General features: G+C 60.8%; 48 protein-coding genes (1 of these 48 only partly in view). 26 read left to right on the top strand and 22 right to left on the bottom strand.

Annotated elements, in window-relative coordinates; translation table 11 throughout:
* From HDF16_RS10235 to HDF16_RS10225, 3 genes are all read left to right on the top strand, one after another.
* Positions 1-288 carry the 3' portion of a (2Fe-2S)-binding protein gene (locus tag HDF16_RS10235; RefSeq protein WP_184216089.1) on the top strand. Its footprint begins 153 nt before the window's first position, so only the last 288 of its 441 coding nucleotides appear in the window; the start codon falls outside the window, past its left edge; it ends in the stop codon at positions 286-288.
* A gap of 23 nt (positions 289-311) precedes the next feature.
* Entirely contained in the window at positions 312-2516 is a 2205-nt protein-coding gene (locus HDF16_RS10230; RefSeq protein ID WP_184216087.1) for a xanthine dehydrogenase family protein molybdopterin-binding subunit, read from the top strand.
* Positions 2517-3142: 626 nt separating this feature from the next.
* Positions 3143-3544, top strand: a complete 402-nt coding sequence (locus HDF16_RS10225) for a hypothetical protein (protein WP_184216085.1) — start codon at positions 3143-3145, stop codon at positions 3542-3544.
* A 257-nt stretch (positions 3545-3801) separates the two neighbouring features.
* Here the strand turns inward: HDF16_RS10225 and HDF16_RS10220 are convergent, their stop codons facing one another.
* The 3 genes from HDF16_RS10220 to HDF16_RS10210 form a co-directional block, all read right to left on the bottom strand.
* A complete protein-coding gene (locus HDF16_RS10220) occupies positions 3802-4176 on the bottom strand; it encodes a hypothetical protein (protein ID WP_221312632.1) in 375 nt (124 codons plus the stop codon).
* A gap of 47 nt (positions 4177-4223) precedes the next feature.
* On the bottom strand, positions 4224-4559 hold the full coding sequence (locus HDF16_RS10215) for a barstar family protein (protein ID WP_184216315.1): 336 nt from the start codon (positions 4557-4559) through the stop codon (positions 4224-4226).
* Positions 4560-4722: 163 nt separating this feature from the next.
* The gene (locus HDF16_RS10210; RefSeq protein WP_184216079.1) at positions 4723-5400 is read right to left on the bottom strand and encodes a MarC family protein; all 678 of its coding nucleotides are present in this window, start codon (positions 5398-5400) and stop codon (positions 4723-4725) included.
* 127 nt (positions 5401-5527) lie between these two features.
* Here HDF16_RS10210 and HDF16_RS10205 point away from each other — a divergent pair, with 127 nt between their 5' ends.
* Both HDF16_RS10205 and HDF16_RS10200 read left to right on the top strand, forming a co-directional pair.
* Positions 5528-6292 (top strand): TIGR03435 family protein, encoded by a 765-nt coding sequence (locus tag HDF16_RS10205; RefSeq protein ID WP_184216077.1) that lies wholly within the window; start codon positions 5528-5530, stop codon positions 6290-6292.
* Between the two features lie 211 nt (positions 6293-6503).
* Positions 6504-6716 carry a hypothetical protein gene (locus HDF16_RS10200; RefSeq protein ID WP_184216075.1) on the top strand — a complete coding sequence of 71 codons (213 nt, stop codon included), beginning with the start codon at positions 6504-6506 and terminating at the stop codon, positions 6714-6716.
* A 136-nt stretch (positions 6717-6852) separates the two neighbouring features.
* On the opposite strand, the gene HDF16_RS10195 is transcribed toward HDF16_RS10200, so the two are convergent.
* On the bottom strand, positions 6853-8046 hold the full coding sequence (locus HDF16_RS10195) for a glycosyltransferase family 87 protein (RefSeq protein ID WP_184216073.1): 1194 nt from the start codon (positions 8044-8046) through the stop codon (positions 6853-6855).
* 202 nt (positions 8047-8248) lie between these two features.
* Here HDF16_RS10195 and rnpA point away from each other — a divergent pair, with 202 nt between their 5' ends.
* From rnpA to yidD, 3 genes are all read left to right on the top strand, one after another.
* The gene (rnpA, locus tag HDF16_RS10190; RefSeq protein WP_184216071.1) at positions 8249-8695 is read left to right on the top strand and encodes a ribonuclease P protein component; all 447 of its coding nucleotides are present in this window, start codon (positions 8249-8251) and stop codon (positions 8693-8695) included.
* 73 nt (positions 8696-8768) lie between these two features.
* Positions 8769-10031 carry an ATP-binding protein gene (locus HDF16_RS10185; protein ID WP_184216069.1) on the top strand — a complete coding sequence of 421 codons (1263 nt, stop codon included), beginning with the start codon at positions 8769-8771 and terminating at the stop codon, positions 10029-10031.
* A gap of 18 nt (positions 10032-10049) precedes the next feature.
* A complete protein-coding gene (gene yidD / locus HDF16_RS10180) occupies positions 10050-10304 on the top strand; it encodes a membrane protein insertion efficiency factor YidD (RefSeq protein ID WP_184216067.1) in 255 nt (84 codons plus the stop codon).
* 340 nt (positions 10305-10644) lie between these two features.
* Here the strand turns inward: yidD and HDF16_RS10175 are convergent, their stop codons facing one another.
* On the bottom strand, positions 10645-12738 hold the full coding sequence (locus tag HDF16_RS10175) for a PP2C family protein-serine/threonine phosphatase (protein ID WP_184216064.1): 2094 nt from the start codon (positions 12736-12738) through the stop codon (positions 10645-10647).
* A 562-nt stretch (positions 12739-13300) separates the two neighbouring features.
* On the opposite strand from HDF16_RS10175, the gene yidC reads away from it, so the two are divergent.
* Positions 13301-15133 carry a membrane protein insertase YidC gene (gene yidC / locus HDF16_RS10170; RefSeq protein WP_184216062.1) on the top strand — a complete coding sequence of 611 codons (1833 nt, stop codon included), beginning with the start codon at positions 13301-13303 and terminating at the stop codon, positions 15131-15133.
* A 347-nt stretch (positions 15134-15480) separates the two neighbouring features.
* Positions 15481-16008: a hypothetical protein gene (locus HDF16_RS10165; RefSeq protein ID WP_184216060.1), complete on the top strand. Its 528-nt coding sequence runs from the start codon at positions 15481-15483 to the stop codon at positions 16006-16008.
* A 9-nt stretch (positions 16009-16017) separates the two neighbouring features.
* On the opposite strand, the gene HDF16_RS10160 is transcribed toward HDF16_RS10165, so the two are convergent.
* From HDF16_RS10160 to thrS, 5 genes are all read right to left on the bottom strand, one after another.
* The gene (locus HDF16_RS10160; RefSeq protein WP_184216058.1) at positions 16018-16512 is read right to left on the bottom strand and encodes an SRPBCC family protein; all 495 of its coding nucleotides are present in this window, start codon (positions 16510-16512) and stop codon (positions 16018-16020) included.
* Positions 16513-16521: 9 nt separating this feature from the next.
* Positions 16522-17004 (bottom strand): SRPBCC family protein, encoded by a 483-nt coding sequence (locus HDF16_RS10155; RefSeq protein WP_184216056.1) that lies wholly within the window; start codon positions 17002-17004, stop codon positions 16522-16524.
* Between the two features lie 3 nt (positions 17005-17007).
* Positions 17008-17358, bottom strand: a complete 351-nt coding sequence (locus HDF16_RS10150) for an HNH endonuclease signature motif containing protein (RefSeq protein WP_184216054.1) — start codon at positions 17356-17358, stop codon at positions 17008-17010.
* The gene (locus tag HDF16_RS10145) at positions 17351-18058 is read right to left on the bottom strand and encodes a phytanoyl-CoA dioxygenase family protein (protein ID WP_184216052.1); all 708 of its coding nucleotides are present in this window, start codon (positions 18056-18058) and stop codon (positions 17351-17353) included. The genes HDF16_RS10150 and HDF16_RS10145 overlap by 8 nt, the downstream gene beginning before the upstream one ends.
* Before the next feature lie 429 nt (positions 18059-18487).
* A complete protein-coding gene (thrS, locus tag HDF16_RS10140) occupies positions 18488-20542 on the bottom strand; it encodes a threonine--tRNA ligase (RefSeq protein ID WP_246408934.1) in 2055 nt (684 codons plus the stop codon).
* A gap of 438 nt (positions 20543-20980) precedes the next feature.
* Between thrS and HDF16_RS10135 the strand changes: the two genes are divergently transcribed.
* A complete protein-coding gene (locus HDF16_RS10135) occupies positions 20981-21265 on the top strand; it encodes a hypothetical protein (RefSeq protein WP_184216050.1) in 285 nt (94 codons plus the stop codon).
* A gap of 169 nt (positions 21266-21434) precedes the next feature.
* On the opposite strand, the gene HDF16_RS10130 is transcribed toward HDF16_RS10135, so the two are convergent.
* Positions 21435-22451: a kelch repeat-containing protein gene (locus tag HDF16_RS10130; RefSeq protein WP_184216048.1), complete on the bottom strand. Its 1017-nt coding sequence runs from the start codon at positions 22449-22451 to the stop codon at positions 21435-21437.
* Between the two features lie 398 nt (positions 22452-22849).
* On the opposite strand from HDF16_RS10130, the gene HDF16_RS10125 reads away from it, so the two are divergent.
* Entirely contained in the window at positions 22850-23959 is a 1110-nt protein-coding gene (locus HDF16_RS10125; protein WP_184216046.1) for a DUF5700 domain-containing putative Zn-dependent protease, read from the top strand.
* Between the two features lie 191 nt (positions 23960-24150).
* Positions 24151-25065 (top strand): SMP-30/gluconolactonase/LRE family protein, encoded by a 915-nt coding sequence (locus HDF16_RS10120; protein WP_184216044.1) that lies wholly within the window; start codon positions 24151-24153, stop codon positions 25063-25065.
* An 11-nt stretch (positions 25066-25076) separates the two neighbouring features.
* Here the strand turns inward: HDF16_RS10120 and HDF16_RS10115 are convergent, their stop codons facing one another.
* The 3 genes from HDF16_RS10115 to HDF16_RS10105 all read right to left on the bottom strand — a co-directional run bounded on the left by HDF16_RS10115 (position 25077) and on the right by HDF16_RS10105 (position 28464).
* Positions 25077-25874, bottom strand: coding sequence for a peptidoglycan recognition protein family protein (locus tag HDF16_RS10115; protein WP_184216042.1), 798 nt, complete (start codon positions 25872-25874; stop codon positions 25077-25079).
* Positions 25874-27043 (bottom strand): hypothetical protein, encoded by a 1170-nt coding sequence (locus tag HDF16_RS10110; protein ID WP_184216040.1) that lies wholly within the window; start codon positions 27041-27043, stop codon positions 25874-25876. Before HDF16_RS10110 ends, HDF16_RS10115 begins: the two co-directional genes overlap by 1 nt.
* Positions 27044-27396: 353 nt before the next feature.
* The gene (locus HDF16_RS10105) at positions 27397-28464 is read right to left on the bottom strand and encodes an SDR family oxidoreductase (RefSeq protein WP_184216038.1); all 1068 of its coding nucleotides are present in this window, start codon (positions 28462-28464) and stop codon (positions 27397-27399) included.
* A 285-nt stretch (positions 28465-28749) separates the two neighbouring features.
* Between HDF16_RS10105 and HDF16_RS10100 the strand changes: the two genes are divergently transcribed.
* Entirely contained in the window at positions 28750-30555 is a 1806-nt protein-coding gene (locus HDF16_RS10100) for a hypothetical protein (protein WP_184216036.1), read from the top strand.
* Between the two features lie 252 nt (positions 30556-30807).
* Here the strand turns inward: HDF16_RS10100 and HDF16_RS10095 are convergent, their stop codons facing one another.
* The 3 genes from HDF16_RS10095 to HDF16_RS10085 form a co-directional block, all read right to left on the bottom strand.
* Positions 30808-31605: a hypothetical protein gene (locus HDF16_RS10095; RefSeq protein ID WP_184216034.1), complete on the bottom strand. Its 798-nt coding sequence runs from the start codon at positions 31603-31605 to the stop codon at positions 30808-30810.
* A 372-nt stretch (positions 31606-31977) separates the two neighbouring features.
* Positions 31978-33234, bottom strand: a complete 1257-nt coding sequence (locus HDF16_RS10090; protein WP_184216032.1) for a Gfo/Idh/MocA family protein — start codon at positions 33232-33234, stop codon at positions 31978-31980.
* 82 nt (positions 33235-33316) lie between these two features.
* Complete coding sequence (locus tag HDF16_RS10085; RefSeq protein ID WP_184216030.1) at positions 33317-33478, bottom strand: DUF3309 family protein; 162 nt, start codon at positions 33476-33478, stop codon at positions 33317-33319.
* 294 nt (positions 33479-33772) lie between these two features.
* Between HDF16_RS10085 and HDF16_RS10080 the strand changes: the two genes are divergently transcribed.
* Both HDF16_RS10080 and HDF16_RS10075 read left to right on the top strand, forming a co-directional pair.
* A complete protein-coding gene (locus tag HDF16_RS10080; protein ID WP_221312631.1) occupies positions 33773-35449 on the top strand; it encodes a GH39 family glycosyl hydrolase in 1677 nt (558 codons plus the stop codon).
* Between the two features lie 428 nt (positions 35450-35877).
* The gene (locus HDF16_RS10075) at positions 35878-37800 is read left to right on the top strand and encodes a sensor domain-containing diguanylate cyclase (protein ID WP_184216028.1); all 1923 of its coding nucleotides are present in this window, start codon (positions 35878-35880) and stop codon (positions 37798-37800) included.
* Between the two features lie 8 nt (positions 37801-37808).
* Here the strand turns inward: HDF16_RS10075 and HDF16_RS10070 are convergent, their stop codons facing one another.
* From HDF16_RS10070 to HDF16_RS10060, 3 genes are all read right to left on the bottom strand, one after another.
* A complete protein-coding gene (locus HDF16_RS10070; protein ID WP_184216026.1) occupies positions 37809-38483 on the bottom strand; it encodes a ferric reductase-like transmembrane domain-containing protein in 675 nt (224 codons plus the stop codon).
* A 187-nt stretch (positions 38484-38670) separates the two neighbouring features.
* A complete protein-coding gene (locus HDF16_RS10065) occupies positions 38671-39111 on the bottom strand; it encodes a hypothetical protein (protein ID WP_184216024.1) in 441 nt (146 codons plus the stop codon).
* A 317-nt stretch (positions 39112-39428) separates the two neighbouring features.
* Entirely contained in the window at positions 39429-42731 is a 3303-nt protein-coding gene (locus HDF16_RS10060) for a TonB-dependent receptor (protein WP_348641286.1), read from the bottom strand.
* Positions 42732-43172: 441 nt separating this feature from the next.
* Between HDF16_RS10060 and HDF16_RS10055 the strand changes: the two genes are divergently transcribed.
* From HDF16_RS10055 to HDF16_RS10025, 7 genes are all read left to right on the top strand, one after another.
* On the top strand, positions 43173-44237 hold the full coding sequence (locus HDF16_RS10055; RefSeq protein WP_184216309.1) for a VWA domain-containing protein: 1065 nt from the start codon (positions 43173-43175) through the stop codon (positions 44235-44237).
* Between the two features lie 243 nt (positions 44238-44480).
* Positions 44481-45464 carry a sulfate adenylyltransferase subunit CysD gene (cysD, locus tag HDF16_RS10050; RefSeq protein WP_184216022.1) on the top strand — a complete coding sequence of 328 codons (984 nt, stop codon included), beginning with the start codon at positions 44481-44483 and terminating at the stop codon, positions 45462-45464.
* Positions 45464-47167, top strand: coding sequence for a sulfate adenylyltransferase subunit 1 (locus HDF16_RS10045; protein ID WP_184216020.1), 1704 nt, complete (start codon positions 45464-45466; stop codon positions 47165-47167). Before cysD ends, HDF16_RS10045 begins: the two co-directional genes overlap by 1 nt.
* Positions 47168-47306: 139 nt before the next feature.
* Positions 47307-48020, top strand: a complete 714-nt coding sequence (locus HDF16_RS10040; RefSeq protein ID WP_184216018.1) for a phosphoadenylyl-sulfate reductase — start codon at positions 47307-47309, stop codon at positions 48018-48020.
* Positions 48021-48107: 87 nt separating this feature from the next.
* Positions 48108-48860: a sulfite exporter TauE/SafE family protein gene (locus HDF16_RS10035; RefSeq protein ID WP_184216016.1), complete on the top strand. Its 753-nt coding sequence runs from the start codon at positions 48108-48110 to the stop codon at positions 48858-48860.
* 157 nt (positions 48861-49017) lie between these two features.
* The gene (locus HDF16_RS10030) at positions 49018-50061 is read left to right on the top strand and encodes a VWA domain-containing protein (RefSeq protein WP_184216014.1); all 1044 of its coding nucleotides are present in this window, start codon (positions 49018-49020) and stop codon (positions 50059-50061) included.
* Between the two features lie 353 nt (positions 50062-50414).
* Positions 50415-52007: a flavin monoamine oxidase family protein gene (locus HDF16_RS10025; protein WP_184216012.1), complete on the top strand. Its 1593-nt coding sequence runs from the start codon at positions 50415-50417 to the stop codon at positions 52005-52007.
* 48 nt (positions 52008-52055) lie between these two features.
* On the opposite strand, the gene msrB is transcribed toward HDF16_RS10025, so the two are convergent.
* Entirely contained in the window at positions 52056-52655 is a 600-nt protein-coding gene (gene msrB / locus HDF16_RS10020; protein WP_184216009.1) for a peptide-methionine (R)-S-oxide reductase MsrB, read from the bottom strand.
* Positions 52656-52916: 261 nt separating this feature from the next.
* Between msrB and HDF16_RS10015 the strand changes: the two genes are divergently transcribed.
* Both HDF16_RS10015 and HDF16_RS10010 read left to right on the top strand, forming a co-directional pair.
* Positions 52917-53345, top strand: coding sequence for a DUF3291 domain-containing protein (locus HDF16_RS10015; RefSeq protein WP_184216007.1), 429 nt, complete (start codon positions 52917-52919; stop codon positions 53343-53345).
* Positions 53346-53479: 134 nt separating this feature from the next.
* A complete protein-coding gene (locus HDF16_RS10010; RefSeq protein ID WP_184216005.1) occupies positions 53480-53896 on the top strand; it encodes a DUF1801 domain-containing protein in 417 nt (138 codons plus the stop codon).
* 597 nt (positions 53897-54493) lie between these two features.
* Here HDF16_RS10010 and HDF16_RS10005 read toward each other — a convergent pair.
* A complete protein-coding gene (locus HDF16_RS10005) occupies positions 54494-56110 on the bottom strand; it encodes a DHA2 family efflux MFS transporter permease subunit (RefSeq protein WP_246408932.1) in 1617 nt (538 codons plus the stop codon).
* Positions 56111-56269: 159 nt separating this feature from the next.
* On the opposite strand from HDF16_RS10005, the gene HDF16_RS10000 reads away from it, so the two are divergent.
* Positions 56270-57517, top strand: coding sequence for a putative DNA modification/repair radical SAM protein (locus HDF16_RS10000; RefSeq protein ID WP_184216305.1), 1248 nt, complete (start codon positions 56270-56272; stop codon positions 57515-57517).
* Positions 57518-57671: the final 154 nt, after the last annotated feature.

The following is a 57671-nucleotide window of genomic DNA, read 5'->3' as shown; positions in this document are numbered from 1 at the left end:
GACGGCAGCCCTCGGAAATCCTGCCAGATGAGCGTGAACGAAGGGGTCGGACGCTCGATCACAACGGTCGAGGGACTTTCCCCGGACGGGGTGAGCCATCCCCTCCAGAAGGCATGGGTTCAGCTGCAGGTGCCGCAATGCGGATACTGCCAGTCGGGCATGTTAATGAGCGCCTGTGCCCACTACAACAGCGGCTCCAACGGAGACGGCATTGAGATCGACAACCTGTGTGTGTGCGGAACCTACCAACGAGTAAAGCAAGCCATCCAGTTGGCTGCCACTCTCTAACCTGCGGGACGAGGAGACGTGTCATGGCTATCGGACTTATGGAAGCTGCTCCAAACGCGGAGCAGATGCAGGAAGGCCTCTCTCTTCCGAGCGGAATCAAACCGTCACGACGTCAGTTTCTGGTCAGCGCCACGGGCGGCTTCATGTTGCAGTTCTGCCTGCCGGGCCTGTCCCGGTTCGCCTCTGCAGCGGGCGTGCCGGCTCCCACGGCGATCAATTCCTACATTCAGATCGGAACGGATAGCCGCATTACGGTTCTGTTCGGCGGCTGCGAACTCGGCCAGGGCGCTATGTCCGGACTCGCACAGATCGCGGCCGAAGAGTTGATGGTCGAGTGGACTCAGGTCAAGAGCGCACTTGCTCCTCTCGGACCGATCACCTATATCACCGGAGGCAGCAGTGCTATCCGGAACAACTATCTTCCCCTGCGGCAGGCCGGTGCGGCCGTCCGCATGATGCTTATCCGGGCTGCGTCAAACCACTGGGGAGTTTCTGTGAATCAGTGCTACGCCAACAATGGCACGGTGATCGACGCACCCACCAAGCGAGTCCTTACATACGGCGCCCTCGCTTTGGCAGCCTCGAAGCTTGCGCCACCGGCCAAGCCCACATTGATCCCCGACGCCGCGCTTCGCCTTATCGGCAAACCACTGGTGCGGTTGGATATGGCCGACAAGACAAATGGCCGAGCCATCTACGGCATCGATGTCCGTCTTCCTGGAATGGTCTACGCTGCGGTCCGGCACGCGCCGATGCTGGGAGGGACCCTGGCGAGCACGCCAACGAATCGCAATGGCGTCACCTTCGTCAATCTCGGCACTGCTGTTGCTGCCGTCGCTGGTGATACTCATTCGGCCTTCTCCGCACTCGGCGAGGGCGACGATGATGGTGGCGGAAGCGGAGGTGGTGGCTTCAAGTGGACTACGCCGCCGAATGCCGCGCAGATCGCCAGCACGGTGTTTGCGACGCAGGCGGCCACGATTATGAAGCAGGGCCCCGTTCTCGAGTCAGAGGTCGTCGGGTCTGCTCTAGCCGCCAAGAGCACCTCTACAACGACGATCGACGCCACATACTCAGTTCCGTACCTCGCGCATGCTTGTCTGGAGGTTCTGAACTGCACGGTCAATCTCACACCTACCTTTTGCGAGATCTGGGCCCCGACACAGGTGGCGGGCTGGGCCCAGGCGGCTGCGGCCGCAATTACCGGGCTTCCTCTGGCAGCCGTCAAGGTAAACGTCACGTACCTGGGCGGAGGCCTGGGCCGCAAGCTGGAGACTGACTGCATTGTGCAGGCGGTCCAGATTGCCAAGGCAATCAAGAAGCCGGTCAAGCTCACCTGGCCACGCCAAGAAGACTTCCAGCGCGACAAGTACCGTCCCATGGCGGTGTCGTACCTGAGGGGCAGCCTGGACTCCAGCCACAACATCGTGGCCTGGTGGAATCGTGTCGTAACTCCATCCATCTCCGCGCAAAAGGGCTTCATCACGGCCGGCGCGGAAGACGGTGGAGCCGTCGAAGGAGCGGTTACGCTTCCATACGCCATGGTGAACCGTCTCGTGGAGTTCGGGCCGCACCCTTCTCCCGTTCCCATTGGCTGGTGGCGATCGGTAGGCGTCTCGTACAACGCCTTTTTCGTCGAGAGCTTCATCGACGAACTGGCCCATGCGACATCGCAGGATCCCTACCAGTACAGGCGGCGACTACTGGTTAACAATCCGCGTTTTCTGGCGGTCCTCGACGCAGCCGCGGAACTGGGGGGATGGAACACCACGCTTGCCAACGGTCACGCACGCGGGATCGCGATTGCGGAGACGTTCGGCACGGTGGTGGCACAGGTGGTCGAGATCTCCGGCGCGTCGGCGACGGGCTTGCGTGTCGTCAGCGTCGCCTGCGCGGTCGATCTGGGTCGGGCCATCAATCCCGATTCGATCGAAGCACAGATGCAGGGCGGCATCGTGCATGGTATGGGTGCGGCTCTCTGGGGGCACATCACCTTCGCAAACGCTGCGGCCAGCGTACAGAACTTCAACACCTACCGTCTGGTGAAGATGTCCGACATGCCCACCATCAAGGTGAAGATCCTCCCGAGCACCAATCCACCCAGCGGAGCGGGCGAGCCGGGCGTCCCTCCCTTCGCTCCAGCGCTCGCGAATGCGTACTTCCGCGCCACCGGCATCCGCGCCCGCAGTCTGCCGCTCTTTCCCGCAGCAAGCCACATGGGCGACTAACCGCTGCAAAGGACTCATACCGTCATCTCAAGGGCTTACGAGAGGGAGTTCTCCGATCGACAGGCGCGGCAGGATTGATCGCTCTAGAGTGGCTTGTTGTTTCGATGGTTTCCTGAGTTGAGGTTTCTTATCGACTATCCGCTCACACGTCCCTGTTGGGTTCGGCCAGCCGACCAGTGTTCGGCGATCTGCCTCCATGATCCTGCTTGACGGCAACAGGCCGAGTCACGCATCGAGTGCTCTCTGATCAACTTGACGCTCAAAACCACTTGAAAACGGGGATAGCGGCAAGTCCGACCTCCCGGGTGCTGGAGCCGCGTTCTTTCCCAAAACAAAGACTCTGCGGAGGGTTCGATTTCCGAGGCACCCAGAAGTGCTATTCCTTCGAGGGAGGGAGACTGAGAGCGTTAGAAGGTGGGTGATCCGGCTTCGTATTTAGCGCTAATCGATCTACGTTTCGCGCTGGCTGCTTGCGGGGTCACGTTGCCGCGATGAGTCCACCGACGTTTTTGTTTTATCTCGTGCTCGGGGTCCCCTTCCTTTCAGCCAGTATAGGTTGCTACTTGTTCGGGAGCGCATCTCCGGCGTTGCGCTGGAGAAGACCGATACGCCTCATCGCTGTCGTGATGCTTTCATCATCCTTTCTGTCTTTCGGATATTGTCGGCGTGCCTATGAAGTGAGTCGTCCGCCCGAAGTGATATCAGGGGTTGTCAAAACGAATTGGGGCTACCGCCAAACAGATTTTGAAGTACGTTCGAGCTCGGGAGAGGTTGTCTCGTTCGACGCGCTCGGTTTGGCAGCGTTGGACGGTCAGTTCGCGCGGGTGAGGTATTTACCGCTATCCCATCAAGTCCTCAGCATCGAAGGCCGCCGGTCCGATGGCGCCTTCTACGATATGGAATACCACGATAAAGCAACTTTTTTGACCAAGTGGATGTTGGCCACAGCTCTGCTGCTTGTCATCGGCTCCGCCTCGGTAGTGGCGGAAGGAACAAAGGTTTGCGGCAAAACTCGCGCAGAACAATAGGCGACACCATTCACACGATTGCAGAAGACGACGACACTCCCGGCATGAAGTGGAGGTTCCTAGATGACCGACTTGTCTCTCGGGAAGAATTTTTGGGGCATGAGAAAAAAAACGTTCGCGACGGGATTTGATGGCCCCTGTCCTCAAGATAGGGACAGGCCTAATAAACGGCGTTAGCGGAAGGTCGTGTCGAAGTTTCCTATAACACCGACTTTCGAGCAAGTCGGCTGCTTGGCGGGGAAACCCTTTTACTTCACTCATAGAAGAAGCCAAAGGGAAATAGCTCCGGCGATGACACCGAGCGTGAATGCAATAACGATCCACCGCTTTACATTGCTGATTTCGTGAACAGGGCCCGTGCGCGGACTCGCAGCAGGTTTTTCCGGCGCAAGATCCTCCAAGGCTTTTTCGGGGCTGGCAAATCGCGTTGATAGTAGGACATGAGCATGAATGAGTATCCACTGGTCGATTTCAGCTTGAATCTCCGCCTTGACGCCCGCAACTGTAGTGCGATCTCGGGCTGCTTCCAGTGTGGCGACTTTTGTCCTGATACCGTCGATATCGGTTTGGAGATCCATATCTATGGCAGAAAGTTTATCCCAGAGGCTGCGGCGCAGGGCTTGGTCTGCCAAGGGAATGCAAAACGGCGTTTTAGGAGACTTCGGGTGCTCCTCGCTTCTTATCGGTGGAAGCTGAGCGCCAAAACCGACGGGTCTCCCACTTCAAGTCGTCGCCAGTTTACGAAGGCTGAGCACTCGATGACGGCGTTGTACTGCTCCGGGCAGCGTTCCGCGAAATCCTTGACGTTTGACAGAGAAAGCGTCACCACAGACCCACGCTCACAGTGAACGGTGGACATGCCGTCCTCTGGTGCGTCTAAGGACGTCAAGCAGTCGATCCATGCATCCATGTTTCTGCCGTAGAAGGCTGGGAAACCAAAGGCCCCGGCGAACTCGTCATGGAACGAGTCCCAATCTTTGATGCTGTTGCAGTCTAGCGACACCTTCGCTGTCATCACGGTTCAAACATAGAACAATCCGGACTTGCGAATGTAAAACGGGGTTGTCGGAAACTGATCTGGTTTGGTCCCTGTTGCCGACGCTGTTTTGCAAAATCTGACTGCAGGCGGCAGACAGTTTAGTTGAAGGTAGCGAGTATTCGTTGGCGAACAGAGATCTCTAGTGCTTTGAGATTGTCGAAATCAGATAGGAGAGGCCGTTCCATGTAATCTGCACGCCGATGCAGATCGTGATGAACGCTACAACCCGAAGGATTCCATGGGCTGTCGTGGGAGAAATGGTCTGGGTGATTCTGGGTGCGTAGGCGTAGCACACATACACCGCCGCGCTCAGCACGAGCACAGCAACGAGGAGCCCTATGTGCCCCAGGACATTTTGTGAGATCGGACTGCCTGAGAAGCGCGCGCTCAAAGTCAAGACCGTGACCAGTGTTCCCGGCCCGGAGGTGACGGGAAAGGTAAAGGGATAGAAAGCCTTCTGTTCCAAATTGCGCAAGCTGGTGCTCTGGTCGAGCTGGATTTCTTCGCGCTTGTTGCGAGCACTGGCCTCGGAGTCCTGCTCGTTCAGCACAGACCAACCAATGCTCGCGATCACGATCCCGCCTGCCACCTGCACGATCGGCAGGGAGATTCCAAAGAAGTTAAGGATCGCGGATCCCAAGAGTTCAATCACCGCGAGGAAGACGATATTGTTGACCGCGATCTTTCGGGCGAGCGATCGATAAACCCCGGAAGGCACCTCTCCCACTAGACCAAGAAAGACGAGCGACGACCCGAGGGGATTGATGAGCGGCAACAGGGCGCTAAACGATATTAAGAAGGCATTCCAGATGAGCAAGAGCTTCTCCCATGTGTGAGGATACGGGACGAAGGACGGCCAAGCTCGGATAGCATGCGTTTGTATCCGCAAGGAAAGGGGCAGATCGATGAGGGGACTTCGCGAAAGAAACAGAGGTGGCTGGCTGATGTTGGGATTGCTTTGGGTCGTTGGACTGGGCTACGCCTGCGCACAGGCGACTTCGGCGAAGACAAATGCGGACCTAGCGTTTGAGGCAGCGACGATCAAGCCGGCCGCACCTTCGCCGGACGGACATACGCACATCAATTACCCGGAGGGTGGACGATTCAGCGCGATCAACATTACCCTGATCAACCTAACGGGGTGGGCCTACGACATGCCGCAGAAGCAGATTCTGGATGGGCCATCGTGGATGAACTCGACGCGGTTTGATTTTCAGGCGACGACCGACTCAGCGGCGGATGTAATGCTGCGGGCAATGACGTCGGAACAAGACCGTATGGTCAAACGACGCATGGTGCAAAGACTTTTAGAGGATCGGTTCTCGATGAAGCTGCATCGCGAGACACGCGTGCTCCCAGCTTATGATCTGGTGGTGGCGAAGAGTGGGTCGAAACTTACGGCAAGTCAGTCGAATGGGAAGAGCTATGGCGGCGGGAGGACGTACTTCCACGCTGAAGGGCTTTCGATGGACTTGATCGCCGAGCAGCTATCGCAGATTACAGGGCGGATAGTGGTAGACAAGACTGGCCTGGACGGACGGTATGACTTCAAACTGAAGTGGACGCCTGATGATGCGCCCGCGAGTGAGGATTCATCGCCGGAGTTGTTCACGGCGATCGAGGAACAACTGGGGCTGCAGCTGAAGCCTGCGAAAGAGCCGGTCGCGGTCCTGGTGGTCGACCACGTCGAGTCGTCGTCTCCAAACTGACGGATGTCCATTTCCCTCAGAAACGGGCTATGGGAAGCTTCCGACGTTACCTTGTGTCGAGTTGCTAGCTCAAATCCTTGTTGCTAGGCCTACATTGTCCAGTTCGCGTCCCATTCAAAACAGGTGAAGAGGTCGCATCTTGAGGGAAATTATTTGTGGTTGCGGGAAGCCGCAACGTGATACATTTCTGTCCCGAGTAAAGGAGTCGAACATGACAAACATCAAAGCAACGGAGGAAGTGATCCTAGTAATTGGCCAACAAGGTGGTGACGGCGGGTATTCGGTGCTGACTCCACACGGCATCACGAAGGTCCCAAGCAATAATCCTGAGGCTCACGCGGCGTTTGACGCTGTGGCGAAGAGCTTTGCAAAGCTGCAGGCAATCGCAGCGAAAGGACAAGTAGGGGTGCAGGCTGGTAGATAGAGACGTTCGTCCTTCCTGAGGCTGGATCGGTGAGGCCGACTGACTTTGCGGGTGATGAACGAACGACAGGAGCGATACTTTCGCGCATAAGCGTCAGCAAGTAAATTGTCCTCACGCTCGCGGTGCTTATGGCTTCTTAGGTCGCGTATGCGAGGCCTGGTTTGGCTACCTCGCGGGACGCGATCGCCCTCCGCAGCGTGACACCTAGAAGGGCTCCGAGAATCCATGGCCCTGTCTGGAGATGGGTCGTTGTGGCGACCCACGCCATCGGAAGAGGCAAGAGCCAGGCGGCGATTAGGGTGGGGCGCTCGCCTCTGATCCAGCCGCTATGTAGCCCTGCGAGAGAGAGCCAGAGGATTGGGAGCGCTAACCAGGTCAGATCATAGACCTGCATGTAGGGGCTCACCATGAGAGTCGCGGTCATCAGTGATGCGCCGCGCAATCTCCAGTCGTCGCAGGAACGCCATACCTTCCATACGGCGGCGATCGCGAGCATGGCCACCAACGCGTGAAGGGCATACGCGGCTCGGAGCGGGGTACCTAGGAATCGCAGGAAGGAGAAGACGGTCGGCATCTTCTCGCGGCAGGCGCCATCTTCGAGAAGCGCTCGCGCATAGCCGAGACTGGCGAAGGTCTGTTTCAGCGCTGCAGATCCCATGACCCGGACGCTGACGAGGACAAACGCGACGGTCGTGATTGCGGCGGAAGCGAAGGTGCGCCACGCGCCGATCGCGATGAGAGCGACTGGAAAGAGAAGAGCGAGATGGGGCTTGATCGCCAGGAGGCCGATGAAGACGCCGGCGAGGATGGGGCGTCGCTTCAGGCTGAGCAAGGCTGAACCGGCGAGCGCGGCGGTAAGGAACCCGTTCTGCCCATAGAGGAGATTGATCCACAGGCCGGGAGACGCGGCCAGGCACCAGAGCGCGGTGCGGTTTCTGGTAACGCGTCGAGAGACCAGCAGAAAGAAGGTCAGCGTCGCGATCTCGAAGGCCCAGTAGGCGAGTTTGTAGGGCAACAGGCTGAGCGGAAGGACCACCAGGTAAAAGGTGGGTGGATAGAACCATGGCGTGCCGTCCCTGAGTGCGGGCGTCACGATCCTTTCGGTCTGGACGAGGATTGCGCCGTTATAGATGTCGGTCGCGTGGCCTGCGAGGCCGAGACGTGAGGCGGCCCAGAACTCGGCGAAGTCGGAGCCGAAGTGGGGGCCGTTCAGACAGACTACGGCCAGAAGGAATTCTATACAGAGGAAGCCGGCGAGCAACGCGAACATCCCCGGCGGCGGATCGGCCGGCAGAGTGCTGGTTTGTCCCTGCCGAGAACTCTGCTCCATTGGCCTCTCCTTGCAGCCTCCTATGCTATGAGGGGGATACGTCCTGTCCACTACAACTTTGGCGTGGGGTTGCGCGGACGGGCCCGGGTTTCCCGGAGTGGGCGGTTCATGTGATTGCGGAGAGCTTATCGGCCAGTGAGCTAGCAAGGTCAGTGAGCCAGCGAGGTATACAGGCGAAGGCTGCGCGCTTTAGGCTTGTGGGATGGGTCCTCTTATCTTCAGGCTGCGGAAACATGCCGATTACCAGCGGGTTTATAAGGCGAGCCGCAAACAGTTCTCGAAGCAGATGAGTTATTTTTTTGTGCTTCGCTCGCCGCTGGAGATCGAGAGTGACGCCGACGGCGCGGAGGGTGCGCGGGTCGGGCTGACTGTGGGTAAGGTGATGGGTAAGGCGGTAGACCGGAACCGGATCAAGCGGCGGATGCGGGAGGCGGTAAGGAAGAATCTTGGAGCGCTGACGACTCCTGTGGATGTGGTGCTGCATCCGAGGCGGTCGGTGATCGACCTGGAGTTTGCGGTGTTGGAGCGCGAGGTGGGGACGGTGTTCAAGACGATCCAGAAGCTGGCGGCGCGGATGAGACGGGAAGATGAAACGCCGAACGGGAGCGATCCAAAGCCGGATTTAGCATCGAGCGACGCCGGGAAGTAATCTATTCGCGGTGTGCCGGAGTAATCTATTCTCCCGCGAGGCTAACTTTATACAATCACCATTACCAACCTCAGTGTTTACCGCACCCATCCCGGAAGACGACGCCGACCGCCTCGCCACGCTCTATCGCTACTCGATTCTGGATACGCAGCCGGAGCAGGGGTTTGAGGATGTGACGACTCTGGCGAGCGAGATCTGCGGAACGCGTTTTTCGCTGATCTCGTTTGTGGATCTGAACCGGCAGTGGTTCAAATCGGAGGTGGGGCTGGGGTCTTCGGAGACGGGGCGAGCTGAGAGCTTCTGCGCGTGCGCGCTGACGAGTCCGGAGCCGCTGATCGTGGAGGACACGCTGGCTGATCCCCGGTTTGCCGAAAATCCGCTGGTGCTGGGGGAGCCGGGCATACGGTTCTACGCGGGAGCTCCACTGGTTGCGCCGAACGGGCATGTTTTAGGAACGGTCTGCGTCTTCGATACTGAGCCGCGAACGATCTCGGCTAGCCAGGTGCTGGCGCTGAAGGCGCTCTCGCGACAGGTGATGTTGTTGCTGGAGGCTCGGCTGCGGCTGCTGGAGAACGAGCGGGCGGCAGCGGCGCTGATGCAGCAGGAGAAGCTGGCGGTAGTGGGACGGCTGGCCTCGAGCATGGCGCACGAGATCAACAATCCTTTGGAAGCGGTGACCAACCCGTTGTGGCTTTCGCAGCAGAGGTCCGAGGACGGCCAGATCAAGGAATGGCTGGGTATGGCCGACAAGGAACTGCGGCGGGTCTCGACGATCGCGAACCAGGCGTTGCGGATGCATAAGCAGGCCAGCGCTCCGCAGTTGGCGACCTGCGACGTGCTGTTTTCAGGGGTTCTGATGGCGTACGAGTCGCGTATCCGGAACGCTGGGATCGAAGTGGAGAAACGTAAACGGGCGACTGAGCCGGTGGTGTGCTTCGAAGGGGATGTGCGGCAGGCGCTGGGGAACGTGCTGGGGAATGCGATTGATGCGATGAGCCAGGGAGGGCGACTGTTTCTTCGCAGCAGGATGGGGCGGGACTGGAGGAGCGGACGGGCGGGGGTGGTGCTGACGATCGCCGATAACGGAACCGGGATGAGCCAGGAGGTCCGCCGGAGGGCGTTCGAAGCTTTCTTTTCGACAAAGGGCATTGGAGGGTCGGGGCTTGGGCTGTGGATCAGCGCGGAGATTCTGCAGAGGCACCTTGGGCGGATCCTGCTGCGCAGCAGTCCGAGACCGAGAAGATCAGGGACGGTTGTGACGGTCTTTCTTCCGCTGGAGGCTGCGGTCGCCGGGCCACTAACGGTTGCGCGACCGCTCCCGCCGTTTGCCTGCTGATTTGCTGAGGGTTTGTCTATGAGTCGGAATGCTTCCGATGGTGATTCTACGGGGCTCCGCGTTGCGTTCTTCCTGTACAAGCGGGTGTTGTCGCCGGTGGCTCATGCGGTGAGTCCGACGCAGTGTTTGTATCTGCCGACGTGCTCGGAGTATGCGTATGTGGCGCTGCACCGGTTTGGGGTTTTGCGGGGGTCGTGGATGGCGATGAAACGGTTGGGGAGGTGCCATCCGTTCGCCAAGGGTGGGTTTGATCCGGTGCCGGAGAGGGATTGATCGTGGGGCTTCACGGGTTTCGAGGCTGAAGGGTTCGAGCGGTTTGGGTGATGTTAGGGGTGTTGGGATCCTTCGACTTCGCTCAGGATGACGGCAGGAACGAATAACGACAGCAACAAGAGCAAGGGCCAATGCGGGGGTATCTCCACTGCGCCATGCGATACAGCCGCATTGGCTTCGGTCGAGATGACGATTTCTTATTGGTTGGAAAGATGCTCGGTTGACGGTTTACGTCCCACCCATGGCCAGGTGCGAGCCATGGGTGGGGCACCCGGCACTGGGCCGTGGTGGCTCGTCCCACATCTGGCGATAGGGCTGCCAGATATGGGGCACACGGCATCTAGGCTGGGGTCAGCTCGCGTGACGGCATCGTCATGTCGACTGTTTTCAGGTCTATCGACATGCGTTCGCGTTTGTCGTCGGGGGCTACTCGTACCAGCTTTACTACCGAGATATCGTCGCTTTGGCCGAAGTTCTTTGCGGCTTCGGCGATGGCGCGCACGGTTGGTTTGGAACGCATGAGCGCGGCTGTCCGGTCGAAGCCGTACAGCTCATCCTTTGCGTTCTGGGCTTCGAGGACGCCGTCGGTGTAGAGCGTGATCTCGTCGTCCTGCTGCAGGTTGAAGCGGACGGTGTCGAAGGTGGCCCCGGGGATGAGACCCAGTGGGAGCGATCCCTCCACCGACATCTCTTCCCCGTTCAGGAAGGGTGCGAGATGCCCGGCGTTGGCCATCGCGACCTCGCCTGTTGCGCTGACATGGAGCACGACGCAGGTGGCGAAGCCGCCGCTGGTGCGTCCGATCAGCCTGCGGTTCAGGCCGTTGAGGATCTCGACCGGGTCCATCGTGTAGTCGGCCAGGGTGCGGATGGTGCCTACGATGAGCGAGACCGTCATCGCCGCCTTCAGGCCCTTGCCGCTCACGTCCGCCAAGACGATCAGCACGTCGCCCGCATCGCCGGGAAGCACCTGGAACATATCGCCACCCACCTCTTCAGCCGGCCAGTAGAGGCTGCTGATGGCAAAGCCTTCCACCGGCGCGACCGACTCCGGCACCAGCACCTGCTGCACCTCGCGCGCCGACTGCACCTCCGCGAGAAGCGCCGCCTGCTGCCTCCGTTCCAGCGCCTGCTGCCGGACGACGGTCCACACCATCACCACCAGCACCCCAATCCCGATCTGGGTCTTCAACGTGACCAGGTACGGGCCAAGGTGGATCGCCGCTGCCGCGATCAGCGCCGCGAAGTCGATGTGCGTAAACCGCTTGAACTGCCCCAGCGCGGCATTCACCAGGTTGTAGGCCTCGAGCGTCACGCAGGCCAGCGCCATCGGCAGCAGCGCCAGATCGCGAAGCCGTCGCAGCCCTGCCGCCACTAGCACAAACAGGTAGAGCGGCACCATCGAGTAGATGGCCGTCGTCACCCCGTCGATGACCTGAAGCACTGGCCGCCCCGAAGCCCACATGAAGAGCGCAACCACATCCACCGCACACGAGACCAGGTACACCGCGACAAAGATCGCCGTCGTTCGCCGCCACAGCCTCTCCCGGTCCAGGCCGAACAACGTCAAGACCAGCATCCACACCCCAATGTCGACGCCAGCGTCGTAAAGCTGCAAATACAGTTGGTGCCACCCATAGTCCACAGATCGCTGAAAATCCGGAAACGCAGCCACCACGGTACACGCGGAGCACAGCAGAAAGACCCCAAGCCACAGGTTCAGTTTCCGACGCCGGTTGATCGCCCACAAACCGAGGGAAAATCCCCCAATTACCGCAAAAAAGACATACAGGACAATGAGGATCAGGCGCGCCCGCTCGTACTTCACATCTGCCAGTTGCAGCCGGTCTTCCAGCAGCTTGCTGTCCCCAATCGCTGGCGGGCCATGCAAACCGCCGCCGTCATTCGGTTCCACGGTGCCGAGCATTGTCTTCCACACCCGCACCGCCAGCACGCCGTTCAGCCTTCCCTCCGCGTCCGGCTTGGGTAGAGAGTAGACATCTGCATAGTTCCGCAGGTGCCAGTGCGCATGGGGCGGCAGCGACCCATCTCCGCCAATCTTCTCCCCGTTCCAGTAGAGCTCGTACACATCGTCGACCGGCGGCATGGCGATCGAGACCGGCCCCTTCACGCCATCCATCTCGATGGCCCGCCGATACCAGGCGAAGCCGGTGTAGCCGGGGTGCGTCTGCGCGCCCCAGGGATCGTCGGCGGTGAGGGTCTCCCAGCCGGCTGTGGGAGTGGTGTCGTCCAGCTTGGGGTCGGCCCAGGCGGCATCGTCGCCGGTGTGGAAGCGCCAGTCGCCTTTGACCGTCACCACGCCTTTGCCGGGATAGGGCGCCTTAAACTCCTGCGCTTTTACTTGTGGGTTGAAGCAGGTGAAGAGACACAAAGACAAAGCTGGAAACAAAACCAAGGAGCCAAACAAACGCTTCATGCAAAACCCTCGTGCGGGAAAGGTGAGAGATGAGGATCGATTGAGCCGAGGCAAGCCTCGGATAGTGGTTTCCGGGGGAATGGTTCCGCCCATGATAACGCGGGTACTTGCGGGGTGCGGCGACGGGTGTGGGGCTGAGTGGAATGCATAACCCCAGGGGCTTAGCCCCGAAGTGGTGGCGGGCGGGAGCGCCGAGGCTGAAGGCTTGGCTTACCTAGAAGCAAAGGCAAGTGCAAAGGCAAATGTGGGGGTCTCTCCCCGGCGCGATGCTCGACGTTCCAGAATGCGAGGTATTGGCGGGCGGCGGTGGCAGACCCATCCATGGCCAAGTGCGAGCCATGGGTGGGGCACCCGGCACCCGGCTGCGCTCAGAATGACGGACTCTCAGTGGTGAGCGAGGAAAGCTCGTATTTACGCGGAGCATTTATCATTAGAGGTGGTGTCGCGGAGCCTTCGCTGCGGGGATCAAACCCTTGCGCGGAGTTCAGAGAAGTCTGAACAGGCTGGAGCGACGCTGGCCCGATGGCCAAGATGGACAACGATGTACTAGATAGGAAGTTTCGTGGCAGAGTTCAAGAATCCGAACCAGGCAAGCGCAGGCAGCGGCGGTACCCAGGACAACAAGTCCCTCATCCTGATGATGATCGTCATGGTGGGCGTGTTCTTCGGGCTGCAGTATTACCGGCAGAAGACGAATCCTCCGCTGGCAAACCCGGCGACCCAGAACGGCGGCCAGAGTGCGGGCCAGGCCGCGGCGCAGCGCACGGTGGAGACGCCGTCGACAGTAGCGGCTCCGGTTGGTCAGGTTCAGGCAGCATTGGGCACACAGGCTATGCCGGCTATTCAGGCAGTGGCCGAGACGACTACTGTGCTCGAGAACGAGCTGTACAAGATCGTCTTCTCGAACCGCGGCGGGCAGGTGGTGAGCTGGATCCTGAAGAAGCAGAAGGACGCGGACGGCAAGCCGCTGAACTTGGTACACGAGCAGGCGGCGAAGGCGTTCGGATATCCGCTGTCGCTGTTTACGTATGACAGTGCGACGACGGCCGCAGTGAACTCGGCGATGTATGTGGCGTCGGCGACCGGGTCGATTTCGACGCCGGGGAGCGTGAGCTTCCACTACGCGGCGAATGGGCTGGATGTAACGAAGACGTTCTCGTTCGACGAGACCTACCTGATCCATGCGGATGTGCTGGTGACGCGCAATGGAGTTCCGGTGCGGGCGCTGATCAGCTGGCCGGGAGGGTTTGGCGACCAGGACAATGCGATGGCTTACAACAGCGCGCAGTTCGACACCATGCGGGATACGAAGGAAGAGCATCTCGCTCCTAAAAAGGTGACGAACGGCGACACGTTGAACGGGCCGTTCGAGTGGGTGGGCGTGAGCGATATGTACTTCGCTGCGGTCTTCCTGCCGGACTCGCCTGCGACGGCTACGGTGTCGACGCTCTCGAACCAGATCGACGTGGCGAAGACGATCAAGAAGACGGGCTTCAGTTCGAACTCGGACAAGCCGGTGCTGGTGCCGGTGCTGGGAACGGCGCTGGGCGATACAAGCGGGCACACGACGGCGCGGATCTATGTCGGGCCGAAGCTGGTGAATGTGCTGCGCGGGATCCATCCGACGGGGTCGAAAGAGTCTTTGGAGCCGCTGCTGGACTTTGGATTCTTTGGGCCGATCGGAAAGTACCTCTTCCTCGCCCTGCAGTCCATCCACTCCTACGTGACCTTGAACTGGAGCGGGTCCTGGGGATGGGCGATTGTCTTCCTTACCGTCGCGATCAACCTGCTGATTCTGCCGCTGCGGGTGAAGACCATGCAGAGCGGTCTGAAGATGCAGCGCATCCAGCCGCAGATGGACGCGATCAAGGAGAAGTACAAGAAGTACAAGGTGACCGATCCGAAGCGGAACGATATGAACGCCGAGATCATGCAGCTGCAGAAGGACAACGGCGTGAATATGTTCGGCGGATGCATTCCGACGCTGATCCAGATGCCGCTGCTGTTTGCGTTCTTCGGGATGCTGCCGAAGGTGGTGGAGCTGAGGCATGCGAGCTGGTTCTGGCTGCCAGACCTGACGTCGGCGGACCCGTACCATATCCTGCCGATCATCATGATCGTGAGCCAGTTCCTGGTGCAGTTCTACACACCCTCGCCGGGTGTGGATCCGCAGCAGCAGAAGATGATGGCGTTCATGATGCCGGCGTTTTCGGGCTACATGACGTGGAACTATGCTTCGGGGCTGGCGCTGTACTGGTCCGTGGGCAACCTGATCGGGATTGCGCAGCAGGCGGTGATGAACCGGACCAGCCTGGGCCGCGAGATGCGGGAGATTGCAGCGAAACGGGCGCGGCGTAAGGCTGGGAATCCTCCTACAATTCAAGGCCGTCGGTAGAACTTTCAGATAACGAACTCTCCGGACCGACGAAGATGGGGTCTCCGAAAAGGTGTGTCCGGAGGTGCGGATTTGATCCTGTCAACAGGTCGCGTCTTATAAAGTAACGTTACGAAATAAGCTAATAATCGCGGGACCAATTATTTTCTTGGCCCACCTCGCAGGGGCTTATGTATGCTTTGCGACGTAACCTATGCGCAATCGGCCAAAGTATTTCGCAATCGACAAATGGTTCTCTGAGTCTCTGTCGTATCTAGCGATAGGATCACCGTCGCGCGGGCTACAGAGCTGGGATCCCTCGAGTAGTTTGCGGTGAAGTCTGAAGATTTGATCAGCCAGGCGGCCAAATGCGAAATCGACAGGAAATCAGCAAGAGAATTGCGGAACTGGTTCAACTACTTAGCGATATGGGTGAGCTGGAGATCCGGGCGGAGATCAGCTTCGACGAAGGTCCCCCTGGGTCGAACGAGCCCCGGATGCTGGTATACCTCACGGGCCGCGATACGCCCATCCTGATCGCGGACAATGGACGGGTACTGGAGGCGATCGAGAGCCTTTCGCTGGATATGCTGGGGTTATCGGGCACTGAGCGGGAGAAGATCCGGTTCGATGCGGGCAACTTCCTTGCCGAGCAGAGGCTGAGGCTGAGGCAGATTGCGCGGATGGCGATCCGGCATGTGGAGTTCAGCGGTTCGCCGCATGTCTTTCCTCCGATGAGTGCCCGGGACCGTAAGCTGCTGGGTGATGCGCTGCATCCCTCGGGGCTGAGCTACGAGACGCTAGGGCAGCAGTCGGCGCAGTGGGTGGTCCTGTTTCCGAAGGAACTGACGGGGCCGATGGGGAACTCCGAGGCGCGGTACTCAAGCCACAACTGAGCGACGCGCTCACGCGGGAAGGTGGGTCTTCCAGGCGTCGGTTTCGGCGAGGCGCTTGAGGAGAGCGAACCGGCGGCGGAGTAGACCCTTGATGTGGGGAACCATGATGGCTGCGCCGACCAGCGCGCCCATCGCGCCGAAGGGCATGGAGAAGCGGAGTTCGTCTTCGAGCAGGGTGCTAGCGCCGTCTTCGAGCGGGGTGAAGTGGTGGTCGTGCTGGAAGGTGGCGAAACGGCCGCGGCCCATGGTGTCCTGGAAGAAGTGCGGTGGGTCGAAGGCGGTGATGAGGGTCTCGTGGAGTTGGGGGAGGCCGAACTTCCAGCCGCGCCAGAGGAGGCGGTCGTTGGCGGCGATCATACCGCTAAGCCTGGCTTCGGGTGTGTAGGACACGGGGCGCATGGCAAGGGTGAGGGCGACGACCTCGATGCTGGTGGAGAGCGCGAAGCAGCGGTCGATGGGGGCGTGGATGGTGATGCTGTCGCGGAGCGTGAACTGTTTTCCCAAGTTATTCCTTCACACGCCCTCAGGAATAAACCTACGCCAGTCTTCGTGTCCAGCGGCATGCTTTATGACGGCATTGCGCTCTGTCAAAAACTTCGTGAAGTAGTTCTTCAGGATCAGCTGATCGACCAACGTTCCTAAGGGTTGGAACGGCGACTCGAACCGCAGTTCATCGCGCATCAGGGTCCCGCCGTCGATCTCGGCGAAGTGGTGGTCGTGTTCGAAGCTCTTGAACATGCCTTTCGTCATGGAGTCCTGGAAGAACGTTGGCCTGCTGTATCCGCTGATGATGCTGGTGTGGCGAAGTATGAACCCGAAATGACGGCCTTGCCAAGTGACGGTCTCGCCTGCACCGATGAGACCTGAAGTTACTCCTGCGACTGCCCGTTCAGATGTCTGGGCGGTGCTCTCGAGGTGGAGATCGATGCTGAGGGAGAGGAGGAAGCAGAGGTCGGGTGGGGCGGCGATCTTCGTTTCGAGCTGGATCGTTTGCATAGCCTATAGCTTGGCCAGGGCTTCGGCGTTGGCGTGGCAGCGGGGGCAGAGGAGACGGGTGTTCTCTGGCGTGTAGCCGGCGATGGCGCGGACGCGGTGGAGCTCGGCGCCGGTGGCGGGGAGGTCTTCTTCGCAGGAGGCGCAGAGATTGTTCTGCGACGTGCGTTTTTCTTCTTTGAGGCGCTTGCGATGGGTGGGGGTGCCGCGCTCGTCGAACTCGAGGCGCTTGGCGATGTAACGCTTGAGCTGGAAGCGGAGGGCTTCGTCGCCTGCGGAGGCGGCTTCGATTTTGGCGCGGAGATCGTCGAGGAGAGCGCGGGCGGTGAGACGGTCGGGTTCGGAGAGTTCAGGCATGATTTAATCCTGCCAACATTGGAGTTTTACGCTCGCGCCACCCTAAGCCGTTGGCTAGTTCGACGTTTGCGAAGTCGAAGTGGATGACGCGGCGGTGGCTTGGCACGGTGGATGGTGAGGAGGCGTGTATCAGGAGCGGACGCATGAGGAGAGCGTCGCCTGCGTCCGCTTCGCAGGTGATGGGAACTTGTTGCAATACCACCGCTTCAATTTCAGCCTGGCTTAGCTTGCCGTATTGATGTGTTGCGGAGATGACCCGGAGGGCGCCGTTTGAGGCCGGGCAGTCATCGAGATGAATACGAACTGAGAGCATGTTTTCCAGTATCTGCGCGGGCGGTTGGACGTGTTGGACGCCGGCTTTGATCGACCATGGACCGTAGCCGCTCGCTTCGATCCTATTTGTAACCGCTATGGTTACATCCTGATGCCATGGGACTTTCCAGTTTGCTTCGCCGGTCTTGTCGAAGAGGATGCCACGGACGGGGAAGGCTTCGGTGCCGAGGATGGGTTCGACAAGAGCGCGGATTTGAGGGGAGTCTGCCAACTCGCGGAAGGCTGGGATGTCGAGGAGGTTGCGAACGCCGCCGCGACCGTCTTCGGGAAGGATAGAGGATTCGATGAGAGCGGCAAGAGTCTCGGAGGGTAAGACGCCTCGGGCGATGGTGAAGCCGTCTTGGGCGATGGGTTTGGTGGGGATCATGCGGCAGGTTTGATGGTAATACGCGGGGTGGTGGCGGACCCACCCATGGCCAAGTGCTTGCCATGGGTGGGGCACCCGGCTTTGTGGCTCGGATAGAGGCGGGTTCGTTGGCTGAAAGAGGGAAGATTCTTCGGTGATGTGGGACCTCTCGGGGTCCTTCGCTTCGCTCAGGATGACGGCAAGAGCAAAGACGAAACAATCGCAGGGACAACGGTCAAAGGCGAAATGCGGGGTTCTCTCCAATGCGCGGCGGACGGTGAAGCTGCGCGCGCTTCGGTCGAGATGACGCTTCCTTGGTGGCGGGGGAGAAGCAGATCCTCCGCCTGCGGCGAAGGATGACAAGGGAAGGCTCAGTGGCGGTCCCATTCATCGCGATACTGCCGCGATGAATGGGGCACAGGGTGTTGGCTGGGGGCTAGACAGCGTTGTTTAGAGGGTTGCTGAACGGTCTTTGAGGAGCGTGGTGGTGCGTTCGATGAAGGTGGTTAAGGGGACGCTGCCTTCGTCGCCCTTGCCCCGGGTGCGGACGCTTACTGAGTCGGTGGCGGATTCCTTGTCGCCGAGGATGAGGACGAAAGGGACTTTTTGTAGCGTGAATTCGCGGATCTTGGCGTTCATCTTTTCGTTGCGGCCGTCGAGTTCTACGCGAAGGCCAGCGGCTTCGAGTTGCGCCTTAACCTTCTCGGCATATTCGAGGTGCTTGTCCGAAGAGATGGGGACGAGGCCGATCTGGACGGGAGCGAGCCAGAGGGGGAAGGCTCCGGCGTAGTGCTCGATGAGGACACCGAAGAAGCGTTCTACACTTCCGAACAACGCTCTATGCACCATCACGGGTTGGTGCATCTCGCCGTCTTCGCCCTTGTATTCGAGGCCGAAGCGTTCGGGCAGGGTGAAGTCGAACTGGACCGTTGAGAGCTGCCAGAGGCGACCGAGGACGTCGACGAGTTTGATGTCGATCTTGGGGCCGTAGAAGGCGGCTTCGCCGGGGATGGTGCGGAAGGGGATGCCTTTGCGATCGAGGGCGCGGTGCAGGGACTCGATGGCCAGGTTCCAGTTGGCCTCGGTGCCGGTGTAGGTCTTCTTGTCTTCGGGGTCCCAGGTGGAGAGCTCGACCTTGAACTCGGCAAAGCCGAAGGTGTGGAGGACGGACTGGGCGAACTCTACGCAGCCGATGACCTCGTCTTCGATCTGGGCCGGGGTGCAGAAGATGTGGGCGTCGTCCTGCGTGAAGCCGCGGACGCGGAGCAGGCCGTGCATGGTGCCGGAGCGTTCGTAGCGGTAGACGTTGCCCAGTTCCGCGTAGCGGACGGGAAGGTCGCGGTAGCTCTTGGGGGAGTTCTTGTAGATGAGGATGTGGCCGGGGCAGTTCATCGGCTTGAGGCGGTACTCGGCGTCGTCAAGCTCCATGGGGGGGTACATGTTCTCGGCGTAGTGGCCCTCGTGGCCGCTGATCTTCCAGAGCTCGCGCTTCATGATGTGCGGGGTGTAGACCATCTCGTAGCCGCGACGAATGCACTCGGACTTCATCCAATCTTCCATGGTCTTGCGGATGAGGCCGCCCTTGGGGTGCCAGAAGATGAGGCCGGAGCCGGCGACCTCCTGGATGGAGAAGAGGTCGAGTTGCTTGCCGAGGACGCGGTGGTCGCGGGCCTTGATCTCCTCGAGCCGCTTGAAGTGGGCGTCGAGGTCTTTCGCGTTGAAAAATGCAGTCCCGTAGATGCGTTGGAGCTGCTGGTTCTTCTCGTCGCCTAGCCAATAAGCTCCGGCTACGGAGGTGACTTTGAAGGCCTTGACGCGGCCGGTGGAGGGGACGTGCGGGCCACGGCAGAAGTCGGTGAAGTTGCCGTTCTTATACAGGGAGATGGACTCACCGGCGTGTGTGAAGCGCTCGATGAAGTGGACCTTCATGAACTCGCCCTGGGCGGCGTAGTCTTCGAGGCCTTTTTCGCGCGGCTCTTCTTCGCGGACGAACTTTTCGTCGCGGGCGACGACTTCGGCCATGCGGGCTTCGATGGCGGCGAGGTCGGCGTCGGAGAAGGGAGTCTCGCGATAGACGTCGTAGAAGAAGCCGGCGTCGGTGGCGGGGCCGTGGCCGAGCTTGGTCTCGGGGAAGAGCTCGAGAATGGCGGTCGCCATGACGTGCGCGGCGGAGTGGCGAACGACTTTGAGGGCGGCTTCGTCGGATTCTTTGAGGAGCTCGAGGGAGACGTCTTCAGTGAGCGGGGCGGTGAGGTCAACGAGTCTTTCTCCGGACGTGGCAGCGCCGTACATGGCGGCTTCGGAGGCTTCGGGGTCGCTGGCGTCGCCTTCGATCGTTTCGAGGGAGAGCGGCTTGATCCGCGCGATTACTACGGCTGCGGCGAGCCGGGGGGAGATGCTGGTCGCTACATCGAAGGGGGTGGTGCCCTTTGCTACTTCGCGCACGGAACCATCCGGCAATTGCACTCGAATCATCTGTACTGCTTCCATCACACTCTCACTCATAGACTCTTCTTCCCGTAAATCGAAAAAACTGCTGTGGACCTTGCGTGAGGCCTACGAATTTGTTGAACGATCTCATCGCTTTCACTGAAGAACAGCCCAGGGCTGAAGCCCTGCACATTCCATTGACCTTATTCGTGGGGCTAAAGCCCCACGCTACTCCGAAACAGCCCAATCAGACTTCTTCAATAAATTCCTAAGGGTCGCCGCGGCACATTTCGCTGGCTGCGTCTGGGGTCAACTTCTATACTAAACAGACCAGATAAGCATATTCACTTTGTCCGACGGGCACCAATGGCCGTGACGCCATGTCGTCCCCTGACTCGCGATAACGCCTTCGTGGCATGGCGGCGGGCGCAGGTGGAGAGGTAGCTTCCAGAATAGGACGAGGTGGACGCCGGGTGTGACCGGCCTCTGCTATTTGAAGGAGATACCGAATTTATGGAACAAGTTCACTGTGAGCTCTCGCATGCCGGAAGTGATGTTCGCTGCGCTGTTTGCGGGCAGGGATTTCTGGTGCACTGGTCGCGGCTGTCGCGTGCGGAGCAGATGGCGTGCCGCCGGGTGATCCAGGACCATCTCCGGAACCACCATACGGCGGCGCGGGATACGGTGGCGGATCGGCGAATTCATCCGCGCGACGGGTTTCCGATCCCGGAGTGGATGGGGCTGGCCGCGTTTGCGGCTGCGGAAGAGACGAAGAACGCGATGGAAGAGGTCGCTTAGGCGGCTCCGGGGTTAAAGCGCGGCCTGGGGGACGGGATGTTTACCGCGGGCTGAAGCCCGGTGCTGCTCCGATTTGCGGGTGGGGACGAGTTTGTGGCGAGATATCCCACCCATGGCCAAGTACAGCCATGGATGGGGCACCCAACGTACGGGCAATCCAGGTGATGCGTTAGCGGGAGAGCCAGAGCATTGAGGGCGTGCCGCTGGCGAGGATTGCTTTGCTTGCCTGGCTGGCTGTGAGTTTGGAGAAGTTGGTGATGAGTTCGAAGCTGGTGAGTGGGAGCTTCTTCCACTGGTTGCCGTCCCACGTCCAGGAGTTGTACGAGGGCGTGCCGGAGCGGGCTCCGTTCCAGGTGTGGCCAGAGAAGAGCACCATCTTACGCAGGGTTGAGCTGTACGCCATGCCGGCGGCGGTGTAGAAGTCGGGCGGGGTGATTTGTTTGGGGGCGGGAAGCCAGTCGCTGCCGTTCCAGAGCCAGGTATCGTTGAGGATCTTTACGCCGCCATCGCCGCCGAACATGACGACCTTCTGATTGACGGGATCGTAGGCCATGGAGTGGAGAAAACGGGCGGGTGGCTTGTGGGCGGTGACGATCTGCTTCCAGTTGGAGCCGTTCCAGACCCAGGTATCGCCGAGCGGAGCGGAGCTGGTGTAGCCGACACCGCCGAACATGACGACCTGTCCGCTGGCTGCGTCGAAGGCCATGGCGTGGAGTTCGCGGCGCGGAGGCATGGTGGCGGGTGACATGCGGGTCCAGTTGTTTTTCTTGTAGACCCAGGTGTCTTTGCAGAAGAGCTCGGTAGCAAGGCCGGTGGGGACTGCGCCGGCGTTGCAGGTGGCGGCGGCGGACTTCTTGACACGGCCACCGAAGAGGACATACTCATCGCGAATGCTGTCGAAGGCGAGGGCGGCGGAGACACGCTCTTCAGGATGAGTGGAGGGGTGCTGCAGCTGCCATCCGGAGGAGCCGAGGAGCCAGGTATCGCTGAAGCGGGTGGTTCCGTAGGTCCCACCGAAGAGGAGGAACTGGTTGTCTTCGGAGTTGTGAGCGACGGCGGCGAACTGGCGCGGCTGGATGGTGTTGGCGGCGGGCTCGGCGGCACGGGATGTTTGCGGAAGGGCAAGAGCGAGGAGCGCGCCGCAGGCATGAAGGATGACGCGAGCGGTGGGCTTGATGGCAGACATGGGCTTCCTCGGGAGCGCGGTGGGCGCAGGTTCTTTTCGATGCGGTTCGGGTGAAGATCCAGATGGCAGGGCTACTCGAAGAGTTGACCGGATGAGCGTTTCCATTCTGATCCGCAGTATTCGGGAGAAGCCGGATTGGAAGAGTTTAGCGGGGACGGTGCGGGGAGGATAGTCTCCCTTTGGTAACTTACCGAAACAGCTAGCAGCGAGAGGCAGGAGCAGGATAAGTGGCTTGTAGCCCCGATCTCAGAATCGAGGTGTGGGTACGCGGTTGTCGCGGGGCGGGAAGTCAACCGGCGAAAGCATTGGGGGCTGAATACTATGGCCCTATAAGAGCGGCTTTCGGGAGAGCGATGGTTTGTAGGACACTGCTCTAACAAGACAACGGAGAGCGCATCATGATTCGACGAGTAGTGGAATTGATTGCGTTATTGACCCTGGCGATGGCGGTGACTCCTGCATCAGCCACTACCGTGGCGGTCAATACCGACTCCGCGAAGGCAGTCCTGGAGGCGCTGCAAAATCCGGGCCTGACGCATGATGCGAGCTTGAAGATTGCCGCGATGCCGGGGAACCAGGGAATCATACGGAAGCTGGTGGAGTTCAAGCTCGCTGCAAATACGCAGGGTTTTGCCGATGCGCTCTATGACTGCGCTCATGGGGTGAAGGCGACAAGCTCGATGGAGGAGGCTTACTCCTTCGACTCGGTAAAGCCGCGAATCCCCCAGCTGAAAACGCTGCTGAAAGAGATTGCGACGAACCCTGCAGAGTTCCAGGGGAAGATCGAGAAGCGCATCGCCATGTTTGCGCCTGCGGGAACCGACCTGAAGCTCCAGGGGTACGTCGTTGCAGGCGGGGACGGGGGCGGATATACGTTTGGGGGCACCGATTTCTACCTGAACCTTGGCATGACCGATGAGTACGTCGTCGCCATAGGCGTCACAACGCACGAACTGTACCACGCTGTGCAGGGAGCGTTCGCGAAGGACCGCGGCGCGGTGGAGGACCTGCCCTCTCTCGATGGGATGACACCGACGCAGCAGTCGTGCGTAAAGTCGGCGCAGTTGCTGGCGAATCTTTATGAGGAAGGGACGGCGATGTACGTGGAGGACATTTCGCTGCTACAGAGCGCTCATTCGGAGCTCGGTCAGAGAATGCAGACTGACGCCAGGGACGGGATCAGGCATGTGCATGCCAGCGTGTCGCTGCTGGAGATGTCGGTGATCTCGCTGGGTTCGGCCGAGCCTATGTCGTTCGATGATGTGTATGACGTTGGCTTCTATGGCCACGGGATTCTCTACAACGTGGGGTACGTGATGGCGAAGGCCATCGCTGACCAGGACGGGGCGCAGGGGCTGGCGGCGCATCTCAAGCTGCCGTCAACGCAGTTCTTGCTGCATTACACCGAGCTGCCGAAGTATGGGAAGGATAAAGACCATCCGACGCTTGGGCCGAATACGGTTGCCGCGGCGAGGCGTGTGATCGCAGGATGTGGCCCAGCCCATTGATGGAGTTGTGCTGGCTGGTGAGTCGGCGGATGAAGCTTGTTCGATTGTTCCTCGGGCGAGTCAGAGTAAAAGGATGACCGGAGGTTGAGGGGAATCATTCGACGGTAGAGGAGCGATGCGATTGAGGGTTCATCATCCTTCCGTATACTGCACTGGCCGGTCAGAATGATTGAGCTTGAGGTGATTTGACGATGCGTCTTTCGAATGCTCGGCGGCTTGCTGGCTGGGTTGCTGGCTCTATCGTTCTCGGTGCGGGATTGGCCCGGGTTGCGAGGGCCGCGGAGATTCTGATTGGGGACGCGAAGTCGCAGCCGGAGAGCTTGACGATGGTGCAGGGTGGGGTGCTAGACGGGACGCTGATCGTGGGCAGCGCGAGTTCGCCGTATGTGTACAAGGTGCGTCCTGGTTCTACAGTTGCGGAGAAGTTTGTCGATGCGAGCAGCGAAGCTCCGGGGACGTTCTTCTTCGGGATGCTGGCGGATGCTGGAAGTGGCATGTTGTGGACGTGCCAGTTGACGCCGGTGCCCGATGCAACGCCGTCGCGTCGGCATACTGCGCTGCGAGGGTTCGATCTGGCGACGGGAGCGGCGAAGGTGCGTTGGAATCTGCCGGGGGAGAACAGTACGTGCAATGACCTTGCGGTGGGGCCGGACAAGGCGCTCTACTTTACGGACACGGCGAATGGGAAGATCTACAGGCTTCCTGTCGGCTCTGCGGCGGCGGAGATCTACCTGGAGCATCGGACGCTGATGGGCGTCGATGGGATCACTTTCCTGGATGGCGTGATGTATGTGAACAACGTGGTCTTCAACAAGCTCTACCGGATTCCGGTGGATGCGGATGGCAAGCCCCAATCGCCGGTGGACATCTGGATGGACCAGCCGGTGAAGGGGCCGGATGGGATGCGGGCAGCGCATGGGAAATTGATCGTGGCGGAGAATGGCAGCGGGAAGATTACGGCCCTCACGGTGAATGGGGACAGGGCGAGCGTGACGGTACTGAAGGAAGGGTTGAAGACGCCGACCGGGGTTGAGCCGGCGGGCGACACGATCTGGATCGCGGAGCGTGGGGCGGGCAAGGCTGTTTCGATCGCTATGCCGAAGTAGTTAGGGCGTCACTAGGCCGATTGATCTACTAGCTGCCAGGTCTTGGGGCCGACGATTCCGTCCGGAGTTAGTCCTGCTGTTCTTTGAAGGGCTCGCACTGCGGCTTCGGTGCCGGGGCCAAAGATTCCGTCGGGGGTCAGCTTCAGTTTCGTTTGAAGGACTTTGACCAGATCGCCGGTGGCTGGCCGCCGCAGGGTCGGTCGCGGGACGGAGCCGTCGGCTTTCGGCGGCTCAGAGGCAGGGATGGGAGATGGTGCCGGTGTCGAGCCGTCGAGGATCTTCGCAATGCCCGAGCGGAAGACGGCCATGTCGAAGTCCGGGTCGGTCTTGCGGCCTTGTGGCGTGGCGTACTCCTTGTGGCCAGCGCAGGCATCGGCGGGGAGGTTCATCTTGCGCAGGATCGCGGCGATTCCGTGCTGGTAGGCGTCGACCTGAACCTGGGGCCAGGGCTGATCGTTGGCGAGGCCAGTGTTCTCTGCCTCGATGCCGATGAAGTGGGTGTTTCCGGCAGTGACGCCTCTCCAGATGCCGGGGCCAGCATGCTGGCATTTGCCGGCGGCGATGATGTAGAAGGTACCGTCGCGCCCGAGGCCGAGATGGGCGAGAGGGCCACGGAGGTCGGGGCGGCCGTGGAGGATGGTGTTGAGGCTGGGCATGTTGCCGCTGAGGGGACCGGCGGTGTGGTGGCAGATGACGCCGAGGACGTCGCCCATGTCGCCGAGGCCGCGGAACTCCCAGCCGTCGACCTTCGCTACTTTGAGTCCGGCATCGAGCAGTACATCGGGTAGCCATGTGAGTGAGAAGGGCATTAGCTGACGCCTCCTTCGGTCAAGGGTAGGTCCTCATCATTCGTGGGCGTTGTGATCTCGAGGCCGCATCCATCGTCCGCATCCTCATCTGCATTCTGGAGATCCGCGGGAGGGGGAGTCGCGGCCGGCGGCTGCGCCGTTCCCGGAGTGGCAGGGGCTGGTGCCGGTGGTGTGGGCGGCTTGGGGTCCTGATGGTCTTCGGAGGCTTCCTCGGGACTCTTCTGGTGGGGCTTGACCGTCGAACGGATGACCATGATCTTGTTGAGCAGGTCGAACCAGAAGGGCGCGCCGAAGGAGCAGGCTATGGCGGTGAGCAGCCAGCCGCCGAGGGTCGGGATCCGTTTTGTGTTGTCTTTCAAATCTGCCCATCTGTTGTTTCCACCGATGGGAAGGTTCAAAGTATTCAGTTCCGTTTGAATTTCAGGATAGGTTCGGCCTGGGTAGTTCGGATTCGCTGTCGCGGCCTGAGCGCGCGCGACCAGGGTCTCCCGTGCGGTCCTATCGCGATAGAGATAATTGCCGATCGTTATCGTGTTTACGTTCAGCGCAATGGCGATCGCCAGACCAATTCCGAACAGAATTCCCTGGGTGGATCGCTTGTACCAGCCGGAGACGCGGTCCATGGTGCTGTCGTACCAGGCCTCGATGTTTGTTTGAGCCTTCTGCAGATCACCTTGCGCGGTGTCGATTGCGGTAAGCAATGCGCGTTGGACCCGGACGTTCTCGAGGACGCTCAGATTCGCGCGCAGGGCTTGCAGCGTAATGGGTGCCGAGACGGCGGCGTCGCCGTCCGTGGCAGATACGGGCCCGCGCGCGGCGAGGTCCATCAGGGCGAGAGCAAAGTTGCGACTTGGAATGTAGGTCGGGAGATTGCGTCCCAATGAAAGATATTTTGGCCACTTCTTGGGTAGCCACCTGAGCCACGACGCGGGGGTGGGTGGGTAGTTCCCGGCATACAAGCTGAAGATCAAGGGGTGGTTGTAGAGCTGCGTGGTGAGACCTGTTCCTTCCTGATCCTGCAGCAGCTCCTTAAGGCCGGCCTCAAGATGGACCGAGCGTGTCTTCAGAAAGCCTTCGATGCCTTCGCGAATGGCGCTGGCCAGAATGCTGACGAGCAGAAAGACGAAGATGATGGCGGCTGCTACGTCGAGAACTTCTGAGCCGAACATAGGCGTAGTACTCCTTCGCGTAAGGACTTGAGTTGAGCGTCTGCGAGATGAAGAGAAAGTAGAGACGGGCCCAGAAGCACTCGCGAGGAGACCGGCCCTCGAGCTTCGAGGAGAAGTTGAGCGCAGCATAAGTGAGGTGACCACTATTTGCGCTGAACTTTTTGCCGGAGAAATTCTTGCCAGATGAGAATAGCGGGTACCTGCGAAGTGTCAAGCCCGTTGTGCGATTCGCTGATCTCGGCTACATGCCGTCACTCTGACGGCGCAGCTAAGGCTCTGCCGGGATGCTTCGTGGTTCGGACACGGAATGCGGGGATTCTTCACTCCGTTCAGAATGACGGCCCCGTGGAACCCTAGGGGATCAGATTCGCGGCGCGGAGGCGGGTGAAGAGGTCGAAGAAGCTGTCGTCGGTGGGCTGGTAGTCGAGGAAGCCCAGTTTGCGGGACTTGCTCATGTCGGTGACGACTTCGATGGGGCGGCCGAGGTCGGCGTCGGTGTGCCACGGGGAGATGAGAGCGGCAAGATTCGGTTCGGCGAGGTGATGCTGAGCGGCGATCTCGGCCCAGATGGGGGCGGCGTCTGCGAGCTGAAGTTCGAGAGGCGTAATCTCGGCGGGGAGTGGGGCGGGTTCGAGGTCGAACCAGGCGGCGAGGCGCTGCCACATCCAGCTCCAGCGGAAGACGTCGCCGTTGACGATGTTGAAGTCCTGGTTGCGGGCAGCGGGGGTGATGGAGGCCCAGAGCAGGTGCTTCGCGAGCTGGCGGGCGTCGGTCATGTCGGTGAGCGAGTTCCACTGGGTAGCGGAGCCGGGGAAGGTGAAGGGGCGGCCGGTGTGCTTGCAAATGGTGGCGTAGGCGGCGAGGGTGACGCCCATGTTCATCTGGTTGCCGAGGGCGTAGCCGATGATGGTGTGCGGGCGGTGGACGCTCCAGCCGAAGCCGTGTTTGGTGGCGGCGGAGAAGACTTCGTCTTCCTGGGCGTAGTAAAAGTTTTCGACGTCGAGGCGGCCTTGTTCTTCGCGGAAGGGCGTGGCGGGGAGGGTGCCTTTGCCGTAGGACTCGAAAGGGCCGAGGTAGTGTTTCAGGCCGGTGACGAGGGCTACGTGCTCGACCGACCCTGCCGGTGCGACGGCAGAGAGGAGGTTGCGGACCATGGCGCTGTTGACGCGGATGTTTTCGGCCTCGGTGGGTTGGCGGAGCCAGGTGGCTAGATAGATGTGAGTGGGCTTTACTTCGGCTAGGGCGGTTGCCAGAGATGCCGGGTCAAGGAGATCGGCGGCGAGGGCGATAATGCCGGGCGTGGCCAGGGGCTTGCGGGCGAGGCCGTAGATCTTCCAGTCGGGGTCTGTGGCTAGGAGCGTGGCTAGATTCTGTCCGACGATTCCGGTCGAGCCTACGATGAGGGCGGTTTTGTGTGGCAAGGAGGGCTCCTGGAGGGTGTATGTCGGTCCACTCCTCTCTCTTTGAGATGTGAGAGCTGGTTAGAAGGAGCAGAAATGAGGCTGGATGCGGCGTCTGGATGTGGAGAGGTTGAGGCAGACCCACCCATGGCCAAAGGCGAGCCATGGGTGGGGCACCCAGCACCCGGCAGACCACTCATCGCGATACGGCTGCGATGAATGGAGAACAAGGTGTGGACCGGGTGTACCAGTTTCCGGGGTACACTTTCGCTGCGATAGTCAGTGAAAAAGGGGATCAACAGGGCGATGCATTTAAGAGGCATGCGGGTGGGGATGTTGTTGTTTGCGGCAGTGATGGCGGGGGGAGTGTCGAGCAGCTTCGGCGAGGCGACGTGGACGGAGATTCGGAGTCCGCACTTCCGGGTGCTGACGGATGCTTCGGCGGGTGACGGGCGTAGGGTTGCGAACGAGTTCGAGCAGATGCGGCATGTCTTTGTGGAGCGATTCGGCAACGGGGGCGAAGTGCAGTCGGGGCCGCCACTGACGATTGTGGCGGCGCGGGACCAAGGGACTTTTCGAGAGGTGCTGCCTCGGCAGGCGAAGAGATCAGACAACCTCGCGGGCATATTTTTCTCCGGATGGGAGAAGCAGTTTGCGCTTGTGCGCATGGATAGCTGGACAGGCCAGGGACAGGTGGTGGTCTATCACGAGTATGCGCACAGCTTTATGCACGCCAATATTCGATGGATGCCGGTGTGGCTGGACGAGGGGATGGCGGAGTTCTACGCCTACACGCAGTTTCAGCATGATCGGGTGCTGGTAGGCGCGCCTTCTCTGCGTAGCCGGGCGCTGAACACCATGGTGCTGAAGCCGGTGGCGACGATGCTGGCGCAGCGCTCTTCCTACGATAGCGACCTGAAGAAGATGGATGAGTTTTATGCGCAGGCCTGGGCGATGGTGCATTTCATGACCTTTGGGCCGGGGATGGGGAATGGGCAGAAGCTGGGCCAGTTCATCAAGCTGCTGCAGGCGGATGTGCCGCAGCCGAAGGCGTTCGAGCAGGTTTTCGGAGACCAGAAGACGTTTGATAAGGCGCTGTACGAGTATGTTCATCGCTTTTCGTTCAGCGCGGGTGTGTTTCCTCCGGACAAGGGGGACGATCCGAAGAGCTATGCGGAGAAGAAGCTGAACCCGGCGGAGACGGCGTATGAGCTGGGGTGTTTCCACGTGGGGACGCATGACCGGGAGGATGGGCGAGTGCTGCTGGAGAAGGCGTTGACGCTCGACCCGAAGATGGCTGGGGCGCATGAGGCGATGGGCTACCTGGACTTCGATGCGGGCAAGGACCTGGGGGCGGTGGAGGAGTGGGGGAAGGCTTTGGCGCTTGATCCGGGGCTGCCGCGATCGCTGTTTGCGCTGACGATGTCGGGACCGGCATTGAGCCAGCGGACGCCGGAGGAGTTGAAGACGACGCATGAAAAGCTGGAGCGCGTGGTGGAGCTTGACCCGAAGTTTGCACCGGCGTTCGCGGAGCTGGCGCTGGTGGACTGGCGGTTGGGGCAGATGCAGAAGGCGTACAAGGACTCTCGGCAGGCGGAGACGCTGGAGCCGCATCGGGCGGGGTACAGGCTGCTGACGGGGCATATCCTGCTGCAGGGAAATCAGCCGGCGCTGGCGGGGACGTATGCGCGGTTCGTGGCGGAGCACTGGACGGGGCCCGACCACAATGAGGCGGTCGAGCTTTGGCAGGAGGTTCCACCGGCGCGGCGGGACAGCGATCCTTCGCCGGTGACGGACATGCCTCCGGATACGCAGATCGTGCGAGGAACCCTGACCGAGGTGGCCTGCAGGAGAGAAAAAGGTGAGCAGACGAAGTTCACGATTCGGCCGGAGACGGTGGATGGAGCGAACCTGACAACGTCGCAGTTGTTGAAGCTGACGGGAGCGGAACGGTTCCGGTCGGGGTTCTCGGATACTTTGTGGTGGGGCGAGGACCACTTTTCGCTGTGCCATCACGTCGAGGGAAGGACGGTGGTGGTGGCTTATAAGGCGGAGACGAAGGAGGTCGAGGATATTGAGGTTCGGGATGACTTGCCGGGTGGGGTGAAGTAAGGGAAAAGGGAGCAGGCCGCCGGAAGCTGGTGGCGGGCGCGCTCATCGCGATACGGCTGCGATGAGTGGGGCACGGAGTGTAGGTGCGGGGTGCGGGGTGCGGGGTTGCGGCAGACCCACCCATGGCCAAAGGCGAGCCATGGATGGGGCACCCAGATTTGTGGAGGCAGGGAGATGCGGGGGCTCTCCACTACGCGTTGCGATGAGGCCGCAATGCTCCGGTCGAGATGACGCTTCTTTTAGTGGATGGCGTTATGTTTGTCCGCGGAAGAGGTCGTTGGTGAGGGTTTGCAGGGCGTGGATGAGGGCGCGGGTTCCGTGGTCGCTGGCGTAGCGGTTGGCGGCTTCGCCGACGGGGTCGTCGCGCCTGCCTACTTTGAAACTGACTGAGGCGCGTGGTGGTGTGGCTCCGGGCGGGAGCGGCTTAAGGCTATCGGAGACGAGGACGCCGGCCTTGACGCGTTCGCGCGCGCCGCGAAGATTGCCGAACTGGTTTGTGATGTCCGAGAGGATGCGGAGGACTTCGACGGCGGTGCAGCCGTCGGCGAGCTTCTGGTCTGGGGTGGTGGCGTAGATGGCGGGAGTTGACCAGATGCTTCGGGAGCCTCGGCTCCACATGTAGCGAGCTGCGGCGTAAGAGCCGTCGCGGAGGTTGTGGATCTCGGCGACGGTGACGAGGGCGTCGGGTGAGGCTCCGATGGTGTAGATGTAGCGGTTCCAGGCGTCGGCGACACGCTGTTCGGGGATGAGGGTGGGGGTGGAGTTTGCGGTCTCGTATTCGGCCTGGGCGATCTGGTCGCGGAGGGAGCGGGTGAGCCGGGAGGGTGGAATGTCTTTGGCGAAGATGGCGGCGATGAGATCGATGAGGTGGTGGGAGTCTTCGAGGGACTGGGGCTTGCTGGCTAGGTCGTTGATCTCCAGGGAGCGCTGAAAGAAGAGCGTTGCCTCGGCCCTTTGGGCGGCCATGTCCGGGTGGGGCGAGGTGGGGTTCTGGGCGGAGATGAGAGAGAGCGGAAGGAGGCTCGCGAGGAGGGCGGCGATTCGCTTCATGGCTGCTTCCTTTTTCGGAGACTGGCCGGTCAGGGAAAGTGTACATGGAGGTGCAAGAGCGAAATGCGGGGGTCTCTCCACTTCGCATTGCGATAGGGCCGCAATTGCTTCGGTCGAGATGACGGGTCTCTTGGGGGATTGGTTTGGCTCAGAAGAGGTGCGCATCGAGGTGGGATTTGTGGCGGACCCACTCATGGCCAAAGGCGAGCCATGGGTGGGGCACCCGGAACCCGCTGCTATTCCGGCGGTACGTCCGCGCTTTGCGGGCTGAAAGGTTCGTGATGCGGTGGTGGTGTGAGCGGTGTGGCAGGTCCTTCGCTGCGCTCAGGATGACGGCAAGGACAGACAACCGCCAGGACAGGTACAAATTCGTTAGGCTTCTTCAGTGGGTTCGGGGCCGCGGGTGGGACTAGGTGGCGGCTGGAGGCGGATGGGTTTGCCGGTGCGGGCTGATTCGTAGATGGCGTCGGTGATGCGCTGGTCCTGCAGGCCCTCTTCGCCGGGGGTGTGGGGTTGGAGGTCCTTCTGGATGCAGAGGGAGAAGTGGTCCATCTCTTCGGCGAACTGGTCTTTCTCTTCGATGGCAGGCTCGTGGGCCATCTCGAGCTTGAGTTGGGGTTCGTAGAGGGAGAACTTCATCTTGATGCCGTGATAGGCGAAGGCGGGGTTGAGCTCGGCGAAGCCTTCTGTGCCTTCGACGCGGAGGAACTGCGATTTGTGGGCGTTGTAGGCGGTGTTGAAGGTGGCGGTGAAGCCGGAGGGGAACTTGAGGATGGCCTGGCAGGAGGCTTCGACTTCGGTGAAGCGGGGGTCGTCTTTGGGCTGGTCGATGGCGGCGAAGACCTCGGTGGGTTCTTCGCCGGAGAGGAAGCGAGCGGCGTTGAGGCAGTAGACGCCGACATCGGGCATGCAGCCACCGCCAGCAAGGGACTTCTTGAGACGCCACTGGGTGGGATCGCCCTGATTTTGCGAGTTGGTGGAGATGAACTGCTTGAGGGTGCCGAACTTGCCGGAGCGGATCATCTTGACGAGGGCTTTGTCGTAAGGCTCGTACTGGCTGCGGTAGGCGATCATGAGCTTGACGCTGGCGGTCTTGCAGGCGGCGATCATATGCTCGCAGGCTTTGACCGAGGTGGCCATGGGCTTTTCGCAGAGGATGTGTTTGCCGGCCTTGGCGCCGCGGACGACGAACTCCTCGTGCAGGCTGTTGGGGAGGACGATGTAGACGGCTTTGACTTCGGGGTTCGAGGCGAGCTGGTCGTAGGTGGTGTAGTCGTAGACGGAGGTGGGCTTGATGCCGTACTGGGCGGCGATCTTATGGGCTTTTTCGCGGTCTCCGCTGACGAGGGCGACGGGCTTTGAGTACTTGCTCTTGCCCATGGCGGGAAGGATCTCGCCGAGGGCCAGGCGGCCGAGGCCGACGATGGCGTAGCCGGTGCGCTGATCGGAGGACTCGATGGGGCCGGGGACTTTTTCGGGCTGCTCGGTCTTGGCGTGGATCTGGGAGAGCTGGACGTCGTCTTGCTGATTGGGCTTTGACTCTTGCGGGAGGGCTGCTGCTGCAACAAGGCCGGAGGCGCTGCGAAGGAAGTCGCGGCGAGAGGCTGCGGGGAGGAGATCGGGCATCATGCGGCGTGGGATGCCGGGGGTTGTGGGGAGGGATGCTTGTTTGGGTGTGGCTTACTATTGCGTCACGCACAGCCAGAGCTGGCTAGATGCGTGAGCGACCGCGACCGAAGAAGAGGTAGATGATGACGATGGCGAGGATGATCTCGATGACTCCGCCGCCGTAGTAGCCGACGCCAGGGCCCATGTAGTAGCCGCCGCCGCCGACGCCGAGGAATAGAACGATGAGAAGGATTATGAGTAGCATGCGCGGTGGGATGCTGTGGGGTATGGGTGGGGATGCTTTTCGGGTTGAAGGATAGTGGTGTCTGCTTGTTCGGGGCTCGGCGAGGTACGTGGCCGTGTAAGGAAGGCGGTTCGTGCTTCGCACGAATGTCCCACCCATGACCAAAGGCTTGTCATGGATGGGGCACCCGGGATCCGGCTGTCGAGGATAGGTGGGGATGCCCAAAGCAGATTACCTTCGGGAATGACAAAGAGGGAATAGCCAGTCCCGGGGGCTGGCTGGACTTTGATTGGGTGGATGATGCAGACTTCGCGGATGCGAATGATCTGGGTGGGAGCTGTGCTGAGTGTGGTGGGTGGCTTGTCTGCGGGTGCGCAGGTGGCGACGGGCGATGCGGTGAAGATTGCCGTCCATGCTGGGGAGCGGACGGGTAAGTACTCGCCGGACTGGAATTTCTTCGGGGCGGATGAGCCTAACTACATCACGGCGCCGAATGGGAAGAAGTTGTTGCGGGAGCTGCATGACCTGAGCCCCGTTCCGGTTTACTTTCGGCCGCATAATCTGCTGACTACCGGGAATGGCGATGGGTCGTTGAAGTGGGGGTCGACGAACGCCTATCGCGAGGATGCGGATGGGAAGGCCATCTATGACTGGGAGATCACTGACAAGATCTTCGACTCGCTGAAAGATGCGGGTGTGAGGCCGCTGGTGGAGGTGGGGTTTATGCCTGAGGCGATGTCGACGCATCCGCAGCCCTACCGGCATGATTTTCCGAAGGGCGATGTCTTTACGGGGTGGAGCTATCCGCCGAAGGACTATGACAAGTGGGGAGCTCTGGTGGAGGCTTACGCGACGCACCTGAAGGCTCGGTATGGGGCGGAGACGGATACGTGGCTTTGGGAGGTTTGGAACGAGCCGGACATCGATTATTGGCATGGCACTCCTGAGGAGTACGACCGGCTGTATGACGTGACGACGGCGGCGATTCGCAGGGTGATTCCGGCGGCGAAGGTGGGTGGGCCGTCTGCGACGGGGATCCATGTGGGGAAGTCCGAGCATATGCTGCGGCAGTTTCTGGAGCATTGCGAGTCGGGGAAGAATGCTGCGACAGGCGAGGTTGGCGCGCCGCTGGACTTTATCAGCTATCACCCCAAGGGATCGCCCAAGGTGGTGAATGGGCATGTGGAGATGGGGCTGGGCGAGCAGCTGGGATCGGTCGAGCGCGGGATGAAGGTGATCGCTTCGTATCCGAAGTGGAAGCAGACGCCGATCATCATGACGGAGATCGATCCTGAAGGGTGTGCGGCCTGCAAGGGCCCGCAGAACGGATATCGGAATGGGCCGCTGTATGGGGTGAGCGTGGCCGAGGCGATGGCTCGTAGCTATGAGCTGGCGAAGATCTATGGGGTGAATCTGCAGGGCGGGGTGACCTGGGCGTTTGAGTTTGAGGACCAGCCTTACTTTGCGGGGTTCAGGGAGCTGGCTACGAATGGGATCGACAAGGCGGTACTGAATGTCTTTCGCATGTACGGGAAACTGGGCGGGGACTGGGTGAAGACGGAGAGCTCGGGTGAGCTGGGGGTGGAGGAGATCATCCGGGATGGGGTGAGAGCGAAGGATGATGTGGGGGCGATTGCTACTCGGGGCGAGAGGGCCGGCGCGCGCGAGGTGGATGTGATGGTGTGGAACTACTCGGATGAGGATGTGGCGGGGGCTGCAGCGAAGATTCAGATGACGATCGATGGGCTCCCGAAGGGGACGGTGCAGGTGGAGGAGTTTCGGGTGGATGAGGCGCACTCGAATGCTTATGGGGTGTGGAAGAGGATGGGATCGCCGGCGCGACCGAGTGCGGCGGAGCAGGGGGAGTTGGAGCAGGCGGGGAAGCTGGAGTCTTTGGGGGCGGCTTCGCGTGTCAAGGTGAAGGGCGGCGGGGTGGGTGTGCCGATGATGTTGCCGCGGCAGGGAGTGGAGTTGGTTAGGATTTCCTGGTGAGGCGGTTTGGGCTTTCGGACGAAAGCAAATGCGGATCTCTCCACTGCGCTTCGCTTCGGTCGAGATGACCGGTTTATAGAGGGTGGGATTTGAGGAGCGAACAAAAGAGCCGTTCGCGCGTGGCGCGAATGCCCACCCATGACCAAAGGCAAGTCACGGATGGGGCACCCGCTTGAGGCTTCAGCACCGGTCAGTTCGATCGTCGTGAAGGATGGGGTTGGCGATTTATTGATGTCACTACCGCACCAAGGCGTCATTTTGATCAAGCTACAAGGGTGATCGGACGTGCGATAGGGATCGAACCAAGGTGTTATTCCTCGCGCTTTGGTACCGCCGTGTAATGGGGCAGACAGTCAGAGGTTGCTGAGGGGGAGCGAGGCCGGAGCCGGCGCGCTCCGTTGTGACTGAAAGAAAGGGACCGCCCTTCGATGCAATTGTCACAACAGATGCGTGTGGTCCGTGAGATGGCGCGCCCCGACCAGCAAGTAGAGAAGAGAGTTCGCACGGTCCTGGGCACGGTCTGGGAGAGCGGCATTCCGCAGGCGTGGCTGGGGACGATGGTGGCGACGGTGCTGGGTCTGCTGGTGCTGGGACATGTGGATCGGCCGAACCTGTTGTGGCCGGTGAGCGGGATCGCGCTGGCGCTGTGCCTGCCGCAGTGGCAGAGGGGCTGGGGAAAGCGGATACGGTTGCTGTTGGGGTCGGCGGCTGGGTTCTGGACGGCGGCGGTGATGCTGGGGATGCCGTGGCGGATGGCGGCGATGATCTCGGTCTTGACCTGCATCGACATCGTCCTGGGTGGATGGGCGTTGAGCCCGGCGGTGAAGACCTTTGAAGACCTGAAGGACGAGCGAAACATTCTGACGTTCCTGCTGGCGGCGGTGGTGATTCCCATGGTGACGGGGTCGCTGGGAGCTTATCCGGTGGCGATGTTTCTAAAGTTGCCGGTGATGCAGACGTTGATGATGAACGTCATGGGGAACTCGCTGGGAATTGCGGCGTGTTTGCCGCTGGTGCTGCTGCTGCGAAGCGGGGACTGGCTGGGACTGGACAAGATGGGGCCGGGTGGGCAGGCTCGGGACAAGCTGAGGATTGCGGCAACATCGACGTTCTTCGTGGCGGTTTCGACGTTTGTGTTCTGGCAGCGGACGAGCCCGTTTCTGTTCATGGTGTTTCCGCCGATGATCCTGCTGATCCTGACGATGGGGCTGGAGGGATCGGTGCTGGCGTCGGTGGCGCTGTCGATCATTGGCTGGTTTGGAACGATGCACGGGCATGGGCCGATCATGCTGGCGAAGGGGACGTCGATGCACCAGTTCCTGGTGTTTCAGGGGTTCGTGTGGATCTCGCTGGCGACTTCTCTGCCGGTGGGCGCGCTGCTGGATGAGCGGCGGCGGGCGGAGCACAGGGCTAACGAGTCGGAGTCGATCTACAAGGTGTTGCTGCAGAATACGGAAGACCTGATCATCCTGTCGTCGATCGATGGAAGCCAGAGGTATGTGTCGCCGGGGGTGACGCGGCTGGCGGGATGGACGCAGGAGGAGTACCTGGCGATGAACCGGTTTGAGACGTTCCATCCGGATGACCAGGAGATGGCGCGGAGCGTGGTGCGCAAGTTGAGCACCGGCGTACAGGAACAGACGATGCAGTACCGGATGCGGGAGAAGTCCGGTGGCTGGAAGTGGGTGCGGGCGGTGGTGCGGGCCTATGGTGTGGAGGGCGAGGCGATCGCAGGGTATGTCGGGACAATCCGCGATATCTCCGACCAGAAGCAGATTGAAGAGAGCTGGCGCAGGGAGCGGCAGGGTCTGGTGACGGAGAAGCGTCAGATGGCGGCGCTGGCCAATACGGACCCGCTGACGGGGCTGCTGAACCGCAGGGGCTTCGAGGAGCAGGTGGAAGTGCTGAAGCGGCGTGGGAGCTTCCCGGTGGCATTGTTGATGGTGGATATCGACCACTTCAAACGCTACAACGATCGCTACGGGCATCTCCAGGGAGATGCTTGTCTGACGCAGGTGGCACAGGTGCTGCGATCTCATGCGACGCGGACGAACGATATCGCTGCTCGGCTGGGCGGAGAAGAGTTTACGGTGGTGCTGGTAGGGGCCGGGATGCAGGATGCGTTGCGCGTGGCGGAGGCGATGCAGTCGGTGCTGCGGTCGGTGGGTCTGGAGCATGGGGCTAGCCCGTTTGGCGTGGTGACGATCAGCGCGGGAGTGTCGGTGCAGGCTGGTGGAGAGTTGGACATCGAGCAGCTGATGGCGCAGGCGGATAGCGCGCTGTACATGAGCAAGCGGGTAAGGAATCGGGTGACGGGTTATTCGAAGCAGGAAGAGCTGGTACGGACCTAGCGCGCGTTTCAGAGGCGGTTCGCAAACGTGTGCGAGGAGCGGCGGCGGAAGCCGGCGATCTGCAGACAGAGCGTGATGAGGATGGAGAACGCGGCCAGGGCGACCCACGGGACGTGTTGCTTCTCCGACACTAAATAGGCAATCGTGTGGACGGCGGCGAGCGCAAATGCGGCGTAGTTCCAGCGCTGGAGCCGCTTCCATTGTGGGGTGCCTAGACGCCGGAGCGAGAGGTCGTTCGAGGTGGCGAGGAGAGCGGCCACGACGAGGACGGAGATGGCTCCGGTGTAGTTGGCGAGGCCGAAGAGGTCGTGCCGGATAGGGAAGCTGTGATGCTCTGTGGGGCCGTAGACGTAGTAGAGCCAGGGGCGGCCACGGAGGTGGACGGCCTGTCCGATGCCGGAGTGGAGGACCGCGAGGATGCCGGCCCAGATGCCCAGGTCACGGCGGAGATCGGACGAGACGGGGTTGCGACGGGCGCGAAGAATGTTCCACGGGCCGATAAGTAGAGTTGCTGCGATGAAGATGAGGGCGGGGTACGCGGTGGCAAAGCTGAGGCGGGAGATCGTGTCGCGGTAGGGGCGGGTGATGAAGAGCGCCGATACGGCTAAGGCGGTAAAGAGCAGAAGCGGTAGATGGTGGGCGAGGAGCCGACGGTAAAGACGGGTTCTTTGGAGTGATGGCATCCGGCTGGGCTTCTGTTTACCAGCTTAGAGGATGTTGCCGGGTGGTGTGTGGAGGACGACCCATTCATCACGATGAGACCGCGATGAATGGGGCACGGATTTGTGGCAACAGGGAGATGCGCGGGTCTCTCCACTGCGCTTCGCTTCGGTCGAGATGACGTTTCTAGTACCGGGATAAATCTTCGGCTCAGGCGGAGGTGTTGACTACGTTTCCTGTGGAGCTACCGTTCTGGAGGAAGAAGCTGGCGAGGCTGTTGATCGCGCTGGTGGTGTTTCCGGAGGAGATGGAGCTTGAGAGCGAGGCGAAGAGCTTCTGTAGCGGAGTGGAGGTGGTGCTGCTCGATGAACTGGAGACGCCGAGGTCCTTCTGGAGCTGGGAGAGGTCGGACTGGGCTGCGGAGGTGTTGTTGCCGGCGAGATCCTTGAAGAGGGTGGCGAGGTCGCTACCGAGGCTGGTCAGGCCGGAGGTGGATGATTCGGAGGCCGATCCGGTGAGCGCTGCGGTGGTGATGGCACCGATCGAGTTAGTGTCTGAGGCGCTGCTGGAGGCGGTGACGTTGGCCAGGAGTTGGGCGTTGACGCTGGACTGAAGGAGCGAGGAGTACGAGGATCCGATGGTGAGAGACATGGGAGGGCTCCGATTTGGTGTCTACGGGGAGGTTATCGGCGGAGATGGTGGGAGCTTTAGGGCGGTGCGGCGATTCGTAGCGGAGAGACCCAAATCTGGCGATGAGGCTGCCAGATATGGGGCACCCGGATTTTGGGTGGCTCCCGGGGTTTTGGGGGCATGGGCGAAATGCGGGGATTCTTCCCCTTCGGCTCAGAATGACGGTTGTTGCGGATTGGTGGGTGCGTGTTGGCTTCGTGGCTGGTTCCCACCCATGGCCAAGGGCGAGCCATGGATGGGGCACCCGTTTCGGGTTTGTGATGTTCCGGCTGCCGTTGTTAGAAGACGAGCTTCAGGCCGAACTGGATCTGGCGGGAGGTGGTGGCGGTGGCGGTGATGACTCCGGCTGTGGGGGAGATGCTGGGGGCGGTGTAGGTGGCTGCGCCTCCGGTGGTGCTGGCGACCAGCGTGGGTGCGGAGGCGAAGGTGATCGCGTTCGGGGTGGTGAAGTTGGTGTGGTTGAGGATGTTGAAGAACTCTGAACGGAATTGCAGGTTGTAGCGTTCGCTAATGTGGGTGGACTTCAGGAGCGAGAGGTCGAGCTCGGCGAGGCCGGGGCCGGTGAGGGTGTCACGGCCGAGGTTGCCGACGGCTCCGCCGGTGATCGCGCTCTTGCTGGAAAGTGTTGAGACGGGCGCGAGGAAGGCCGAGGGGTCGAACCATTCGCCAACTTTTTTGGGATACAAGTTGCCGTGGAAGTTGGGGTTGATGTCGGGCCTTACTGGATTCCTCGTGTCACCTGATCCCGTCGGGTTGTAGCCGAGCTGGGGGCTGAAGGGGAAGCCGGATTGCAGGTTGGCGATGGCGCTGACCGTCCAGCCGCTGGCGGCTTTGTCGAGCGTCGGCGCGAGAGTTGAAGCGAAGCGGTGGTTGCGGCCGAAGGGGAGGTCGTAGGTGCCATTGATGGCGGCGATGTGGTTGAGGTCGGTGGCAGCGCGACCGTAGTCAAGGCCGGTGAGGGTAGGTACGGAGACGAAGGCGGGGGTGTTGGCGGAGACGCTGGTGTTCCAGGCGGAGCCGTTGTCGAGGTTGCGCGACCAGGTGTAGGTGGCGCGGAACTGGAGGCCGTTGGCGAAGCTGCGCTTCAGGTCGACCTCGAGGGCGTGGTAGTTCGAGATGCCGGTCGAGAACCACGACGTGGTGTTGGCGACGAGTGGGTTGGCCTTGGTGGTGGTCGGGTAGAAGATGGTTCCGGCAGCCGTGCCTGCAGGGCAGGCGGCGTTGGGGCAGGTGACGAAGGCGGGTTCGTTCTGGTCGCCCGAGAGGACCTGGTGGTAGCCGTGGGAGCCGATGTAGCCGACTGTTAGCGACGTGTTGGGGGCGACTTTTTGCTCTATGCGGAGGTTCCAGTTCACAACGGCGGGGGTGTCGATGTTGGGCTGGACGTTCGACGGGGAGATGAGGCTGGTCGCGCTGGGCTGGCTGGCGGTGGTGAAGTTGAGCGAGGAGACGGCTACGTTCGACTGCGAGAGGGTGGTGTTGAAGGGAGCGGCCTGGTCGAGGCGGTAGTCGAGGTTATCGAGCAAGGAGTGGTGGAGGCCGAAGCCGGCGCGGATGGAAGTCTCTCCGTTCTTGAAGGGATCCCAGGCGAGGCCGACGCGGGGTTCGGGGAGGAACTTGGCGCGGTTATCGGTGATGCCTGCGGAGCCGACGGTGGGCGTCGTGTTGATGATGCCGTTGGTGAAGCCGTAGACACTGGCGCGGCCTTGCGACTCGTTGAAGCCGTCGGTGGATTCGAAGCGGATGCCGGCGCGGAGTTCTAGGTTCGGCAGGAGGTGGACGGTGTCTTCGAGGTAGCCCGCGCCCATGAAGGAGCGCCAGCCGAGCTCGGTGGGGTTGGGAACTACGGTGAAGGTCTTGACCGTGCCCTGGAGGAAGGTGGTGAGTGAGGCGAAGGAGGCCTGGCCGTACTGGTTCTGGGCGAGGTTGTCGTTCGACTGCAGGCGCTGGATCCAGCCACCGGCTTCGATCTGATGGCGGCCGATGGTGTAGAAGATGTGGTCGTCGAAGGTGAAGAGGTTGCGGGTGGTGCCGTTGTCCGAGCCTACGTTGGCGCCGGCACCCGTTATCTGGGATGACCCATTGGAGGCGGTGCTGCCGGCGATGACGATTGCGCCTACGGGCTTGCCTGCGACCCAGCCGGGGACGTCAGCACCACCGAGAGGAGTGGAGGCTCCGAGGAAGAAGAAGCTTGCTCGGGAGAAGCCTACGCGGGCGGTATTGAGCAGGCGTGGGGAGAAGACGTGTTGTTCCTGGATGCTGAGGACTTGCTCGCGGAGGTCTTCGTTGATGAGTGAAAAGGGATTTTGGGTGGGAGTGTTCGCTGTTGAATCGTCGATGGTGTAGACGGCGAAGAGGAGGTCGCTGGGGGTGACGTTGGCGTCGAAGCGGGTGGTAGCGAAGTCTTCGCGGATGTGTTGGATGGGGCTTGAGAAGGCCTGCGCGATGCCGGTGGGGAGGCCGCCGGAGGTGAGCTCAGGGCCGTTAGCTATGGGCCAGAGATTCAAGAGAGCGGCTACTCCGGGAGCTACTCCGACGTTCGTCAGTGCGCCTGTCTTGGCGTTGGGAACAAGGCCCTGGCGGGCGTTGTTGTCGGGGACGAGGGTGACATCGGAGAGACCGAGGTTCTGGCGGTAGCCTTCGTAGTTGCCGAAGAGGAAGAGCTTGTCGTGCTTGATGGGGCCGCCAAGCGATGCGCCGTAGTTGTTGCGCTGGAACTCGGGGAGGCGGCGCGGTCCGTTCGATTGGTCGAAATAATTTCGCGCATCGAGGGCGGAGTTGCGGATGAATTCGTAGGCTCCCCCGTGAATTTTATTTGTGCCGCTGGCGGTTACGATTGAGATTTGAGCACCCTGGCGCTTGCCGTAGCTGGCGGAGTAGGTGTCGGAGACGACGTTGAACTCGCGGACGGCGTCGACGCCGAGGAGCTGGCCGCTGGTGCCGCCGGGGGTGACGTTGATGAGGGACGCGCCGGTGTACTCGATGCCGTTGAGGAGGAAGAGATTGTCCTGGGGGCGGCGGCCGGAGATGGCGAACATATTGCCAACTGACGAGTTTGAAGTGCCTATAGACCCGCTGCGCTGGCCGGTGTAGTTGACTGTGGCGGGGTTGAGGGTCATGAGCTGGTCGTAGCTGCGGCCGTTGAGCGGGAGTTGCTTGACCTGGCGCTCGTCGACCAGGCCGGAGGTCTGCTCGGTGCTGGTGTTGACCGTGCTGCCGGAGGCGTCGACGTTGACCTGCTCAGAGGTGCCGGCGGGGCGGAGGGTGAGGTCCAGGGTGGTGCTTTGGCCGACTGTGAGCTGGACGTTCTTGCGGTGCTCATCGGAGAAGCCTTCGTCGGTGACGGTGATCTCGTAGCTGCCGACGGAGAGAGACGGGGCGGCGTAGCGGCCGGTGGCGTCGGTGAGGAGGCGGCGCTCGGTGCCGGTCTCTTCGTTGTGGATCACGACGGTGGCGGCGGCGATGCGGGAGCCGGTGGAGTCGGAGATGGTGCCGGAGATGGAGCCTCCTACGACCTGGGCGTGGATGGCACCGGGTGCGAGCAGCAAGGCGAAGAGTGCGGATTTCATGCGGGTGTTCAAGGTGATCTCCTGAGAGGTGCAGTCTGGCCGGTGCTTCTCTCAGGCGGGTGATGGGGAATGGAAAGAGAAAACCCACGCATCGCCTGAGGTGGCGGCTGCGTGGGTTTGGATGTTTCCTAAGCTTATGGCTTCGCTATTTTGCGGAGCGGGAGAGCAGGATTCAGACCGACGCGGCCACAGTCATGTCGCAACAGAAGCGACAGGAGTGGCAACAGCGGGCGGCGGTGGGGCGAATCTGCATACTTTTGTGAGAGTAACGGGGATTTGAGGTGGGGTCAACCGGTTCCTAATGAGTTGTCCGGGACGCAGAGGCTGGCCGACCAAATAATTTGGAGGGTGATCGACGTAAGTGTCGTTCAATAGAAAGTACAAAGAAAGACTGCGAGAGATCCGATTTTTCGCGGCTGGGAGCCAGTGAGTTGGTTCTCCATCGAGGGAATTATGTTGTTCGGCTCGCGTGTCACTCTCTTCCTTCCGTCGCTGGTTCTTCTTTCGCTTGCGGCAACCGGCTTTGGCCAGCAGACTCCTACAGCCTCGGTAACTCCGGGCAACAGGATCTATCTTGACGTGGTGGTGACGCCGCAGACCGGAGGGCCAGTAGCGGGTCTTCAGCAGCAGGAGTTTACAGTGCTCGACAACAAGGTCGCGAAGCCGATCCTGTCGTTTGCGCCGATGGGGGGAAGTGAAGCGCCGGTGGAAGTGGTCCTGATCGTGGATGCGGTCAACGTCGGTTATGAGACGGTCGCTTACGAGCGAGACAAGATCGAGCGGTTTCTGGCGGCCGATGGCGGAGACCTGGTTCATCCGGTGACGCTGGGAGTGCTGACGGATAAGGGACTGCAGTTGCAGCCGAGCAGTTCGCGGGATGGAAAGGCTTTGAAGGCACAGCTCGATCAGTACGAGATGGGGCTGCGGACGATACGCCGGAGCGCGGGATTCTATGGAGCCGAAGAGAGGATGGAGATCTCGTTGAAGGCGATGGGCGGCCTGATCTCTCTCGAAGGGAAGAAGCCGGGGCGGAAGATGATTCTGTGGGTCTCGCCAGGCTGGCCGCTGTTGTCTCGAGAGAATATGCTGCTTGACGGGAAGCAGCAAGGGCGGCTCTTCGGACAGATTGCGATGCTTTCGACCGCCCTGCGCCGATCGGGGATCACGATCTACAGCATCGACCCGATCGGAACGAACGAAGGGCTGATTCGCAGCGATTTCTACAAGAATTTTGTGAATGGCATCACCAAGCCAAGCCAGGTCGAGCCGGGAGATCTGGGGTTGCAGGTGCTCGCGGTGCAGACGGGTGGGTTCGTGATGACTACGAATAACGACATTGTCGCGATGCTGCAGAGTGCCATGAACGACTCGAAGGCGTACTACGAGATCTCGTTCGAGGCGGCTGTGGGAGAGCATCCTGACGAGTACCACAAGGTCGAGGTCCAGGTGGACAAGCCAGGGATGGTTGCGCGGACGCGGACTGGCTACTATGCGCAGCCGGTACACAGTGAGCCGTGAGGCGGTAGGCAGGAATTGACAAATGGGCTGGATTCCCACAGGCTAGATAGAGATGACTTCGTACTCCACCACCGCTTGTCGCATGTGCTGCAGCTTCTGTTGCTGTATGGCGTGCGCGCGTGGGTGTGAGTGTTGTCGATAATCTTTCTCCTTATCTGAACAACCTCGATGTACCGCACCCACGCACAGACAGCGTGGGTTTTTTCGTTTTGTCCCTCTAAAAAATCTGGATCGGGTGTGAGTATGTCGGTTTCAACGGTTGAAGACCAGGCGGCAGTGAACACGGTAGATGCGTCGCTCGGTCAACAGAACACTTCTTCAGCAACGTCTGCTCGGTTGAGTCATCTGCAGTTGCTCGAGGCGGAGAGTATTCAGATCTTTCGCGAGGTGGCGGCGGAGTTTCAGAAGCCGGTGATGCTGTACTCGATCGGCAAGGACTCTTCTGTGATGCTGCGGCTGGCGCAGAAGGCGTTCTATCCGGGGCCAATTCCCTTCCCTCTGCTGCATGTCGATACGGGGTACAAGTTTCACGAGATGATCGAGTTTCGCGACAACCTGACGCGGGAGCTCGGGCTGGACCTGAAGGTGTGGCGGAACGAACAGGCGCTGCTGGATGGGGCAAACCCGGTGGCTTTGGGGACGCAGCGGTGCTGCGGGCTGCTGAAGACGACGGCGCTGCTGGATGGGCTAAGGGCGCATGGGTACGATGCGGCGTTTGGCGGAGCTCGTAGGGATGAGGAGAAGTCGCGGGCGAAGGAGCGGATCTTTTCGTTCCGCGACAAGGCGGGGCAGTGGGACCCGAAGAATCAGCGGCCCGAGGTTTGGAATCTGTATAACGCGCGGATCTCGCCGGGCGAGAGCATACGGGTGTTTCCGCTTTCGAACTGGACGGAGCTGGATGTGTGGCACTACATCTACACGGAGAACATACCGATTGTGCCGCTTTACTTCGCGAAGGAGCGCCGGATGATCGTGCGTGGGGATTCGCTGATTCCGGTGGAGCAGTCGTTCGTAAAGAGCTTGCCGGGTGAGGAGCAGTGGGTGCGGTCAAGGTTGCGGTCGCTGGGATGCTCGCCCTGCACGGGAGCGATACGGTCGGATGCGGATACGATTCCGAAGATCATTGCGGAGCTGGTGGGGTTTCGTAGCTCGGAGCGGGCGAACCGGGTGATCGATCACGATACGGATGGGTCGATGGAGATCAAGAAGCGGGAAGGGTATTTCTAATGGCGATTCTTGAGATCAACGACGAAGAACAAGAGACGGTAAACACTCAGAATGACGGCGAAGGGGACGCGTTGGCGGTGGATGCAGAATTTGCAATCGACGAGTTCCTTCATGCCGAGCAGGCGAAGGACCTGCTGCGCTTCAGCACGGCGGGCAGCGTGGACGATGGCAAGTCGACGCTGATTGGAAGGCTGCTGTATGACTCGCGGAATGTGTATGAGGACCAGGTCCGTGCAGTGACCGGGGTCGCGACTTCGAGCACTGGATCGACGAATAGCGGCATCGATTTTGCGCTGCTGACGGATGGGTTGCGGGCGGAGCGGGAGCAGGGGATCACGATCGATGTGGCGTATCGGTACTTCTCGACGCAGCGACGGAAGTTCATCATCGCGGACACGCCGGGGCATGAGCAGTACACGCGAAACATGGCCACGGGAGCTTCGACGGCGGACCTTGCGATCATTCTGATCGATGCGCGGAAGGGGATTCTTACGCAGTCGAAGCGGCACGCGTTTATCTCGTCACTGCTGGGGATTCGGCATATTGTGGCGGCGGTGAACAAGATGGACCTCGTGGGGTATTCGGAGGAGGTTTATCGCGGGATTGAAAGCGATCTGAGGGAGTTGGTGGGGCGGTCGTTTGCTGCGGCGAACGGAGATGTTGGTGGCGGACCCACCCATGGCCAAGTGCTTGCCATGGATGGGGCACCCGGCTTCGGTGGCGAGTTGACGGTGATTCCGGTGAGTGCGCTTGAGGGCGATAACGTTGTTGACCGCAGCGTGAATATGCCCTGGTACGACGGGCCTACTCTGCTGGAGCATCTGGAGAATGTGCCGGTTGGAGTTACAGATTCAACCGTCGCGTTTCGGCTGCCGGTGCAGCGGGTGATTCGGCCGGACCAGAACTATCGCGGGTTTGCGGGGCAGATCGCGGCGGGCGTAATTCGTAAGGGCGATGAGATTGTGGCGCTGCCTTCGGGGCTGCGCAGCCGGGTGGCTTCGATCACTACGTTCGATGGCGATCTAGATGAGGCGCGGGCGCCCATGTCCATCGCACTAACGCTGGAAGACGAGCGTGATATCAGCCGTGGCGATGTGATCGTTGCGCCTGAGGGGCAGCCGCATCATGCGACGGCGATTGAGGCGGCGGTGGTGTGGTTCGATGGGACTCGGCTGGAGACGCATAAGCCTTACCTGTTGAAGCATGGACCGCAGACGGTGAGCGCGCGGGTGACACAGGTGCTGTATCGGAACAACATCGAGACGCTGGAGCATGAGGCGGTTCCCTCGCTGGGCATGAACGATGTGGGTGCGGTTGAAGTGCATGTGGTGCGGCCGCTGTTCTTCGATGCGTATGCGGAGAACCGGGCTACGGGAAACTTTATCCTGATCGACCCGGCTACGAACGCTACGGTGGCGGCGGGGATGATCCGGCGCGGGATCTCGGGCGAGGCATGGAAGACGAAGCATAAGCCGGCGCTGGTGTTTGTTCCGGAAGAGCGTGCGGATGCTGTGGAACTCGCGCTGCTTGGGGATGATGTGCCGGTGGTACGGACGAAGGTGAAGACTCCTCGGGTGTTGCAGGCTTTGTTGGCTGCTGGGGTTGTGGTGCTGATTGAAGGGTTGGCGGTGGTGGAGGAAGAACATGCGATCGATGCGATGGAGTTGACGGAAGAGGCGTTGCTGGAGCGGTTGCGGAGTTAGCGGTGGTCTCCCACTCATGACCGAAGGCGAGTCATGGGTGGGGCACCCAGGATGGTGGCAGTGAGGCGGAGCTTGCGGCTCAGCGGTATCGGGGCCCTCACTTCGCGAAGGATGACAAGGTTCAAGAGGAAGTAGCGAGATGAGTGAAGTGGTGGAAGAGCTGGCGGTGACGCCGACGGTTGTGAGTACGGAAGAGAAAATCTTCAACGCGGAGCGGCTGGTGCATGAAGAGCTGGCGAACCTGCCGCAGGATGCCTGCGTGACCAACAGCTTTCAGGCAGAAGACATGATCGTGCTGCACATGGTGCGGCGATTGCTGCCGGATGTGCCGGTGGTGTTTCTGGATACCGGGTATCACTTCGCGGAGGTGTACGAGTATCGCGACCGGATGGCGGCGGAGTGGGGAATGAATCTCATCAATCTGCTGCCGGAGTTGACGGTGGCGGAGCAGGAGTCGCAGTTCGGGATTCTGAATCAGACGGAGCCTAGCAGGTGCTGCGGCATGCGTAAGGTGAAGCCGTTGTTTTCGGCGCTTGAAGGATATGGGCTTTGGTTTACCGGGCTTCGGCGGGAGCAGGCCAAGAGCCGCGCGGCGCTGAAGGAGGTTGAGGACTTTGGACTTCCTTCAGGGAAGACGATTCGCAAGATCAGCCCGCTGACGGAGTGGACGGCTAAAGATGTTTGGCAGTATGCGCGGGTGCATGAGATTCCGCTGCTGAAGCTTTATGACAAGGGGTACTCGAGCATTGGGTGTGAGCCTTGTACGAGCCTGCCGACGGACCCGAACGATCCGCGGTCGGGGAGATGGGGCGGACAGAAGCAGGAGTGCGGGATACACATTCAGGCGGGGTGAGGGTTTACGTTCCCATCCATCGCGATGAGACTGCGATGGATGGGGCACCCAAAGTTGAAAGTTATTTGTAACTGAAAGAGTGGCGTAATGGATTACCTGATCGGGTTTGGAATTGCGGTGGTAATTGCTTTGAGCGGGGTGGGCGCGGGTGTGATTACCGCTCCGATGCTGATCCTGTTTCTGCATGTGCCGGTGGAAGTTGCAGTGAGCACGGCGCTGGCTTACTCGGCGATTGTGAAGCTGATTGTGGTGCCGGTACAGGTGGCTCGGAGGCAGGTGAACTACCGGGTGCTGGGAGTGATGCTGCTGGGTGGGTTGCCGGGAGTGGTGCTGGGGTCGGTGTTCTTTAAGCATGTCGCACAGCATGGGCCGAAGGCGGCGCTGTACTTCGCGCTGGGGTTGATCATCATGTTCACCTCGGGATGGCATCTGTTCCGGCACTTCAAGCCGGCGGCGATCGCTCGACCGATGGAGACGAAGGGTAAGAGCATCGCGGCGATCATGTTCCCGATTGGTGCTGAGGTCGGGTTCTCGTCTTCGGGCGCTGGGGCGCTGGGGACGGTGGCGCTGCTTAGCCTTACATCGCTCACTGCGGCGCAGGTGGTGGGAACGGACCTTGCGTTTGGGTTGGCCATTGCGTTGGTGGGTACGGGAGTGCATTTGTTTGGCGGGCACTATGCGGGGGCGCTGCTGCTGAAGATGGCGATTGGTGGGGTCGTGGGTGGGATCGTGGGAAGCGGAGCTGCACCGAAGATTCCTAATCGGAAGCTGCGGTTTGCGCTTTCGCTTTGGCTGATGGTGATTGGGTTTCAGTTCTGCTGGCAGGCGGCTGTGAAGTAGTTTATTTTTCGTTACCGGTGGGTTGGCCTATGGGTTCCTTGGCGGACCCACCCATGGCCAAGTGCGAGCCATGGATGGGGCACCCGTTCGGTGGCTGATAGAAGTTCGATATGATCGAAACCATTCTCAATAACATTGCAGAGAACTGGGAGAGATCATGTCTGGGTTTGTGGCGCGGGTGTTGGTGGGATCGGTTCTTCTTGCAGGGGTGGCGACTGGATTCGGGCAGGCTGGCATAGCGCCGGCACCGACGCCTCCGGCCCGAATGTATCTCAATGTTGAAGTCACCTCGGCGCATGGCGGGCCAGTGACCGGGCTGCAGCAGCAGGACTTTTCTCTCTTCAACAACAAGGCTCCGCAAACGATTTCGACGTTTACCGAGATTGATGGCAGCGTCGCTCCGACGGAAGTGGTGCTGTTGATCGACGTGATGAACTCGCAGGAGATCACGATGTCGAGAGAGCGGCCGGAGCTGGATAAGTTTCTGCTGTCGCGGGATGGGAAGATGGCGTACCCGACGACGATAGGGGTGCTGACGGAGAAGGGTATTCACATACAGCCCGCTCCATCGACGGATGGAAAGGGATTGAAGGAGGCGCTGGACAGGTATCTGCCGTCGGTGCGTGCGAACCATTTGACTCCGGGGTTTCATGGGGGTGAGGAGCGGGTGGAGTTGTCGCTGCGGGCGCTGAGCGGGGTGGTGGCGCAGATGCGGCAGAGGCCGGGGCGGAAGCTGCTGTTGTGGGTGTCGCCGGGATGGCCGGTGTTCTCGGGGCCGGCGATGTACCTGAGCGACAAGCAGCAGCAGGAGCTTTATCACCAGATTGCGTCGGTGTCGGAGATGCTGCGGCAGGCGCGAGTGACGCTGTATCACATCGATCCGCTGGGGAGCTCGGAAAGCGTGTTTCAGTCGCAGTCGTATCAGCAGTATTTGAAGCCGGCGACGAAGCCGAGCCAGGCTACTCCGGGAGAGCTAGCGTTGCAGGTTCTGGCGACGCAGAGCGGAGGGTTGGTGCTGGGGGCTAGTGGGGACATCGCGGGGTTGATCGAGAAGGCCGTCGACGATACGAAGAGCTTCTATGAGATCTCGTTCGATCCGAAGGCTGCGGAGGGGATGGATGAGTATCACCGGCTGGAGGTGAAGGTGGCGAAGCCGGGGGTAGTGGCGCGGACGCGGTGGGGATATTACGGGCAGCCGTAAAGGGGTTGAAGCAAGCGAAGAAGAGCGCTAGATGGGGATTGGTGTCTCACTCCGGGGCTAAAGCCCGGATCTGGTGGCGGTGATGGTTACCGCGGGCTAAAGCCCGCTGCTACTCCAGTCTGAAGGATGGGTTCCGTGGCGGTACCCACCCATGGCCAAGTGCGAGCCATGGATGGGGCACCCGATTTCGTGGCGATATACTCCCACATCTGGCGATGATGCTGCCAGATATGGGCACCCCAATCGTAGTGATTAGCCTTGCGTGAATGGGTGGTTAACGGGACACTAGGTTTGTTCACACATAAAACTTAGCTGCACGTGGCTGTTTGCACGTACTCAGGGAGCCCATCAACATGAGCCTTACCCGTCGTGTTTTTCTTCAGCGCGTGGCGCAGATTGGCGGATACTCCGCTGCGTTTTCGGCCATGCATGCGCTTGGGCTTACTCCCGCTTCGGGGGCTTCGCCGCTGCCGGAGTTGGCGGCTGACTTTGGCAAGGGTAAGAAGGTGGTGATCCTGGGGGCCGGGATCGCGGGGCTTACCTCGGCGCTGGAGCTGATGAAGGCTGGGTTTGAGTGCACGATTCTGGAGGCGCGGGATCGGCCGGGTGGACGGTCTTGGTCGGTGCGGGATGGGTCAACCGTCGAGTTCATCGATGGTACGAAGCAGGCGTGTTCGTGGAGCGATGGCGGCTATTTGAATGCGGGGCCGGCGCGCATTCCTTCGATCCATACGCATCTGCTGGACTACTGCCAGAAGCTGGGCGTGCCGCTGGAGGTGGAGGTCAACTTCTCGCGGTCGGCGCTGATGCAGTCGCCGAAGATCAATGGCGGCAAGCCGGTGCTGGAGCGGCAGGTGGTGCATGACACGCGCGGATATATTGCGGAGCTGCTGTCGAAGGCAGTGAATAAGCATGCGCTGGATGAGGACCTGACGGCGGCGGAGCAGGCGCAGATGCTGGAGTTTTTGGCGGGGTTTGGCGATCTTGACGACGGGAAGTACACGGGGACGAGTCGCGCGGGCTATGTGAGCAACCGTGGCGCGGGGCCGCACAAGTCGACGCTGAACAAGCCGCTGGCGCTGAAGGAGCTGTTGGCGGCTGACTTCTCGAAGGGCGAGTTTTACGAGGAGCAGATCGACTGGCAGGCGACGATGTTCCAGCCGGTGGGCGGGATGGACCGGATCCCTTATGGTTTTGCCAAGGCGCTGCCGGAGGGGATGATCCAGTACAGCTCGCCGGTGACGGAGATCAAGACCGCTTCGAATGGCGTGACGGTCGCGTATACGCAGGGCGGAGCGACGAAGACTGTCAGCGGAGACTTCTGCATCTGCACCATGCCGATTCCGGTACTGGCGAAGACGAAGAACAACTTTTCAGCGGCGACGCAGGCGGCGTTCTCGGGCATGCCGATGACGGCGCTTTACAAAGTTGCGTGGGAGTCGCCGCGGTTCTGGGAGACGGAGAATCGTATCTATGGGGGCATCTCGTTCTTGAAGGATGCGGTGGATCTGGTGTGGTATCCGAGCGCGAAGATGTTCGCGCCGACGGGCGTACTCGTCGCCGGGTTCAACTCCGAGCGCGAGGATGTAGGCGGGTTGGGGATGGGCGGGACGAATACGTTCAAGCCGACGGCGTTTGGAGCGCTGCCAACGATGGAGGCGAAGTTTGCTGCCTCGCGCCAGGCTGTAGAAACGCTGCATCCGGGCAAGGGGCAGTTGCTGACCAAGCCGATTTATATCCAGTGGAGCAATATTCCTTATTCGATTGGGTGCTTTGCGAATAATCATTTGAAGTCGAGCGATCCGGCTTATGCACAGTTAGAGGCGGCGGAGGGGCGGACTTATTTTGCGGGCGACCATCTTTCGCATTTGGTGGGGTGGCAGGAGGGGGCGGTGTTGTCGGCGCACCATGCGATTGAGAGGATCGCGGCGGGGATGAAGGGGTAAGGCGGCGGCAATCGTCCGTCTACCTCGTCAGACCCCTCCCGCTGCCGGTCAGGCGGACTTAACGAATTCGAGGGATACCGAGTTCATGCAATAGCGCAGGCCCGTGGGTTTGGGGCCGTCGTCGAAGACGTGGCCGAGATGGGCGTCGCACCGCGGGCAGGAGACAGCCGTGCGGAGCATGCCGAAGGAGCCGTCGGTGCTCTCTTTTACGTTCTGCTTGGCGATCGCCTGCCAGAAGCTGGGCCAGCCGGTGCCGGACTCGAACTTAGTCTCGGAGCTGAAGCTCGCGGTGCCGCAGCCGATGCACTGGTAGATGCCCTTTTCATGGTTGTCCCAGTTCTTTCCACTGTAGGCGCGCTCCGTGCCTGCGTGCCGGGTCACGGTGTAGGCGGTGGCGTCGAGCCGTTGCTTCCACTCGTCATCGGACTTGACGATGGTCTGGACGGTCACGACTCCCTTGCGTTCGCCGGAGGGGGAGAACTGGACGATCTGGATGTCCTTTGGGGTTGTGGACCTGGCTTCGACCGGGACGGCTCCGAAGCGGGAGTGAAGGATGACGCCGACCATCGCGGCTGCGCCTGCGCCGATGAAGATCCGCCGGGGGAGTTTGTTTCTGTCTTCCTCTTGATCGTAATTTTTCGCTGACATGATGCCCTCCTGCTACCTGGGTAGACGTATTGACCGCGATGGGAAAGGTTGGCCGGCGCGGGTAAAGGCGAGGACAGGCGGAATGCAGGGAACCAGAATGGTGAGAACGCCGCCTAGGAACGCCAGTACGAACAAAACCATGGAGACTTCCACTCTCCAGCGATGAGACGCTGTGCTTCTAGAGAACGTTACAGGATCAGGCACAGATTGGAGGGCGCGGGTTCCCGCAGGCTGGCGCTATGATGGCTGGCGAGAGTGCCTATGGTTTTTGTCAGCTTGACGCGGTTGCGGGTGCGGTCGGTGTGGTTCATGCCGGAATTCTTTCTGTATGCGATTCGCTCGCAGAGCCAGGTTCGGAAGGCGGCGGGATTTCAGAGTGGGGCGCTGCTGCCGGACCGCGACCGGACTTTCTGGACGATGACGGCGTGGGAGAGCGAGGCGAGCATGCGGGCATACATGATCTCCGGGGCCCACAAGGCGGCCATGCCGAAGCTTCTGCACTGGTGCGATGAGGCTTCGGTGGCGCACTGGACGCAGGGTGAGACGGCGCTGCCTTCGTGGGAGCAGGCGGATGAGCGAATGCGGAAGGATGGGCGGGCATCGAAGGTGCTGCATCCGAGTGCCGCTCATGCGAGTTTGAGTTACAAGGTGCCTCGGACTTCGGGGAGTGCGCCTATCAGGCCGGGTTGACGGATGCTCGGTGATTCGCGGCTTTCGGGTGCAAGTTTGTGGCGGACCCATCCATGGCCAAAGGCGAGCCATCGATGGGGCACCCGATTTGCGACGGGGTAAGAGTCTTGTTAGCGACGGATGGGAGGTCGGTGATGGCGAAGGCTATAGCAACGAGTGAGGACGCTTCGGCGAAGATAACGGAGCGGATTGATGAGTTGGCAGATTGGCGTGGCGAGATGCTGGCGCGGGTGCGGCAGCTGATTCATGATGCCGAGCCGGGGGTTGTGGAGGAGTGGAAGTGGCGTGGCGTGCCGGTGTGGTCACGGGACGGGATCCTTTGTACGGGAGAGACTTACAAGCAGGTGGTGAAGCTTACGTTCGCGCGCGGTGCGGCGGTGGACGATCCGAAGAAGCTGTTCAACTCCAGCCTGGAGGGGAATGTGCGGCGGGCGATCGATATCCGCGAAGGAGAGAAGATCGATGAGGCGGCGTTCAAGAAGCTGGTGCGGGCGGCGGTGGGGGTGAATGCGTCGGTGGTGGCGGCACGGAAGGTGAAGAAGCAGGCCTGAGGGTGTACCGGCTTGGTCAGTCGTGATCGCACATCTCAGCGGCGAGAGTGGGCACCCGTGCGGCCTGTCGGCACGGGGTGCTCCGATGTTCATAGAGAAGGTAACATCCCGGCAGAACGAAATGCTCATGCCAATGCAACGTGCAGGGGATGTGATTGCGGACAGGGCGGGGCTAGCGTGATTTCAAGAGATCTTCTGGTCGCCGAAGATCCTGCTCGTCGCTGGTTTGTCGAGGTGTGGCTATGCTTTATGTTCACGAAGTCGAGTGTCCGAAGTGCGGTCTGCTGACCCATTTTTGGAGAAACGAGTGTCCGCAGTGCCTGTCGCGTTTGAGGGACACGGAGACGGCGGATGCTTCCCGCACGGAGCAACCTTCAAAGTTCCTGGCATCGCTCTACGAGCGAATGGTGGTGGAACGACCGGGGCATTTTTCGCGATAAGTTCTGTTGCGCGGGACGTGGGTCGCGGGGCTGGCAGAAGGCGTACCTCATCGGCTAAAGCCGCGTTGCGATGCGGCACGTATGGCACGGTTGAAGCTGTGCCCTTAAGCACAACCGGGCATGCATCGCTTCCGCGGCATTCAACTTTGATCTTGCCTTAGTGGGCTGCGCCTTCGGGGGCTCCCTGGCCGGGGCGGTTTTTGCTGAGCATGAAGGCGCAGAGAACCATGATGCAGGACATCCAACAGAGCATGCGGTAGACGTCGACGTAACCCATGGCTGCGGCCTGCTGGTTTAGCTGTTGATAGATGCTGGCGTGGGCCGCGTTGAGGCCGCCGCCGCCCGCTGCGCCAGGGCCGGCGCCACCGAAGAAGTTCGCCATGGCCTGCGATTGTTGCTGGTATTGCTGGTTGGCGGTCTGCATGTGTTCGGCGAGACGGGCCTGGTGGAAGAGGCCGCGGTTGGTGACGAGAGCGCCGGTGACGGCGATGAAGATGCTGCCGCCGACGTTGCGGGCGAAGTTGATGATGCCGGAGACCTGGTTGGAGGCTTCCTTGGGCAGGCCGACGTAGGCTGCGTTGGTGATCGAGATGAAGCAGAAGGGGATTGGGACCATCTGCAGGACGCGGAGGAAGCTGGCCTCGCCGAAGCTCATGTCGAGGGTGACGTGGGTGGAGACGTAGTAGTAGGCGGCGGCGAAGAAGGCGAAGCCGACGGCGGCGAGGTTGCGGGCGGCGAATTTGCCGGTGGCGATTCCGGCCATGGGCATAACGATGACGAGGGCGATGCCGCCGGCGGTGAGGGCCATGCCGGCATTGGTGGCGGTGTAGCCGAGCAGCTGCTGGAGGAACTGGGGCTGGAGGACGGTGGCGGCGTTGAGGACTCCGCCGACCAGCATCATGAGCAGGGTGCAGATGGCGAAGTTTTTGAACTTGAAGAGCTTGAGGTTCATCAGCGGGTTCTTGTGACGCCACTCCCACCAGATGAGGCCGGTGATGCCGATGACGAACATGAGGCCGAAGGAGCGGATGAAGTTAGAGGCGAACCAGTCGTTCTCTTCACCCTTGTCGAGCATGATCTGGAGGCCACCCATGGCGAGGGTGAGGAGGCCAAGGCCGATGTAGTCGAGGTTGAGGAGGTTCTTGCGGTCGGCCTTGATCCAGGGCGGGTCTTGCACTAAGCGCTGGGTGAGAACCAGCGCCAAGATGCCTACCGGGATGTTGATGTAGAAGATCCAGCGCCAGGAGTAGTTGTCGGTGATCCAGCCGCCGATGGTGGGGCCGATGGAGGGAGCGAGGACGGCGACGAGGCCGTAGAGAGCGAATGCCTGGCCGCGCTTCTTTTCTTCGAAGGAGTCGGCCATGATGGCCTGGGCCATGGGCTGCAGACCGCCTCCACCGATGCCCTGGAAGACGCGGCAGAGGAGAAGGATGGGGAGCGAGGGGGCGATGCCGCAGAGGAAGCTCGAGATGGTGAAGATCACGATGCAGAGCATGAAGAAGTTGCGGCGGCCGATGACGGAGGAGGCCCATCCGCCGACGGGGAGGATGATGGCGTTCGAGACGAGATAGCTAGTGAGGACCCAGGTTCCCTGGTCGGTGCTGGCGCCGAGGTTGCCGGCGATGTGGGGCAGCGCGACGTTGGCGATGGAGGTATCGAGGACCTCCATGAACGCGGCGAGAGCGACGGTGGCCGCGATGAGCCAAGGGTTGGCCTGGGGCTTCCAGTCACCGTGGTTCTGCTGGTCGGGCTTCGATTCTGATTCTTCTGGCAAGTAACTTCCTCAGCGCATGCGTGCGTTCCATGAAACTTCAGGATAAAAACTTTGATGCAAGATTCCGGCAGAGTGGAAAGCCTGTTCGAGAGACGGTGAGCCGTTTCACCTTCGTCTTTTATTCGCTAAAATGAGAGCGGAGCGCGTGGGCCTGTGGCAATGAATGTACAGCAGAAGCTCGAGATTCTGGCCGATGCTGCGAAGTATGACGCTTCCTGCGCGTCTTCCGGCTCGAAGCGGGCGGGGAACGGAAAGGGTGTGGGCCATACGGATGGCATGGGGATCTGCCACTCTTATACGCCGGACGGGCGCTGCGTCTCTCTACTGAAGATACTGCTTACCAACTATTGCACGTATGACTGCGTGTTCTGCGTGAACCGAGTTTCGTCGGATATTCGGCGGGCGCGGTTTTCGGTGGACGAGGTTGTGGGGCTCACGCTGGATTTTTATAAGCGCAATTACATTGAGGGACTGTTTCTTTCGTCGGGGATCGTGCAGTCGGCTGATTACACGATGGAGCAGATGATCGAGGTGGCGCGGAAGTTGAGGGAGGTGCACAGCTTTGGCGGTTATATCCATCTGAAGACGATTGCGGGGTGCAGCGAAGCGTTGATTGCGCGAGCGGGGGTGTTTGCGGATCGGCTGTCGGCCAATATTGAACTGCCGACTCAGAGGGACCTGGTGCAGCTTGCGCCGGAGAAGAAGACGTCGGTGATCGAGGCGACGATGGGGCAGATCCACGCGAAGACGGTGGAGTCTGAGGAAGAGCGTAAGGCTTCGCGGCTGGCGGCGAGTAAGAAGCCGGCGAAGTTTGCGGCGGCGGGGCAGTCTACGCAGATGGTGGTGGGAGCGACTGCGGCGAGTGACCGCGCGATCCTTTCGACGGCGACGCATCTTTATGGGCAGTACAAGCTACGGCGGGTGTATTACACGGGATTCTCGCCGTTTCCGGAGGCTGATGTGCGGCTGCCGCTGAAGGCTACGCCGCTGGTGCGCGAGCATCGGCTGTATCAGTCGGACTGGCTGATGCGGTTCTATGGGTTCGAAGCGAGCGAACTTACGTCGGAGGCGAATCCATCGCTGTCGCTGACGGAGGATCCGAAGATGAGCTGGGCGAAGGCGCATCCTGAGTTCTTTCCGGTGGACGTGAATGCCGCCCCGAAGGAGGCGCTGCTGCGGGTGCCGGGGATTGGGTACAAGAACGTGGAGCGGATTCTCTCGATTCGTAGGTATCACCGGTTGGTGCTGGAGGATTTGAAGAAGCTGCATGTAAGGGTGAAGCAGGGACTGCCTTATCTGGTGACGTCGGATTACTTGCCTTCCACGCATATTTTGAAGGCGGCTGAGCCGGTGGCGGCGCAGATGGATTTGTTTGCTCCGGTGAGTGCGCTTACGGGGTCGTTGTAGGGTAGGTTTTCGAACGTAGTAAGGCTTATGGGGAGAAAGGTTCGTAGGGTTGTGGTGCTATGAGGTTCGTCGGGGTCCTTCGACTGCGGCGCGCGCGATGAAGCTGCCCGCGCCTTCGCTCAGGATGACGCGGTTTTGGGATGGTGAGCAGAGC

Source organism: Granulicella aggregans (assembly GCF_014203275.1).
Taxonomy (GTDB): domain Bacteria; phylum Acidobacteriota; class Terriglobia; order Terriglobales; family Acidobacteriaceae; genus Edaphobacter.
The sequence above is the reverse complement of the archived record's forward strand: the minus strand, read 5'-3'. Positions and strand labels throughout refer to the sequence as shown.

Excerpts from the sequence above, each read along its gene's own strand:
- HDF16_RS10015 (WP_184216007.1), top strand. The coding sequence starts at position 52,917 with ATGGTTTTTGTCAGCTTGACGCGGTTGCGGGTGCGGTCGGTGTGGTTC.
- HDF16_RS10095 (WP_184216034.1), bottom strand. The coding sequence starts at position 31,605 with ATGAAGCGAATCGCCGCCCTCCTCGCGAGCCTCCTTCCGCTCTCTCTC.
- msrB (WP_184216009.1), bottom strand. The coding sequence starts at position 52,655 with ATGTCAGCGAAAAATTACGATCAAGAGGAAGACAGAAACAAACTCCCC.
- HDF16_RS10225 (WP_184216085.1), top strand. The coding sequence starts at position 3,143 with ATGCTTTCATCATCCTTTCTGTCTTTCGGATATTGTCGGCGTGCCTAT.
- rnpA (WP_184216071.1), top strand. The coding sequence starts at position 8,249 with ATGGGTCCTCTTATCTTCAGGCTGCGGAAACATGCCGATTACCAGCGG.
- HDF16_RS10125 (WP_184216046.1), top strand. The coding sequence starts at position 22,850 with ATGATTCGACGAGTAGTGGAATTGATTGCGTTATTGACCCTGGCGATG.
- HDF16_RS10195 (WP_184216073.1), bottom strand. The coding sequence starts at position 8,046 with ATGGAGCAGAGTTCTCGGCAGGGACAAACCAGCACTCTGCCGGCCGAT.
- HDF16_RS10145 (WP_184216052.1), bottom strand. The coding sequence starts at position 18,058 with ATGATCCCCACCAAACCCATCGCCCAAGACGGCTTCACCATCGCCCGA.
- HDF16_RS10010 (WP_184216005.1), top strand. The coding sequence starts at position 53,480 with ATGGCGAAGGCTATAGCAACGAGTGAGGACGCTTCGGCGAAGATAACG.
- HDF16_RS10025 (WP_184216012.1), top strand. The coding sequence starts at position 50,415 with ATGAGCCTTACCCGTCGTGTTTTTCTTCAGCGCGTGGCGCAGATTGGC.
- HDF16_RS10110 (WP_184216040.1), bottom strand. The coding sequence starts at position 27,043 with ATGTTCGGCTCAGAAGTTCTCGACGTAGCAGCCGCCATCATCTTCGTC.
- HDF16_RS10090 (WP_184216032.1), bottom strand. The coding sequence starts at position 33,234 with ATGATGCCCGATCTCCTCCCCGCAGCCTCTCGCCGCGACTTCCTTCGC.
- HDF16_RS10075 (WP_184216028.1), top strand. The coding sequence starts at position 35,878 with ATGCAATTGTCACAACAGATGCGTGTGGTCCGTGAGATGGCGCGCCCC.
- HDF16_RS10215 (WP_184216315.1), bottom strand. The coding sequence starts at position 4,559 with ATGACAGCGAAGGTGTCGCTAGACTGCAACAGCATCAAAGATTGGGAC.
- HDF16_RS10080 (WP_221312631.1), top strand. The coding sequence starts at position 33,773 with ATGCGAATGATCTGGGTGGGAGCTGTGCTGAGTGTGGTGGGTGGCTTG.
- HDF16_RS10230 (WP_184216087.1), top strand. The coding sequence starts at position 312 with ATGGCTATCGGACTTATGGAAGCTGCTCCAAACGCGGAGCAGATGCAG.
- HDF16_RS10045 (WP_184216020.1), top strand. The coding sequence starts at position 45,464 with ATGGCGATTCTTGAGATCAACGACGAAGAACAAGAGACGGTAAACACT.
- HDF16_RS10030 (WP_184216014.1), top strand. The coding sequence starts at position 49,018 with ATGTCTGGGTTTGTGGCGCGGGTGTTGGTGGGATCGGTTCTTCTTGCA.
- HDF16_RS10165 (WP_184216060.1), top strand. The coding sequence starts at position 15,481 with ATGCGAAATCGACAGGAAATCAGCAAGAGAATTGCGGAACTGGTTCAA.
- HDF16_RS10115 (WP_184216042.1), bottom strand. The coding sequence starts at position 25,874 with ATGCCCTTCTCACTCACATGGCTACCCGATGTACTGCTCGATGCCGGA.
- cysD (WP_184216022.1), top strand. The coding sequence starts at position 44,481 with ATGTCGGTTTCAACGGTTGAAGACCAGGCGGCAGTGAACACGGTAGAT.
- HDF16_RS10155 (WP_184216056.1), bottom strand. The coding sequence starts at position 17,004 with ATGCAAACGATCCAGCTCGAAACGAAGATCGCCGCCCCACCCGACCTC.
- HDF16_RS10200 (WP_184216075.1), top strand. The coding sequence starts at position 6,504 with ATGACAAACATCAAAGCAACGGAGGAAGTGATCCTAGTAATTGGCCAA.
- HDF16_RS10130 (WP_184216048.1), bottom strand. The coding sequence starts at position 22,451 with ATGTCTGCCATCAAGCCCACCGCTCGCGTCATCCTTCATGCCTGCGGC.
- HDF16_RS10085 (WP_184216030.1), bottom strand. The coding sequence starts at position 33,478 with ATGCTACTCATAATCCTTCTCATCGTTCTATTCCTCGGCGTCGGCGGC.
- HDF16_RS10000 (WP_184216305.1), top strand. The coding sequence starts at position 56,270 with ATGAATGTACAGCAGAAGCTCGAGATTCTGGCCGATGCTGCGAAGTAT.
- HDF16_RS10035 (WP_184216016.1), top strand. The coding sequence starts at position 48,108 with ATGGATTACCTGATCGGGTTTGGAATTGCGGTGGTAATTGCTTTGAGC.
- HDF16_RS10065 (WP_184216024.1), bottom strand. The coding sequence starts at position 39,111 with ATGTCTCTCACCATCGGATCCTCGTACTCCTCGCTCCTTCAGTCCAGC.
- HDF16_RS10055 (WP_184216309.1), top strand. The coding sequence starts at position 43,173 with ATGTTGTTCGGCTCGCGTGTCACTCTCTTCCTTCCGTCGCTGGTTCTT.
- HDF16_RS10040 (WP_184216018.1), top strand. The coding sequence starts at position 47,307 with ATGAGTGAAGTGGTGGAAGAGCTGGCGGTGACGCCGACGGTTGTGAGT.
- HDF16_RS10175 (WP_184216064.1), bottom strand. The coding sequence starts at position 12,738 with ATGAAGCGTTTGTTTGGCTCCTTGGTTTTGTTTCCAGCTTTGTCTTTG.
- HDF16_RS10070 (WP_184216026.1), bottom strand. The coding sequence starts at position 38,483 with ATGCCATCACTCCAAAGAACCCGTCTTTACCGTCGGCTCCTCGCCCAC.
- yidD (WP_184216067.1), top strand. The coding sequence starts at position 10,050 with ATGAGTCGGAATGCTTCCGATGGTGATTCTACGGGGCTCCGCGTTGCG.
- HDF16_RS10205 (WP_184216077.1), top strand. The coding sequence starts at position 5,528 with ATGTTGGGATTGCTTTGGGTCGTTGGACTGGGCTACGCCTGCGCACAG.
- HDF16_RS10120 (WP_184216044.1), top strand. The coding sequence starts at position 24,151 with ATGCGTCTTTCGAATGCTCGGCGGCTTGCTGGCTGGGTTGCTGGCTCT.
- thrS (WP_246408934.1), bottom strand. The coding sequence starts at position 20,542 with ATGAGTGAGAGTGTGATGGAAGCAGTACAGATGATTCGAGTGCAATTG.
- HDF16_RS10100 (WP_184216036.1), top strand. The coding sequence starts at position 28,750 with ATGCATTTAAGAGGCATGCGGGTGGGGATGTTGTTGTTTGCGGCAGTG.
- HDF16_RS10135 (WP_184216050.1), top strand. The coding sequence starts at position 20,981 with ATGGAACAAGTTCACTGTGAGCTCTCGCATGCCGGAAGTGATGTTCGC.
- HDF16_RS10150 (WP_184216054.1), bottom strand. The coding sequence starts at position 17,358 with ATGCCTGAACTCTCCGAACCCGACCGTCTCACCGCCCGCGCTCTCCTC.